Genomic DNA, 55494 nt, shown 5'->3' on the forward strand with positions numbered 1-55494 from the left:
CGGCGACGACCCGCTCCTAGGCTGGCGGCACCATGTCCCCCGTCATCGCCCTCACCGTCGTGCTCGGCCTCGTGGCGCTCGCCACAGCGCTCGGCTGGTACCTCCGATCGGCCTCCGGACGGCCAAGACGACCGTCCGGGGCGAAGGTCGTCACCGCCCGTGACCTCTCGACCCAGGAACCGCTGGGCGAGACCGCGACCCTCGTGCAGTTCAGCACCAGGTGGTGCGCCCGGTGCCCTGCGACCAACCGGCTCCTGCACGAACTCGCGACGCCCGAGCACGGGGTGCGCGTCATCGACGTCGACCTCACCCACCGACCGGACGTCGCCGACCGCTTCTCCGTCACCCAGACACCGACCGTGCTCCTCCTGGCCGCGGACGGCTCGATCCACACGCGCATCGGCGGGCCACCCCGACGCGAGGCGCTCATCACCGAACTCGACTCCGTCCTCGGGAGGACCGCATGACACAGCCACCTCGTTCGACCCCCTCGACCCGATCGTCGGCCACCGGCGTCGACCCTCGCAGCCCGCGGTTCGGTGCCTCGATCACGGCGCTCCTCCTGCTCGTCACCGTGTTCCTCGCGCTCGTCGGTCCGACCCCCACGACCCTGGCCGACCGGCTCGGCCAGCCCGCCACCATCCTGCTGGCGGTGATCGTCGGCCTGTTCGCCTGGGGTGCGTTCGCCGGCATCCGCCGTCACCCCTACGGTGTGGCGTTCCGTCGCTTCATCCGTCCGCGACTCGCACCGCCGCAGGAGCTCGAGGCCCCCGAGCCGCCGACGTTCGCCCAGGGGGTCGGACTCCTCGTCACCGTGGTCGGGCTCGTCCTGCACCTGCTCGGCGTCCCAGGTGCGCTGCTCGTCGGCGCGTCCGCCGCCTTCGTCGCGGCCTTCCTCAACGCGGTCTTCGGATACTGCCTCGGCTGCCAGCTGTACATCCTCCTCGTCCGGGCGCGAGTGCTCGGTCGCCACGCCTGAGCACCCTGGGTGTGTGCCGAGCGGGGTGCCGCGCGCAGGCGCCGACGATTAGGCTGACCCCACGAGTACACGCGCCGCTGCACCAACGCGCGGCCCGACGACGACGGAGGCTCCAGCATGGCGGTTACGAGCGAAGCGACGACGGTCTGGACCGGGACGCTGTTCGAAGGATCAGGACACACGAGCCTCGACTCCTCGGAGGCCGCGGAGTTCTCCGTCGACTGGAAGGCGCGCTCCGAGGGCTCGAACACCACGACGACCCCCGAGGAGCTCCTCGGGGCGGCCCACGCGTCCTGCTACGCGATGGCGTTCTCGAACGAGCTGACCACCGCGGGCTTCCCGCCCGAGCGCATCCAGGCGACCGCAGCCGTCTCGTTCACGCCCGGGACGGGTATCACCGGCAGTCACCTGCTCGTGAGCGCGGTCGTCCCGAACATCTCGGAGGCGGACTTCGAGCGCATCGCGAACGCCGCGAAGGAGGGCTGCCCGGTATCCCAGGCCCTCGCCGGGATCCCGATCACACTCGAGGCGAGCCTCGCCTGACCCCCTGACGCGACGACGAGGAGGAAGGCGAAGCGCATGCGCATCGTGATAGGCGGGGCCTCCGGGCTCATCGGGACGGCTCTCGGGCACGCGCTCGAGACGGACGGCCACGACGTCGTCCGTCTCGTCCGGCGGAATGCCAGGACGGCGGGCGAAGCCCGCTGGGATCCGCTGACGGGAGAACTCGACCCCGCCGTGCTGAGCGGCGCCGACGCCGTCGTGAACCTCTCAGGTGCCTCGCTCGGCAAACTGCCGTGGACCGCCGCCTACCGTTCGACCATCCTGTGGTCCCGCCTGAGCGCGACGAGGACGCTCGTCGACGCCATGCACCGCGCCGATGCGGCACCGGCGGCATTCCTCAGCGGCTCAGCCGTCGGCTACTACGGTGACCGTCCGAACGAGACGCTCACCGAGGAGTCCTCGCGCGGCACGGGCTATCTCGCCGACGTCGTCGTCGCGTGGGAGGACGCGGCGGCCGCAGCACCGGACACCGTCCGCACGGTCCTGCTCAGGAACGGCATCGTCGTCGACACCGAGGGCGTCCTGAAGCCACTCGTGCCCCTCACCCGCTTCGGCGTCTCGGGCCCGCTCGGCAGCGGACGCCAGCACTGGCCGTGGATCGGTCTGCGTGACGAGGTCCGGGCCATCACCCACCTGATCGGTTCGTCGATCGTCGGTCCGGTCAACCTCTGCGGGCCGACACCGGCGACGGCGGACGACCTGATGTTCGAGCTCGCCCGGAGCATGAACCGCCCCTACCTGGTGCGCGTGCCGAAGTTCGCGCTGCGGGCGGCTCTCGGCGATGCTGCAGACGGGCTCCTGCTGAGCGATCAGCTCGTGGTGCCGCGACGTCTGCTCGACGACGGCTTCGAGTTCGAGGCCGACTCCGTCGAGGCGGCGCTCAGCGAGGCCCTCGCCCGCTGACTCGGAGCTCAGCCACGGGAGAGCTTGATCGCCTGGCGGATCGCCTGACGCGCACGTTTGCGGTCGCCGGCGCCGTCGTAGACGAGCCCGAGTCGGTACCAGGAGCGCCAGTCCTCGGGAGCTGCCTCCGCCGCATCGCGGTAGGCGGGGAACAGCGCATCGGCGGCGTCTCTGAGCGGTCGGCCGCTCTCGCGCGTCTCGACCTGCTCCGGTGGCAGCCCGCCCTCGGCCTCGAGGGTGCGCCCGAGACGCTCGGCGTGCACACCGAACGCGATCTCGCGCCACAGCGCCCAGACCCCGACGACCGGCAGCACGATCAGTGCGGCGCCCATCGCGACGCCGACCGGCTCGCCGGTCCCGAGCAGCACGACCGCACGGTACCCGACGAGCACGATGTAGAGCAGGAGCAGGATCGCGAGGAGCGCGACCATGATGCGCGTCGTCACAGTGCGCTGGCCGCAGCCGCCTGTCCGGACACGTGCTCGGGTGCACCCGGCGCCGGCTTCCGCGCGCTGGTCGCAGGGGTGTCGAGTCCGAGGTCGAGCAGACTGTCGAGGCCCACCGTCACCCCCCGTGCGGTCCTGGCTGCGGCGAGGGCGAGGCGGATGCCCCGCTCGTAGGAGGACGGCGAGATCGTGTCGTGCGTGATCGTGACGAGTTCGTCGGTGCCGCCGAACACCACCTGCTGCCGGGCCACGACGCCCTGGAGTCGCAGACTGTGGATCGGGATGCTGGCGACCTGCTGCCCGCGAGCCCGCTGGTCGGAGTGCGGGGCGCCCACCGGACCCCGGTCTCCGCGCGCCGCCATCATGAGCTCCGCCGTGCGGACCGCCGTCCCGGAGGGCGAATCGACCTTCGTGTCGCGGTGCGACTCGACGATCTCGATCGAGTCGAAGAACCGGGCGGCGACCGTGGCGAGACTCGTGGACAGGACCGAGCCGAGTGAGAAGTTGGGGATGATGATGACGCCCTGATCTGGCAAGGCATCGAGTCTCCTCGCGAGGACCTGGATGCGATCGCCCGACCACCCGCTCGTCCCGACCAGCACGTTGATGCCCTGGGAGACCGCATGGTCGACGATGCGCTGGCTGACACCCGGGACGGTGACGTCGACGACGAGGTCGACGCCGTCCATCTCGCTCAACTCGCTCGAGGACCCGAGGGACGCTACCAGTTCGAAGTCGTCCAGCGAGTCGATGATGCCGCTGAACAGCCGCCCCATCTTGCCGCTCGCTCCGGCCAGTGCCACACGTGTCGTCATGGCTTCAGCCTACTTGCTGCCCGCGCACCGCGTTCTAGGCTGGAGGCATGCTGACCTTCACGCCCTCCGCCGTCGACACCGAGCCCGCCGCAACCCTCCTCGGGGAGTACTTCAGCTCGCGGGAACTGGGGTTCACCGGTGGCACCTATCGGGTGTTCACGCCCGACCCGGCGATGTTCACCCCTCCGGCCGGCGTGTTCGTCGTCGCCGAGGAGGACGGCTCCCCCGTCGGCTGCGGCGGCGTCCGACGCATCACCGACGACGCCGACGGGGCCGTCCGCTTCGAGGTGAAGCACCTGTGGTTGCGCCCGTCCACCCGGGGCAATGGCTACGGCCGGGCGATGCTCACCGCTCTCGAGGAGCAGGCGGTCGTGCTCGGCGCGACCAGGCTCGTGCTCGACACGAACGCGTCGCTCGAGGCCGCCGGTGGGCTCTACCGCAGCAGCGGCTACGTGGACGTTCCGGCGTACAACGACAACCCGAACGCGACCAACTGGTACGCGAAGGAGGTCACCGCAGACCCTGCTCCCTGAACGGGCCGCAGGGCGGTTCAGACGATGTGTGGCTCCGGCAGACCCGTCCGCAGCTCCATCGGCAGGTGAGCGAGGTCATTGTGGGTGATGAGGCTCCAGGGCCGGCCGGCCCGCTGGTGCAGCACCGTGAGCCCGCAGTTCGCCTGATTGATGCTCACCCAACGCCAGGCGGGCGCCTGCAGCGCCTCGCGGACGAGCCAGCCGATGACGAAGTTGTGGGTGATGAGCAGTTCGTGGTGGTCGCCGCGCTTCGGCGACAGGAACTCAGCGGCAGCGTCCGCCATCTGGGCCTCCCCCGCCTCGACCTCGGCCTCGGTGATCGAGCCGAAGAACGGGTCGAACGCAGACGGGGTCTCGGGCGTGCGGCCGCTCGGGACGCAGTCGAAGAGCAGCGACGACGGCTCCGGCGTGACGGCCGGCATGCGTTCCGCGATGAACTGGGCAGTCTCCGCCGCGCGCTGCAGCGGCGAGTGCCAGGCGGCGGTCATCGGTACGCCACCGAGCCGCTCTGCGAGCAACTGCGCCTGACGGCGCCCCCGTGCCGAGAGCGGTCCGTCCGGCAGACCGTGCTCCGCATGCTGCTGCTCACCATGTCTGACGAGATAGAGGTAATGGGACATTCAACGCACCCCCGCGATGATCGGAGCGAAGGCGTCCTCGTCGACGGCTCCGACCGCCGACACCGTGATGGGCTGTGCCGTGAGGAACTGCGCGAGGTGTTGCACGTCGTCTCGGCTGACGAGCTGCAGCCGACGGATGCTCTCGTCGAGGTCGATGAACTCGCCGAGGGTGAGCTCGGCACGCCCCAGCCTGCTCATGCGCGAGTCCGAGTCCTCGAGGGCGAGCGCAGACGCGCCGCTCAGCTGGCCGAGCGCCCGAGCGAGTTCGTCGTCGCTCACGCCTCGCTCGGCGACCCCGTGGAGTTCGGCGAGCATGAGCTCCGCGACTGTGCCGGCCTTCGCGGTGGAGCACGCGGCCGCGAGACCGAAGACACCGGCATCGGAATAGGTGCCTGCGAAGGAGTAGACGGAGTATGCGAGACCGCGCTTCTCCCGGATCTCCTGGAAGAGCCGGCTGGACATACCGCCTCCGAGGATGGAGTTCAGCATGCTCATCGCGAATCGACGGCTGTCACCGGCGATGAGTCCCTCGCCTCCGATCTGCAGGTGGACCTGCTCGATCGGACGGTGGACGACCGACAACGACGGACCGCCGATGATCGTGGCAGGCGCGAGGACACGGCGCTCGACCGGGGCGGCGACCGCATCGGCCGGCCAGCCGGCGAGGGCGAGCGCAGCCGAGACCTGCGCGACGAGCGTGTCGTGGTCGACGGCACCGGCGGCGGTCACGACGACGTCGCTGGCCCGGTAGTTCGCGCGGTAGTGCTCGAGCACCGCCTCACGGCTCACGTCGAGGATCGACTGCGGACGACCGCCGATGGGGCGACCGAGCGGGTGCTCACCGAGGACCCCTTCGAAGAAGCGCTCGTTGGCGACGTCTCCGGGATCGTCGTCCATCATCGCGAGTTCCTCAAGGATGACACCGCGTTCGTTCTCGAACTCCACCGGGTCGAGCAGGGAGGACGTGAGCATGTCGGTGATGACCTCGACCGCCATCGGCAGGTCACGGTCGCGTACCTTCGCGTAGTAGCAGGTGTGCTCCTTGGCGGTGAGCGCGTTGTGCTCGCCGCCGACAGCGTCGAAGGCGACCGCGATGTCGAGCGCCGAGCGCTTCGTCGTCCCCTTGAAGAGCAGGTGTTCCAGGAAGTGCGTCGAGCCGTACGTCGCGGCACGGGTGTCCGTCGCCGCCAGTTCGTCGCGTGAGCCGACGGCCACCCAGTACCCGATGGTCGCGCTGCGGGCGCCAGGCATGTGCTCACTCAGAATGCGCAGGCCGTTCGGGAGGACAGTGCGTCGGACGAGCGAGTCCCCGGATGCGGTGAACGCGAGCTCGGGACGAGTGAGCGGAAAGTCGACGGCGGCGTTCATCATCCCCACCTTACGTCAGGATGCCCTCATGCGGGGGTGGGTTACAATCTGGCTCCCAGCGGGTACACACCTCAGCGGAGGCGCCCCGAGACGCGGTCGAGTTCGAGGATCTGGCCGCGGCTCAGGCGGACGTCCGCTGCGGCGATGAGCGAGTCGACGTGAGCCGGCTGCGAGGCGCTCGCGATGGGAGCGACGACCCCGGGACGGGACATCGACCAGGCGAGGGCTGCCGACGCGACCGTGCACCGGTTCTCCGCCGCGATCTCATCGAGCGCGTGCAGCACCCGCAGACCACGACGGTGCAGGTGCGCCGCCGCCCTGCTTCCCCTGGTCGTGGCGTCGAGGTCGGAACGGCTGCGGTACCGGCCGGTGAGGAAGCCGTTGGCGAGCGCGAAGTAGGGCAGCACCCCGATGTTCTGGGCGGTGGCGACGAGCGACATCGAACTCTCGTACGGTTCCCGATGCATGAGGCTGTAGTGGGTCTCGAGCGCGACGAACTTCGTGAAGCCGCTCGCCGACAGGATCCTCGCCTCCATCAGTCGCTCGGGTGTGGTGTTCGAGGTGCCGAGGTACCGGACCTTCCCCGTCTCGATGAGCCAGTCGACCGTGCCGAGGCTGTCCGCCAGCGGCACCCGCGGGTCGTCGTCGTGGAAGGAGAGCAGGTCGATGTGGTCGGTCTGCAGGCGCTCGAGCGCTGCCTCGACGGCGCGGATGATGCTGACCGAGCCGAGACCCTGGTAGTCGGGATGCCTGCCGATCTTCGTCGCGACGACCATCTCATCGCGATTGCCGCGCTCGCGCATCCACCTGCCGATGAGGATCTCGCTGCGTCCTCCGGCGTAGCTGTCCGCCGTGTCGACCATGTTGCCGCCCGCGTCGTGGAACCGGTCGAGGATGTCGGTCGTCGTGTCGGGGTCGACCGTCCAACCGAACACACTGCCGCCGAGCACGACGGGGAAGACCGAGAGCTCGGAGTCGCCGATCGTCCGGCGGGGGCCGAGTCCGGAACGCTGCACGGGGATCGGGAACGAGGGATGCGGCACGGCTTGTTCGGGGTGGGGCACCTGGTCGTCGGCCGGACCGTCGCCCACACCGGTCAGGACCGAACTCCCGCGGGTGCTCGACGAGCGCCAGAGGTGTGGCATCCGCTGCCCCTCTCTCGGTCCGCCTGACCGATGACGCGTCCACCGCCGGGTCCTGCGGTTCGAGATGCCACAGGCCGGTGCTTCCTCACCAGGCTAGAGGAGACGGGCGACTTCGTCAGGACGACATCACGACGTCCCCGCAACTGGTTCGTAACGATTCGGCGCAGGGATTGGAGGCCACCACCGTCGTCGACCTGCACGAGGCGCGTCGGCCGTTGGGTGAGGCCCCGTCACGAGGACGGGTCGGGGCTCGATGCGGCCCTCGCCACGAGCGCACGCGCATGCCGGAGCAGCGGCTCGTCGATCATCCTGCCCTCGTACCGGAAGACTCCGGCGCGGCCCGCTGCTGCCGTGAGCAGGGCGTCCGCGGCGGCAACCGCCTCGGTCGTCGGCCGGTACGCGTCGCGGATGGTCGCCACCTGGCCCGGATGGATACAGGCGGTTGCCATGAAGCCAGTGGCACTCGCATCCTCCGCTTCCTCGGCGAGCGGGGCGAGGGCGTCGATGTCGAGGTGGACGGCGTCGATCGCGGCGACCCCGGCAGCGCCTGCGGCGAGGAGGACCGATGATCGGGCCTGCCGGGCCACGTCGCGATACCGCCCGTCGGCGCGCCGACTGCTCGTTCCGCCGAGCGAGGCGACGAGGTCCTCGGCTCCCCACATGAGTGCCACGACGGAGGGATGGGTGGCCAGAGCGGACGACCGCACAACCCCTGCCGCCGTCTCGCAGAGCGCGATGATCCGCACGCCGGGCACCGCCCGCGCGAGAGCGTCGAGCTGATCGGTCGTCTCCGCCTTCGCGAGCATCACGGTACGGTATGCGGTGCTCGCGACAGCCGCGGTGTCGGCCGCGAACTCCTCCGTGCCAGCAGGGTTCACCCGCACGATGGTCGTCGCCGGGTCGAGGCGACTCTGACGGACGGCGGTGCGCGCAGCAGCCTTGTCGCCGAGCGCGACGGCGTCCTCGAGATCGAGGATCACCGCGTCCGCTCGTTCCGCCGCCTTCCCGAAGCGGTCTGGTCGGTCGGCCGGCACGAAGAGGATCGCGGGCCCGAGGAGGAAGTCGCCCCCGGCCGTCATGACTCCCCCAGACACCGCACGAGGGTGCTGCGGAGCGCCGTCGCCACGATGTCGCCGTCCTGGTTCCGTCCCGTGTGCGCCAGGCTGACGACGCCCTCGCCCGGTCGGGACGCCGAGAGCCGCTTCGCCGAGACGAGCGTTTCGGCGTACAGGGTGTCACCGAGGTGCATGGGATGGGGGAAGGCCACCTCGGTGAAGCCGAGGTTCGCGACGATCGTCCCCTCGGTCAGTTGCGCGACGGACAGCCCGACGAGCGTCGAGAGCGTGAGCATCGAGTTCACGAGCCGTTCGCCGAACGGCTGGCCAGCGGACCATGCGGCGTCGAGATGCAGTGACTGACCGTTCATCGTGAGCGTCGAGAACAGCACGTTGTCGGCCTCCGTCAACGTGCGCCCCGGGCGGTGGCGGTAGATCGTCCCGACGGCGAACTCCTCGAAGAACAGCCCCCGCTGCTCGATCACCGGCACGTCATCGACGCCGTCACCCTGCGCGATCATGACCGGCCCCTCACGAGACGAATCCGAGTTCGCGGGCGATGATCATGAGCTGCACCTCGGTGGTCCCTTCACCGATCTCCAGGATCTTCGAATCGCGGAAGTGACGGGCGACGGGGTTCTCGTTGAGGAAGCCGTAGCCACCGAAGATCTGCGTCGCGTCCCGCGCGTTGTCCATCGCGGCCTCACCAGCGACCATCTTCGCGATCGAGGCCTCCATCTTGTACGGGGCACCTCGGAGCATCCGCGAAGCCGCGTCGTAGTAGGCGAGCCTCGCGGCGTGGACCCGCGCCTGCATCTTCGCGATGCGGAAGGAGATCCACTGGTTGTCGCCGATCGGACGGCCGAAGACGACGCGCTCCTTCGCGTAGCGGATCGCCTCCTCGAGACAGCCCTGGGCGGCGCCGACGGCGAGCGCCGCCACCGCGATGCGTCCGCCGTCGAGGACCGTCAGGAAGTTGGCGTATCCGCGCCCGCGCTCGCCCAACAGGTTCGCCTCGGGCACCCGCACATCCTCGAAGCGCAGTGGGTGGGTGTCCGAGGTGTGCCAGCCGACCTTGTCGTACGAGGGCAACGCGGTGAAGCCGGTGGTCGGCACCGGGACCAGGATGGTGGACAGTTCCTTCTTCGTGGAGCCGTCGGGCCTCGTCCGCTCCCCCGTGACGGCGGTCACCGTGACGAGCTTCGTGATCGCACTGCCCGAGTTCGTGATGAACTGCTTCGTGCCGTTGATGACCCATTCCCCGTCGACGAGTTCCGCGGTCGTCTCGGTGGCTCCGGCATCACTTCCGGCTCTCGCCTCGGTGAGGCCGAACGCGGCGAGCGCCGATCCGCTCGCGAGCTGCGGGAGCCATTCCTCTCGCTGGGCCTCGGTGCCGTTCAGGAAGATGGGCATCGCACCGAGTCCGACACCGGCCTCGAGGGTCACACCGATGCTCTGGTCGACTCGTCCGAGCTGCTCGACGGCGAGGCAGAGGGCGAAGTAGTCCATCCCCTGGCCGCCGTACCGCTTGGGGAACGGGAGTCCGAAGAGTCCGAGCTCCCCCATCTGGGCGATGATGTCGTACGGGAGCCGTCGTTCGGTGTCGTACTGGTAGGCGGCCGGAGCGACGACCTCGTCGGCGAACGCTTTCACGGTGTCGACGACGCGCTGGTACTCCGGGCTGAGCTCGGTGTTCATGCTGGTGCTCCGATCTGGGGTGCTGGGTGGGGGTCGGCGACGATGGTCGCGACGGACTGACGTGTGGAGACGGTGCCGCCGGCGCTGACGTGCAGGGTGACGACGCCGGGCGCGCCGGCGTGGAGCAGGTGCTCCATCTTCATGGCCTCGATCGTGACGAGGGCCTGGCCGGAGACGACGTGGTCGCCGTCCGAGACGTGCACCGCGGTGACGGTGCCGGGCATGGGCGTCCGCACGTCCGGGTCTGCGAGGCTGCTGGCGGCGGAGGCGCGGACGGCGGTCTCGCACCTCGGCACGACGGTTATGGCGGTCACCGCCCCGTCGAGCGCGAGCCAGCGGGTGTCCCCGCTGCGAACGGTGGTGAGTGCGACGGTCTGTCCGTCGTGCTCGAAGCCGAAGCAGCCGTCCGGTCGAGGCCGGAGAGCGACGTCGTGGGCGGCCGAGCCGTCGATGGTCGCCGTCGCGTGGGTCACGTCTCCGCGCACCTCGACGTCGACCAGGCGACCGTCATCGGCGCGCAGGCGATGTCTGTTCGGCGCAGCCGTGCCGAGCCGCCACCCGCTCGGTGCCGACCAGAGGGCACTGAGGCCCGCTCCCGCGTCCGTCGGGACGGCTTCGCTCGCGACGAGTTCGGCGAGCGCCGCTGCGAGGAACACCCGGTCGGTGGTCGGGACCGGTGGTTCGGCGTCGAGGATCCCCGCGATGATGCCGGTGTGGAGCGCGCCCGCCACCACGTCCTCGTCGGCGAGGAGGCGGCGAAGGAAGCCGAGGTTCGTCCGGACGCCGAGCACGACGGTGTCAGCCAGCGCCCGGTCGAGTCGGCGGATCGCCGTCTCCCGGTCGGGAGCCCAGGCCACGATCTTGGCGAGCATGGGGTCGTACCAGGGTCCGATGAGCTGACCTTCGGCGATCCCGGCGTCCACGCGGACGCCGGAGCCGTCCGGGAGCCGGAGCAGGTCGAGGACCCCCGTCTGCGGCAGGAAGTCCGCCGACGGGTCTTCGGCGTAGAGACGGGCCTCGAGCGCATGGCCCGTGAACCGGACGTCGTCCTGGGTGAAGGTGAGAGCTTCGCCCGCGGCGACCCGCAGCTGCCACTCGACGAGGTCGACGCCGGTCACGAGTTCGGTGACCGGGTGCTCCACCTGCAGCCTCGTGTTCATCTCGAGGAAGGCGAACTCCCCCGGTCGATCACCCGAGACGAGGAACTCGACCGTGCCGACGCCGAGGTAGCCGACACTGCGCGCGACCGCACAGGCCGCTGCACCCAACCGCGCCCGCGCGGCGTCGTCGATGAGTGGCGATGGCGACTCCTCGATGACCTTCTGGTGGCGACGCTGCAGGGAGCACTCGCGTTCCCCGAGGTGGAGCACGGTGCCGTGCGCGTCGGCGAGCACCTGCACTTCGATGTGACGCGGGGTCCGGACGAGCCGTTCGAGGAGGAGGGTGGCGTCGCCGAAAGCCGCCGCCGCGACCCGGTGCGCCGAGGCGATCGCCTCGGGGAGCGCGTCGGCGTCCCGCACCACCTGCATGCCTTTGCCTCCACCGCCGCCGGCCGGTTTCACGATGAGCGGGAAGCCGATCGCGATCCCGGCTGCGACAAGTGCGTCGTCGTCGAGCGACGGGTCGGCGACTCCCTCGATGATCGGCACCCCGAGGCGTGCCACATGCTCCTTCGCGCGGATCTTGTCGCCCATCAGTTCGAGGGCGGCGACCTCCGGTCCGATGAAGACGATGCCCGCTTCGGCCAGCGCGCTCGCGAGGGCGGGCTGCTCGGACAGGAAGCCGTACCCGGGGTGGACGGCTGCCGCTCCGGCCTCGAGAGCGGCGCGGACGACCGCCTGCACATCGAGGTAGCTCTCGCTGGCCGGTGCAGGTCCGAGTCGCACGGCCCGGTCGGCGAGTTGCACGTGCGGGGCGTCCTGGTCGGCGTCGCTGTACACAGCGATGCTCTCGATCCCGAGCACCCGCAGCGTGCGGATGATGCGACACGCGATCTCGCCGCGATTGGCGATGAGGACGGAGGGGAACGGGCGGACGACTGGTGTCTCTGATCCATCGGTCATGGCGCGCTCACATCCTGAACAGGCCGAAGCCGGGCTCGGGCAGAGGTGCTCTGGAACAGACCTCGAGGGCGAGGCCCAGCACCGTCCGGGTGTCTGCAGGATCGATGACGCCGTCGTCCCAGAGCCTGGCGGTGGAGTAGTACGGGCTGCCCTGCTCTTCGAAGTCGGCGAGGATGGGCGCTCGGAACGCAGCCTCGTCCTCAGCACTCCACACGTCACCCCGCGCTTCCAGCTGGTCCCGCTTCACCGTCGCGAGGACGCTCGCCGCCTGCGGACCTCCCATCACCGAGATCCGTGCACCCGGCCACATCCAGAGGAATCGCGGGTCGTACGCCCTGCCGCACATGGAGTAGTTCCCGGCACCGAAGGACCCGCCGATGACGACGGTCAGCTTCGGCACCCGGGTCGTCGCGACCGCGGTGACCATCTTCGCTCCGTGCTTGGCGATCCCGCCGGCCTCAGCGTCGCTGCCGACCATGAAGCCCGAGATGTTCTGCAGGAACAGCAGCGGGATCCCCCGTTGGTCTGCGAGTTCGATGAAGTGCGCGCCTTTGAGCGCCGACTCGCTGAAGAGCACACCGTTGTTCGCGATGATGCCGACCGGGTGACCGTGCAGTCGGGCGAACCCCGTGACGAGGGTGTCGCCGTACTCGCGCTTGAACTCCGAGAACTCGCTGCCGTCGACGAGTCGCGCGATCACCTCACGGACGTCGTACGCCGTCTGGAGCTCAGTGGGGACGACGCCGTAGAGCTCGTCCTCCGGCACGGCCGGCGGAACGCTCTCGTGCACGTCCCACACCCGGGGAGCGGGTGGCGGCAGGGTCGCGACCGCCTCACGGAGGAGTTCGAGCGCGTGAGCATCATCGTCCGCCAGATGGTCGGTGACTCCGGACACCCTGGCGTGGAGTTCGCCGCCGCCCAACTGCTCCGGCGTCACCACCTCACCGATTGCGGCTTTCACGAGGGGCGGCCCTCCGAGGAAGATGGTGCCCTGGCCCCGGACGATGACGTTCTCGTCGCTCATCGCCGGGACATAAGCGCCACCGGCGGTGCACGAGCCGAGCACCGCAGCCAGTTGCGGGATCCCCGCGGCCGACATCCTCGCCTGGTTGAAGAAGATCCGGCCGAAGTGCTCCCGGTCGGGGAACACCTCGTCCTGCGTCGGGAGGTTCGCTCCCCCGGAGTCGACGAGGTAGAGGCACGGGAGGCGGTTCGCGCTCGCGATCTCCTGTGCCCGCAGGTGCTTCTTGACGGTCAGCGGGAAGTAGGAGCCGCCCTTCGCGGTCGCATCGTTCGAGACGACGAGCACCAGCCTGCCGTGCACGCGGCCGATCCCCGCGATCACTCCGGCCGCCGGGCTCGCATCGTCGTAGAGCCCGAGTGCTGCGAGCGGAGCGATCTCGAGGAACGGGCTCCCCTCGTCGAGCACCCGGTCGACGCGGTCCCGCGGCAGGAGCTTCCCGCGATCGAGGTGGCGCTGCCTGGACGCCTCGGGGCCGCCGAGCGCAGCCTCGGCCAATCGCCGTTCCAAGGCGTCGACGAGGGAACGCTGTGCGGCTGCCTGCTCCCGGAAGCGCGCTGACGCCGGATCGGCTGTGCTCGTGAGAATGGCCACACCGGCTCCTGTCGTCGTCGACTGCGAGCGGTTCAGTTATTCACCACTCACTGAAATCCAGGTTAGTCTTCGTTAACCGAAAATGTCCAGCCCGAGGAGGCCCGATGTCCGACTCAACGCCGTCGGCCGCCTCACCGCGGATCGGCCGAAGCGAGGCGAAAGCCCTCCGTCGAGCCGCACTCCTCCACTCCGCGGCCGCTCTGTTCGCCGAACGCGGCTTCGCCGGCGTCTCGATGGAGGACCTCGGAACCGCCGTCGGCATGAGCGGCCCAGCGGTCTACCGCCACTTCCCGAGCAAACAGGCCGTCCTCGCCGCCCTGCTCATCGACGTCAGCCAGACGCTGCTCGACGGCGGGACCGCCGAGGTCGAGCGCGCCGCGGACAGCGAGCACGCACTCCGCAGCCTCGTCGAATTCCACGTCGCCTTCGCCCTCGACCACCGCGACGTCATCCGCGTCCAGGACCACGACCTCGACAGCCTCACACCAGACGACCGTCGCACCGTCCGGACCCTGCAGCGCCGCTACGTGGAACGCTGGGTCGACGTGCTCGCACAGCTCCACCCGGGCGTCCCCGCGGCCGAGCTGCGGGTTCGCGCCCACGCCGGCTTCGGGCTCATCAACTCCACCCCGCACAGCGCGACACGCACCCGCGACGACAGCGTCGCACGCGAGACGGTCCGTGCGGCACTCGAGCGCATGGCGCTCGCCGCACTCCGCGCCGACTGACCCCGGGCGTCAGTCCGACAGGACGGACAGGACGTTGCCGGCCGGGTCCGTGAACCAGGCGATGTCGGGACCGTTGCCACGCATGATGCCCTTCGCGTCGGTCGGCAGCTGGTCATCGGGATAGATCTTCGTCGCGACGCCGCGCGCGTTCAATTCGTCGACGGCGGCTTCGACGTCGTCGACCGCGAGGTTCAGGATCGTGAACGACGCCGGCGTGTGGTCCGGCTTGTTGTACACGAGGACCGCCCCTCCAGCCGGCAGGGAGATGTTCAGGAACCCCATCGCGTTGTCGGCGACCTCGAGCCCGAGGACGTCGCGATAGAAGGTACGAGCCGCATCGATGTCGTCCACCGAGAACCCGCTGAAGACGTCCGCGTACTTGACCATGGTCACTCCTTCGCCTCACTCCGATGTGTACACTGTTCACAATGTCAGACCGGGCCCGATCCGTCCAGGGTCGATCGTGTGCGGAGCGGAATCCATGAGCAGTCCCACGAGCGTGCGGAGCACGTACCGGCACGGCGACCTCCGACAGGCGCTCCTCGATGCCGGGGTGGAGATGGCGCGGAGCGGCGGGCCCGACGCGGTCGTCCTCCGCGAGGCCACTCGGCGCGCCGGAGTCTCCCCCAACGCCGCCTACCGCCACTTCGCCGACCGCGAAGCCCTCGTGCAGGCCGTCTCGGACACGGCACAGGGGTTCGCCGCCGACCGCATGGCCGAGGCGATCGCCAGGATCACCCCCACCGGCTCTGCAGCTGGCGACGCCCGACTCCGGCTCCGGGCCGTCGGGAGCGGATACCTGCGGTTCGCCCGCGACGAACCAGGACTCTTCCGTGCTGCCTTCTCCGTCCCGACCGATCTGGGTGAGGCCCTGCGTTCCAGCAAACGTGGCGCCGGCGGTCGCACGCCGTTCGAGACGCTCAGCAGTGTCCTCGACGAGCTCCTCGCGGCCGGCGTCCTCCCTCCGGAACGCCGGCCGGGCGCGGAACTCCTCGCCTGGTCCTCCGTGCACGGACTCGGCATGCTCATCATCGACGGCCCGCTGCGCGGTCTCGACGACCAGACGGTGGAGTACGCGACCGAGCACCTCCTCGACCTCGTCGACCGCGGCATCTGACGAGTGTCTCGGCGCTCACACCATCGTCAGTACCATCGCCGGGTCAGCGAGCATCGTCCCGAGGTCCACGAGGAACCGGGAACCCTGCTCGCCGTCGACGAGTCGATGGTCGAACGACAACGACAGGGTGACGACATGCCGCAGTGCGATCTCGCCCTCGAACTCCCACGGTTGTCGGCGCACGGCACCGAGCGCGACGATCGCCGCCTCACCCGGATTGAGGATCGGTGTCCCGGCGTCGATGCCGAACACGCCGACGTTCGTGATCGTGATCGTGCCACCGCGCAACTCCGCCGGCGCCGTACGACCCTCGCGCGCCGTCCGGACGAGCACTGAGAGGGCGTCGGCGAGTTCGAACAGACTGAGCTCCTCCGCTCGTGCGATGTTCGGCACGAGCAATCCCCGGGGCGTCGCCGCGGCGATGCCGAGACCGACGTGCGCGTACTCGACGATCTCGCCAGCGGACTCGTCCCAACTCGCGTTGATCGACGGCGTGCGCCGAGCGGCGATGCACACCGCCTTCGCGAGCACGGTCAAGATGTTGACCCGGTGGTCGCCGGTATGCGGTGATCTCGCGAGCGCGTCGAGCAGTGACATCGTCGGCGTCACGTCGACCGTCAGGAACTCGGTCACATGTGGAGCGGTGAAGGCGCTGCGGACCATCGCCTCCGCAGTGCGCCGCCGCACGCCGGTGATGGGTCGTCGGACCTCGCCGTCGACCTCGACCGGCTCGGGGCGATTCGCTCCCTGAACGATCCGAGCGACGGCCTGCGGCCCGGACGCGGACCGCTCCTCGCCGACGGCCGTTCCACCAGCTGCCGCCTGTTCGACGTCCTCGCGGGAGATCCGGCCACCGGCTCCCGTACCGGTGAGGCGCACGAGCTCGACGCCCAGATCCCTGGCGAGTCGGCGGACCGGTGGCGTCGCTCGCGGACGCTCGCGACCTGGAGCCGTCGACTCGCCGGCCACGATGTCGGAAGCCACCGATGCGGCGGCCATGCCGGAGCGCTCCCGGCGCCTCGGACGCTCCCCCGTCGCGGTCCGCGGTCCGTAACCGACGAGGACGGGTTCCCGCTCGCCCGCGGCGGACGGCTGCGCAGGCCGCGCCGCTTCGGCCGGAGCGCCGCCGACCGGTTCAGGGTGTTCACCGTCAGGCGTGAAGTCCACGAGGGGCTCACCGACCAGCACGATCGCCCCGGGTTCGGCGTGCAACCGCAGCACCACGCCGGCCGTCGGCGCCGGGAGCTCGACGAGCGCCTTGGCCGTCTCGACCTCGGCGACCACCTGGTTCAGCTCGACGTGATCCCCCACGGCGACCCGCCAGGACACGAGTTCGCTCTCCGTGAGCCCTTCCCCGAGGTCGGGCAACGCGAACCGCTTCATCGTGCAGCCTCCCGTCCGACGGTGGCCGACGACGGCCGTCCGAGCGCGCGGTCGACACCATCGAGGATGCGGTCGAGATCCGGCAGGAAGTGGTCCTCGAGCGACGATGCCGGATACGGCGTGTCGAAACCTGTCACCCGCACCGGAGCCTCCTCGAGGAGATCGAAGCAGCGCTCGGTGATCGTCGCGGCGAGCTCGGCGCCGATCCCGCCGGATCGCTGCGCCTCGTGGGTGATGACCAGCCGCCCGGTCTTCGAGACGGACGCGACGACCGCCTCGACGTCGATCGGAGCGAGCGAGCGCAGGTCGACGACCTCCAGGTCGATTCCCTCGTCCGCTGCGGCGGCCGCCGCCTCGAGTGCGGTCTGCACGAGCGGGCCGTATGCCACGAGCGTCGCATCCGTTCCCGCCCGGACGATGCGCGCCCGGGTGAACGCCAGCGAGTCTTCCGGAAGGTCCTCGATGACCTCGCCCTTCGTCCAGTACCGCCGTTTCGGCTCGAAGAACAGGACCGGGTCGTCGCACGCGATCGCCTGCCGGATCATCGTGTGCGCGTCCTGCGGGTCCGAACAGGTGACCACCCGAAGGCCAGCGGTGTGCGCGAAGTACGCCTCCGGCGACTCCGAGTGGTGTTCCACCGCGCCGATGCCACCGCCGTAGGGCACCCGGATCGTCACGGGCATACGCACCGCCCCCTTCGTGCGGTAGTGGAGCTTCGCGAGCTGTGCGACGATCTGGTCGAATCCCGGGTAGATGAACCCGTCGAACTGGATCTCGCACACCGGTCGGAACCCACGGAACGCGAGTCCGATGGCCGCGCCGATGATGGCGGACTCCGCGAGCGGCATGTCGATCACCCGGTCGTCACCGAACTCGGCCTGCAGCCCGTCGGTGACCCGGAAGACACCACCGAGCCGTCCGATGTCCTCTCCGAGCAGCAGCACCCGGTCATCGTCGGCGAGCGCGTGACGCAGTCCGGTGTTGATCGCCTTGCTGAGCGTGAGCGTCGTCATCGTGCACCACCTTCGAACATCGCGAGGTACGCCCGGTACTCGTCGCGCTGGCGCTCGAGGACCGGGTTCGCCGTCGCGTAGACGTCGTCGAAGACCGACATGGGTTCGGGTGCTGCGAGCGCGAGGCACCCGGCCCGCACGCGCGACGCGGCATCGTCGGCAGCCCGGCTCACCCGCGCGCGAGCCGCGTCGTCGAGGACGTCTTCACGCTCCAGCAGTCGCTCGAGCCGGGTGATCGGGTCCTTCGCCCGCCAGGAGGCGACTTCATCCTCGTCGCGGTAGCGCGTCGGGTCATCGGACGTCGTGTGCGGTCCCAGACGATAGGTCACGGCCTCGATGAAGGTCGGACCTCCACCGGAGCGGGCACGGTCCACCGCGATGCGCATGGCGGCGGTGACCGCGAGGATGTCGTTGCCGTCGACGCGGATGCTGGGTACGCCGAAGCCCGGGGAACGCTCCGCGATCGGTCGCTGCGCCTGGAGTCCGACGGGTTCGGAGATCGCGTACTGGTTGTTCTGGCAGAAGAAGATCACGGGAGCACGGAAACTCGCCGCGAGCACGACTGCCTCGTTCACGTCTCCCTGGCTCGTCGCGCCGTCGCCGAAGTAGGCGACCGCGACCGCGTCGGACCCGTCGCGCTGGCAGCCCATGGCGTATCCCGTCGCGTGCAGGGTTTGTGCGCCGATGATCACCGCGGGTGTCGCCATGCCCACGGCGAAGGGATCCCAGCCCGACAGTGCCGTCCCGCGCCACATCGCCATCAACTGGTCGAGCTCGACACCCCGGCAGTACGCGACGGCCTGCTCGCGGTAGCTGGTGAACACGAAGTCGCCGCGGCGGAGCACACGGGCGGAGCCGACCTGCGCAGCCTCCTGTCCGAGGAGCGGGGGCCAGAGGCCGATCTCGCCCTGGCGCTGCAGGGCCGTCGCCTCGGTGTCGATCCGACGGGTGACGACGAGGTCCTCGTAGAGTCCGAGCAGTTCCGCCGGCCCGAGATCGGCGACGAAGAGGTCGTAGAGCGGGTCCTCGCGACGGACTCCGTCGGCATCGAGCAATTGGACGAACTCGGGTTGAGCCGACGGCTCTCGTGCGTCACCTCCCCGACCGGGAGAGTCCTGCGGGGAATGGGTGTGAGTCTCCATCGACACGATGCACGCCGCCTTGAGTTCGGTGACCTCACGGCGGTGCCTCGTGAGCGGTGCCGTGACCTCGCGCCATCGCGAGGTGTTCCGAGGCTACGCCGGAAGCGTCATCCACTCAACCGTCGACACGCCGCGGGCGGGCGGCACGAACGACGGACGCCCGCCCCGCATGCGCGGGACGGGCGTCCGGATGATACTGCTCGCTTAGCCTTCGGCGGGTGCTTCGGGGCCGGCGCTGGCAGCGTCGCTGCCGTGCGTGTCGGCCTCGTCGGCGACGACCGGTGCGAGGGACAGCTTGCCGCGGTCGTCGATCTTCGTGATCTCGACGAGGATCTTCTGGCCGACGCCGAGCACGTCTTCGACGTTCTCCACACGCTTGCCACCGGCGAGCTTGCGGACCTCGGAGATGTGCAGCAGGCCGTCCTTGCCCGGGAGGAGCGAGACGAACGCACCGAACGCGGCGATCTTGACGACGGTTCCGAGGAACTGCTCGCCGATCTCCGGGTTGGTGGGGTTCGCGATCGCGTTCACCTGGGCGCGGGCTGCCTCGGCCGACGGGCCGTCGACGGCGCCGATGTAGACGGTGCCGTCCTCCTCGATGGAGATGTCGGCGCCGGTCTCGTCCTGGATCGAGTTGATCGTCTTGCCCTTCGGGCCGATCAGCTCGCCGATCTTGTCGACGGGGATCTGCACGCTGATGACGCGAGGCGCGGTCGGCGCCATCTCGTCGGGAGCGTCGATCGCGGCGTTCAGCACCGAGAGGATCGTCGTGCGAGCGTCCTTCGCCTGCTGGAGCGCACCGGTCAGCACCGAGGTCGGGATGCCGTCGAGCTTCGTGTCGAGCTGGATGGCCGTGACGAACTCGGAGGTACCGGCGACCTTGAAGTCCATGTCGCCCAGCGCGTCTTCCGCACCGAGGATGTCGGTGAGCGCCGCGTAACGGGTCTCACCGTCGACGACGTCGGAGATGAGGCCCATGGCGATACCGGCGACGGGTGCGCGCAGCGGCACACCGGCGTTCAGCAGCGACAGGGTCGACGCGCAGACGGAACCCATCGAGGTGGAACCGTTGGACCCGAGGGCCTCAGACACCTGACGGATCGCGTAGGGGAACTCCTCGCGGCTCGGCAGCACCGGCACGAGTGCGCGCTCGGCGAGGAAGCCGTGCCCGATCTCGCGACGCTTCGGCGAACCGACACGGCCGGTCTCACCGGTCGAGTAGGGCGGGAAGTTGTAGTGGTGCAGGTAACGCTTCTTCGTGACGGGCGACAGCGAGTCGATCTGCTGCTCCATCTTGAGCATGTTCAGCGTGGTGACACCCAGGATCTGGGTCTCGCCGCGCTGGAAGATCGCGGAACCGTGGACGCGCGGGATGACCTGCACCTCGGCGTCGAGCGGACGGATGTCGGTCAGGCCGCGGCCGTCGATGCGGATGCCCTCGCGGAGGACACGGCCGCGCATGACGACCTTCGAGACGGACTTGTACGCTGCCGAGAACTGCGTGAGCACCTCGGGGTCGAGCGAACCGGCCTCGACCTGCTCGGCGATGGTCGCCTTCACGCGGTCCTTGAGGGCGTCGTCGGCGTTCTGGCGCTCGATCTTGTCGGCGATCTGGTAGACGTTCACCAGCTCGTCGTGTGCGAGGCCGGCGACGGCGTCGTAGCTCTCCTGCGTGTACGGGAGGAACACGGGGTACGCCGCGATCTCCTTGGCCGCCTGGGCGGCCAGTTCGCTCTGCGCCTTGACGAGCTGCTTGAGGAACGGCTTCGATGCTTCGAGGCCCGCGGCGACGACAGCCTCGTCGGGCTTCGTGGCGCCGGCCTTGATGAGGTTCCAGCTGTTCTCGGTGGCCTCAGCCTCGACCATCATGATCGCGACGTCTTCGTTGCCGTTGGCATCGGTCACGATGCGGCCGGCGACGATGATGTCGAAGACGGCTTCCTCGAGCTGGTCGACCTTCGGGAAGGCGACCCACTGGTCGGCTTCGCCGGACTGCCCGGGGATGAGCGCGAGGCGGACGGCGCCGATCGGGCCGGAGAACGGAAGTCCCGAGATCTGGGTGGACATCGACGCCGCGTTGATCGCGAGCGCGTCGTAGAACTCGCCCGGAGCGATCGAGAGGACGGTGATGACGATCTGGACCTCGTTGCGGAGGCCGGTGACGAACGACGGGCGCAGCGGCCGGTCGATGAGGCGGCAGACGAGGATCGCTTCGGTCGAGGGGCGGCCCTCACGACGGAAGAACGAACCCGGGATCTTGCCGGCTGCGTAGGAGCGCTCCTCGACGTCCACCGTGAGGGGGAAGAAGTCGAAGTTGTCCTTGGGGTGCTTTCCGGCCGAGGTGGCCGAGAGGAGCATGGTCTCCTCGTCGAGGTACGCGGCGATCGCGCCCTGTGCCTGCTGCGCGAGGCGGCCGGCTTCGAACCGGACCGTGCGCTTGCCGAACTTGCCGTTGTCGAGGACAGCCTCGGCGAACTTGATTTCTGGACCTTCCACAGGTCTCTCCTTCGTACGTGTGCGCTCCCGCCGAGTGGCGGGCCGCGCGTCCCGAATGGACGCGCCGTCGAGCGCGGTCGTGCATGTTGCAGCGCGCAGCGCAGCCGCAGTACTTGCTCAAGCCGCCCGGTCTTCCGGGACTTGGCTGGCCACCAGTAGAACATCACCCGCCGTCTGCGAGGGATACACCACCGAGGACCAGCTTCCTGTCGGCTGGCTGTTGCGCGGCGGACCGAGACGGACCGCCGTGTTCGAGCCTAGCAGAGGGGCCCTCTGCGGCTGCCGGTACGACACGGACGCTCAGGTGATGGGCGGGGCCTTCGGTGTCTGCGGCGACGCGGGACGACACCGGTCCCGCCACCAGGAGACGATCAGGAGGAGCACGGCGATGACCGCGCCGATGACGGTGTCGAGCACGCGCTCACCCACGATGGCGAGCACGGGTGTCGTCGACGAGGAGGTGCTGATGATGAGCACGAGCGGCGTGATGAACACGAGCGCGAGGGCGTAGTGCCGGATGACGACGAGCTCGATCGTGAACTGCAGTGCGGCGAGCACGAGAGCCAGGACGTAGCCATGGGGTTCGAGGGACGCGACGAGCAGGAAGATCCCGGCGCCGACGAGGGTGCCGAGCACGCGGTGCACGCCGCGCGTCGCACTGAGGGTGCGCGAGTGGCCGACGCTCAGGATCGCAACGGCGGACCCCGCGATCCAATAGCCGTGTCCAAGGCCGAGCAGTGCACCGATGACGGCGCTCAGCACGAGCGCCACGGTGAGGCGCGTCGCGATCCGCCGGTCGGTCGCGCTCAGACGGTACTCCGGGAAGAGCGCACGCATGGGCGTGGGTTTCCCAGCGGCACGGCGAACGGTCGGAACGACGAGCGGTACGACGACCACGAGGTAGGCGAAGAGCGATCCCGCGGCGACGAGCAGGATGACGAGTGCACCGTCCAGTCCCGCCCCGCCGATCGCCGTCGGCGCGCTCAGGTGCCCGGCGATCCCGAAGACGAGGATGAAGAAGAGCGCGCCGGGCGGCCCTAGCACGATGCCTTGGACGAGCCAGATCACGGCCGACCCGACGAGGATGAGGCCGATCGCCGTGAGCGGTCGCGATCCTGACATCGCCACGCCCAGTGCTGCTGCCGCGATGAGGCCCACCCCGATGAACGGGAGGACGCGCAGACGGTCACGACGGCTGAGCGGCACGCAGTAGAGCGCGGTGAACGCGCCGAGTCCGGCGAGGAGGCCGAGTGGCGTGAGCCCGAAGAAGGTGGCGACCGCGACGGGGACCGCCATGGCGATGGCCGCGGTCAGGGCCACCGGCCAGCGTTTGGGTGAGGGCGCGAAACTGATGAGCGAGGTCTTCAGACCGCGTTCCGCCATCATCCGCCTCCGCTCTCCTGCAACCCTCCAACGCTACGCCATCGATCGACGGCCACGCCCCGGTCGAACTGCTCCGGCCACGCTGGGCTACGCTGGTGCATCGACCTCGGAGGTGACGGTGACCGTTCCCACCCCGGCTGCCGCTCGCCCGAAGAAGCGGGTCCCGTTCTGGGACAACGCACGTTTCGCCTGCATCACGCTCGTGGTGATGGGCCACGCGATCCAGCGGCTGACCTCGGACTCGGACGCCGCGCTCGTCGTCTACCTCTTCATCTACGCGTTCCACATGCCGGCGTTCGCGATCGTGAGCGGCTACTTCTCGAAGTCGGCCCCACCCGGGAGACGGCAGATGCGTCGGGTGATCACCGACATCCTGCTCCCCTACCTGATCATGGAGGGTGTCTGGTCGCTCGTGCAGTTCCTCGTCGAGGGCAAGCGCGAACTGAACCCGACGCAGCCGTCGTGGACGCTGTGGTTCCTGCTGGCCCTCGGGATCTTCCGCCTCGTGCTCCCGTACCTCGCGCTGCTGCGCTGGCCGCTCCTGTGGAGCGTCGTGATCTCGGTCGGCGTCGGCTACCTCGACAACGTCGACAGCACGTTCTCCCTCTCCCGCGCGCTCGGCATCCTGCCGTTCTTCGTGCTCGGTTGGCAGATCAACCGCTGGCGACTCGTGGACCGCTGGCACCTCGTCCGTTCCCAGACCTGGTGGGTCCGGGTCGCCGCGGCGGCCGTCCTCGCGGTCTGGGCGCTCGTGCTCATCGTGGGGATCGACCTCTGGCGGGCCATCGACCTCCGCTACTGGTTCTTCTACGACCGCGGCTACGACGCGCTGGGAAATGGCGATTGGACCGGCGGACTCGTGCGGCTCGCCGCCATCCTGCTCGCCGTCGTCCTCACCGCGGCGTTCTTCGTGCTCGTGCCGCGTGGAGGGTCGTGGATCACGAAGTACGGACAGTCGACGATGTACGTCTACCTCCTGCACTCCTTCGTGCTCTACCCGTTGCGCGAATCCGGGATCCTGAAGGACACCTTCAACCCGGAGATCGTGCTGGTCGGGATGCTCCTGCTGTCGGTCCTCATCGTGATCGTGCTGTCGAGCGGACCCGTTCGGCGGGTGTTCAGACCACTCGTCGAGCCGCGCGCCAGCTGGATCTTCAGCCGCAAGCGCGCCTTCGACCCCGTCGCACCGCACAACGACCCGACGGGTTCGCGCCGCGACGTCACTCGGTGACGAGCACGACCTTGCCGCGGATCCGGCCGTCGATGAGGTGGCGATAGGCGTCGACGACGCGTTCCATCGGCCAGACGCTGTCGATGGGGAGCACGATCTCGCCTCGGCCGATCCATTCGCCCAGCTCGGCGAGTTGGTCGAGGGTGGCAGCCTGCCCACCGACGCCGCTGAAGCCGTGCTCTGCAGCGAAGGGGCGATCGGCGATGGTGTTCACCCGCTCGGGCGCGACGCCGAGGTCGACGGCGAGCTGCAGGGTCTCGCGGCCATGCGTGTCGACCACCGCGGTGATCCCAGCGGGGGCCGCGGCCTCCACGCGACCGCGGAGTCCGTCGCCGTACAGGACGGGGATCACGCCGAGGCCTCGGAGGAACTCCTGGTTGCGATCACCCGCGGTCCCGAGCACGACGGCACCCGCGCGCTTGGCGAGCTGGGCGGCGAGCACGCCGACGCCCCCGGCAGCCGCGCTCACGAGGACCGTGTCCCGAGGCCCGACGCCCACTGCGGCGACCGAGGCGAGGGCCGCGCGGCCCGCGATGTCGAGTGCGCCCGCCTGCTCGAGCGTGAGCCCCGGTGGCAGGTGGTGCAGGATGTCCGCCGGTGCGGTGAGGAAATCGGCCTGGGCGAAGAACCGATGGCCGCCGTAGACGCGGTCGCCGGTCGCGAATCCGGTGACACCGGTGCCGACACCATCGACGACACCCGCGAAGTCGTTGCCGTTCCCGCTCGGCAGCTCGCGTCCGTACGAGGCGAGAGCCTCGGGCGATGCCGCGAGCTTGTAATCGACCGGATTCAGTCCCGCCACGATCACCCGGACGCGGACCTCCCCGTGCCCAGGTCGCGGGATGTCGCCCTCCACGAGGCGGAACACCTCTGGGCCACCGAACGCGTCGAATCGCACATACCTCGCCATGATGCTCCCCTCGTCGGCACACGCCGACCTCCATGCTCACACGGTCGGGCGGCGCCTGCCAGGTCGGGCTGAGATCCGCGTCACACACCGTTCACCCGGGTGCGCTAGAACGGTCGTATGGCGTGGATCGGCTCCCTGCAGGCGGAGATCACGGTGTGGCTGCTCGCGATCGCCGCCTCACCGTGGCTCTTCCCCACGCTCTACGCGCTGACGGTCGCCGACGCATTCCTCGTGATCCTGCCGAGCGAGACCGCGGTGACGGCTCTCGGCGCCATCGCGAGTTCGACCGGCTCACCGAACCTCGCGCTCCTCGTCGTGGTCGCCTGGGCCGGCGCCGTCACCGGCGACGTCATCTGCTACCTCATCGGCCGCCGCATCGGGACGACGAGGTACCGCTGGATGCGCCGGCCGCGCGTCGCGGCGGCGATCGTCCGCGCGGGGAATGCGCTGCATCGACGAGCCGCGGTCGCGATCCTCACCGCGCGGTACATCCCGTTCGCCCGCATCGCCGTCAACCTCGTCGCGGGAGCCAGTGGGCTGCGGCCGCGACGGTACCTGCCGATCACCGTGCTCGCGGGCCTCGCCTGGGCACTGTGGAACGTCGGCGTCGGCGCGGCCGTCGGACGCCTCGTGCCGGACCAGCCGGTCCTGGCGACGGCGCTGTCCGTTGCGATCGCGCTGACGGTCGGGATCACGGTCGATCGGATCGGCGCGATGCTCAGCGCACGCCGACGCGCACGTGGTGTGTCACTCGACGAGCTCGCCCCTGGCCTTCTTGCCGACGATCGAATGCCGGCGGCTGTAGGCGAAGTAGATGATGAAGCCGAGCGCGAGCCACACGAGGAACCGGACCCACGTGAGCGTGGTCAGGTTGAGCATCAGCCAGACGCAGAGCACCGCTGACAGGATCGGCACGACGGGCGACCACGGCACCCGGAACGCCCTGGGCAGGTCCGGGTACTTCTTCCGCAGCACGATCACCGCGATGCTCACGAGGACGAACGCCGAGAGCGTGCCGATGTTGATCATCTCCTCCAGGATCCCCACGTCGGTGAGGCCGGCGATGAGCGCGACGAGCGCGCCGACGATGATCTGGATACGGACGGGCGTCTTGCGCTTCTCGGAGGTGACGCTGAGCGAGCGCGGGAGCAGGCCGTCGCGGCTCATCGCGAAGAGCACACGAGCGAGGCCCAGCAGCAGCACCATGATGACCGTGGTGAGCCCGGCGAGGATGCCGATCGAGATGACCTGCGCCGCCCAGTCAGCCCCCACGGCGATGAACGCGGTCGCGAGCGAGGGGTCCTCCGCCTCGGCGAGGGTCGTGTACGGCACCATGCCGGTGAGCACGAGGCTGACGCCGACGTAGAGCACGGTGACGATGGCGAGTCCGCCGAAGATGCCGCGTGGCAGGTTCTTCTGCGGGTTCTTGACCTCTTCCGCGCTCGTGGCGACGACGTCGAAGCCGATGAACGCGAAGAACACGAGCGAGGCACCGGCGAGCAGTCCGAAGATGCCGTACTGCGCGGGAGCAGCGCCCGTCATGAAGGAGAACAGGGACTGCGACCAGGCGTCGGACGCGCCGCCCTTGGTCGGCACCTCGTCGGGGATGAACGGCGTGTAGTTCGCCGCCTTGACGAAGAACGCGCCGACGACGATGACGAAGATGACGATCGCGACCTTGATGATCGTGAAGACGCTCGCGACACGCGAGGACAGCTTCGTGCCGAGCACGAGCAGCGTGGTGAAGATTGCGACGATGACGAACGCGCCCCAGCTGACCTTGAGCCCCAGGACGTCGATCTCGCTCGGGACGTCCCAACCCCAGAGGAGGAAGACGTTGCTCAGGTAGATGCCCCAGTACTTGGCGATGACGGCGGCGGCGGTGAGCATCTCGAGGATGAGATCCCAGCCGATGATCCAGGCGAGCAGCTCGCCGAGGGTGGCGTAGGTGAAGGTGTAGGCGGAGCCCGCGACCGGCACGGTGGAGGCGAACTCGGCGTAGCACATGATCGCGAGCGCGCAGGTGACCGCGGCGAGGATGAACGCGAGCGAGACGGAGGGCCCGGCGTAGTTGCCGGCGGCCTTGGCCCCGACGGAGAAGATGCCGGCACCGACGGCGACCGCGACTCCCATGATCATGAGGTCCCAGGTGCCGAGCGTGCGCTTGAGGCTCCGCCCCTCGACGCCTGCGTCGGCGAGGGAATCCTCGATGCTCTTCGTCCGCCAGATGCTCATGCCGCTCCTTGCTGTGGTGCTGTCGTGCCGTGGCCTCGCTCGAAGCCGACTCTCGACCTTGCCAGACGAGCGGTCCTCCGTCGAGCCGTTGCACACATGTTCTACATCTGTCGACTACTCGCGCCGCGGCATCCGACGACCTCCCGAACCCGTCGGGCGACAGACGAAACGGGCCGCCATCCGAAGAGGATGACGGCCCGTCGAGAAGTTCGCGTTGTCAGCGAGGAGCTGCTGCCTAGCGGCGGAGTCCGAGGCGCTCGATCAGCGAACGGTAACGCTCGATGTCGACAGCCTGGAGGTAGCCGAGGAGGCGGCGACGCTGGCCGACCAGGAGGAGCAGGCCACGACGCGAGTGGTGGTCGTGCTTGTGCTCCTTGAGGTGCTCCGTGAGGTCCTTGATGCGGCGGGTCATGACCGCCACCTGAACCTCGGGGGACCCGGTGTCACCTGGGTGGGTTGCGTACTCTTCGATGATCGCCTTCTTGATGCCTCCTTCAAGAGCCATAGTGGTGATCCCCTTTCTGTCCGTTGCGCGGTGCCCGTCGCCTGATGCGTGGGCTCTCTTGATCCGCGGCCGTTCGACGGCAACCTTGTGAGTCTAACAGGTTCAGGACGCCGGGGGTTCACGGTGCGTCGAGCGGCGCCGCACGTTCAACCGCTCCTCGGCTTCGGCGGCCTCCTGGACGCGCCGACGCCGCAGCACCAGGATGAGCACGAGCGCGATGAGGTCGAGCACGAGGAACGCGACGAGCAACCAGACCCAGAGCGGCGGCCCGGCACCGATGGTCGGTGCGGGCTCGGCGTCGGCGGCTGCAGCATCGGCGGTGGTCGTGGAGTCGAAGACGAGCCTGACCGGATCGCCCAGTGTCGCACCGCCGTCGGCGTTCGTGGACACGAGCGCGAGCGTGATGTCGTACTCCCCCGCTTCCGCACCGCGAAGCCACTGGGTCATGTTGACCCGAGTCGACCAGCCGCCGTCGCTGCCGACCTCGATCGGCTGGCCGTCGAAGCGGAACTCCGTCGCGCCGGACCCGCCCGTCGATTGCAGGGTGCACGCGGCATCGTCGTCCGTTGCAGCGGTGAAGCACGGTTTGGCTGCGTCGTAGAGGTCGATCGACCGCCAGTAGGAGAGCACCAGCTCCGCGCCGTCATCGGCGGTTCCGGTGACGTCGAACCCGCTCACCTGCTCACCGTCGAGCGTGTAGTCGATGCGGTAGACGGTGTCACCGTCCCGTGGACTCTCGATCGTGCCGCTGCCCGCGGCGCTCGCCGGCGCGACCGGGAGCAACGGCGTCGCGATGAGCGTGGTGCCGACGATCCCCGCCGCGAGCGCGAGGCCCGCGAGTCGGCGCATTCCAGGGATCACCCGTCCACCACTCCCTCCGCCACCGTTCACACGACGATGCGCGACATCAGTATCGCAAACGCCTCCGGCTGGAGGCTGGGAACGTCGCGGGCGGCGGTCGGGACTCCCGACAGCCGCCCGCCAGACCCTCTGGTCTCGCCGCTCAGGCCTCGAACCCGCCGAGCAGCTCCGAGAAGGGTCGGTCGAGCGCGAACGGGTCGTCGAGGCGGCCTGTGCGATCGGACGCTGCGACCAAGGCGCTCAGTTCACCGGCCGCGCGGTCGATCCGCTCGGGCAGCGCGCTCACCTGCTCGTCACCCGACCCCCAGTCCTCCGACGCCGCGAACACGGCGGTCGGGACGGTCACGGTCCGCAGGTAGGCGAACAGTGGCCGAACCGCGTACTCGAGCGCGAGGGAGTGTCGAGCCGAGCCACCCGTCGCCCCCAGCGCGATCGGCACCCCGGTCAGCGCCGTCGGCTCCACCACGTCGAAGAAGGACTTGAACAGCCCGGAGTAGCTCGAGGAGAAGATCGGCGTGACGGCGATCACGCCATCGGCCCCCGTCATCGCTTCGATGGCCGCGCTGAGCTTCGGGCTCGGGAACCCCGTGAGCAGGTTGTTGGTGATGTCCTGCGCGAAATCCCTGAGCTCGATCGTGGTCGTCTCAACCTCGAAACCGTCGCGCTCGAGGCGGGCGACGGTCGCGTCTCGAAGACGGTCGGCCAGGAGCCGTGTGGACGACGGCTGGCTGAGCCCGGCGGAGACGACCGCGATGGTGCGCTTCCCGCTCATCGTGCAACCCCCGCAGCCGCGGGTCCGAACGACGAACCGGCACCGACCGAGGAGGTCTCGACCGCGCCGGAGCGCGCGGCGAGCTCGGCTTCCGCGGCGGCCACCATCGACGCGTGCGTCGGGGCCTCCGGCACGGTGGCGGGACGATCCTTCGCGAACTCCTTGCGGAGCACCGGGACGACCTCGCCTCCGAGGATCTCGAGCTGGTCGAGCACCGTGCCGAGCGGGAGCCCCGCGTGGTCCATGAGGAACAGCTGTCGCTGGTAGTCGCCGAAGGACTCCCGCATCGACGCGTACCGGTCGATGACCTGCTGGGGGCTGCCGACGGTCAGCGGCGTCTGCTCGGTGAAGTCCTCGAGCGACGGACCGTGCCCGTAGACCGGGGCGTTGTCGAAGTACGGACGGAACTGCGCGACGGCGTCCTGCGAGTTCTTCGCCATGAACGCCTGCCCACCGAGTCCGACGATCGCCTGCTCGGCGGTGCCGTGACCGTAGTGCTCGAAGCGCTGACGGTAGAGCTGGATGAGGCGCATGTAGTGCTCCTTCGGCCAGAAGATGTTGTTCGCGAAGAAGCCGTCTCCGTAATAGGCGGCCTGCTCGGCGATCTCAGGGCTGCGGATCGAGCCGTGCCACACGAACGGCGGCACACCGTCGAGCGGGCGCGGCGTCGACTGGAAGCCCTGGAGCGGCGTGCGGAACTGTCCCTGCCAGTCGACGTACTCCTCGCGCCACAGGCGGTGCAGCAGCGCGTAGTTCTCGATGGCGAGGTTGATGCCCTCGCGGATGTCCTTGCCGAACCAGGGGTAGACCGGTCCCGTGTTGCCACGCCCCATGATGAGGTCGACGCGGCCGCCGGCGAGGTGCTGCAGCATCGCATAGTCCTCGGCGATCTTCACCGGGTCGTTGGTGGTGATGAGCGTCGTGCTGGTCGAGAGGATCAGGTTGGTCGTCTTCGCGGCGATGTAGCCGAGCATCGTCGTCGGACTCGACGGGACGAAGGGCGGGTTGTGGTGCTCACCGGTCGCGAAGACGTCGAGTCCGACCTCTTCGGCCTTCAACGCGATCGCGACCATGGCCTCGATGCGCTCGTGCTCGGTGGGGGTGATTCCAGTGGTCGGGTCGGTGGTGACATCCCCCACCGTGAAGATTCCGAACTGCATGATGCGCTCCTGATCATTCTTTCATGCGTTTGCATGGATATCTGGGTCAACGAGGATCATGTGTCGACTATTCCCGTCGACGGTACTGGGTTCTCCACAGCCTCGGCTCCTCCGTCGTGTGATGTCGGTGGGGTGTGACAGGATCACCCGCATGAACGGCTCGCGGAACCCCTCGCCCAGCGCTCTGACGCCCGCCTCTCAGCACGTCTGCGGCATCGTGCCGCCCTGGCTGCTCGAGCGCATCGCCGAACTGGATTCACCACAGATGGCCCGCGCGGCGAACGCCGCCAGGTACTCACTCCTCGCCACCCGTCCGTATCGTTTCCCCGAGCCTGGTGCGGAGCCCCGTACCGTCACCGGATCGGTTCCGGCGGTCCGCGCGGGCGATGCGGTTCCCGGGCCGCCCGAACGCAGCATCTTCGATGCGGAACGCACTGAGACACTCCCCGGTGTGCTCGTCCGGTCGGAGGGCGAGCCCACCACCTCCGACGACGCCGTCACCGCCGCGTACGACGGCCTCGGCGACACCCACGCCCTGTTCGCCGAGGCCTTCGGCCGCGACTCGATCGACGGCCGGGGACTCCCGCTCCTGGCGACCGTGCACTACGGCGACGACTACGACAACGCGTTCTGGAACGGCGAGCGGATGGTCTTCGGCGACGGCGACGGCGAGGTCTTCAGGAACTTCACGAGCTCGCTGAGCGTGATCGGCCACGAACTCGCGCACGGGGTCACGCAGTACACGGCGAACCTCGCGTACGAGGGGCAGTCCGGCGCACTCAACGAGCACGTCTCGGACGTGTTCGGGGCTCTCGTGGAACAGCACGCTCGTGGTCAGGACGCGGCGAACGCGAGCTGGCTCATCGGCGAAGGTCTGTTCACCGATGAGGTCGAAGGGAACGCACTGCGGTCGATGCTCGCACCCGGAACGGCCTACGACGACGACGTGCTGGGCCGCGACCCGCAGCCGGCGCACCTCGACGACTACATCGAGACGACCGACGACAACGGCGGAGTGCATCTGAACTCCGGGATCCCGAACCGGGCGTTCGCGACCCTCGCGGTGGCCCTCGGCGGCAACGCCTGGGAGCGCGCCGGCCAGATCTGGTACGACACCCTCACGAGCGGCCTGTCGGACCGCACCGACTTCGCGACCTTCGCGGCCGCGACGATCACCGCGGCCGCGAAGCGGTTCGGAGACGCCTCCCCCGAAGTCCGAGCGGTGAGCGAGGCCTGGACGCTGGTCGGGATCGCCCCTGCCCGCTGAGTCCTCGCAGGGCTGACGATTCCGTGGCACCGGTCAGCCGCCCGGAGTACCATCGCCGCATGAAGGTCACGGTGACGCGGAGCGGCGGGATCGCGGGGCTCACCCGCCAGTGGGAGGTCGTCGTCGACGACCAACCGGACGTCGACACGTGGATCGTCCTGCTCGACGAACTGCCCTGGGACGACGCCCCACAGGGGCCGCCCCTCCCCGACCGCTACGTGTACCGCATCCGTTGCGCGCCGCGCGAGGCGACCATCGGTGAGCAGCAGCTCACGGGCGCCTGGCAGGAGCTCGTGGAGCGCGTGCGAGGCGCCGGATCAGCCCACGGCTGAGGCGCCCGGGCACGGACTCAGCGCTGCGGCAGACGCTCGGCGAGGAGCTCGAGCGTCCGGACGCGCGCCGGTGCGGCATCGGACGCTGTCCCCTCACGCGCGGAGCCGACCGGTGAGACCATGACCTCGTCGACCCCGAAACGTTCGGCCAGACTCGTGAGCTCCGCCGCGGCGTGATCCGCATCGCCGATGATCCACGCGGCTCGCATCTGCTCCACGAAACCGAGTTCCAGCTCGCTCTGCTCGGTCGCCGCAGCCTCTTCGACCGTGGCGATCGGGCCGAGTCGTTTCCCGGATCGGAGTCGAGCCATCTGCTGGAGGTTCGGGAGCGCGAGCGCCTCCGCCTCGGCGGCGGTGTCCGCCACGACGGCGTTCGCGGTGAGGAACGTCCTCGGGGCGTCCAGCACCGCCGAGGGTTGGAAGCTCGACCGGTACAGCTCGAGCGCACGGGCGGTTCCCTGGCCGGAGAAGTGGTGGGCGAACACGTAGGGCAGGCCGAGGGCCGCGGCGAGCGCCGCAGAGTAGTCGCTTGAACCGAGCAGCCAGACGTCGGGCACGCTCCCGGCCTTCGGCGTCCCGCGCAGCTCGTACTCCTCACCCGAGGTCATGCGGACGCTCGCTCCGTCCACGCCGAGAAGGGCGATGATGTCCTGGACGTTGTTCGGGAAGCGGTCGACGTCACTCGTGTTGCCGGACTGGCGGAGCACGGCCGAGATCACCGGATCACTCCCGGGGGCGCGGCCGAGTCCGAGGTCGATGCGCCCGGGGGTTGCGGCCTCGAGGAGCGCGAACTGCTCCGCGACGACGAGCGGTGCATGGTTCGGCAACATGACGCCGCCGGACCCGACGCGGATGCGCTCGGTCGCGCTCGCCAGGATGCCGATGACGACGGCGGGGTTGGTCGATGCGACAGACGGCATGTTGTGGTGCTCCGCGACCCAGTAGCGGTGGTAGCCGAGTTCGTCGGCCCGCTGTGCCAAGGCCACGGTTGCGGCGAGCGCGGCACGCGTGTCCTGGTCGGTGCGGACAGGGATGAGGTCGAGTACCGAGAGTCTCATGGTCGCCTTTCGTCGTCCTGCCGTTCGGCGGCAGGCACTCCAAGCTGTAGCGCTCAGCAGGGCTCCGGCATTCCCGTCCGGCATCCTCCGGCGGATTCCCAGGACCGTCCAAGTCTCGGGCGAGGCTGAGGCCATACGCTGGACGCCCGCGACAGCACAAGGAGCACACCATGGGATTCCTCGATCGACTGCTCGGCCGCCCGGAGCCTGAGACGCCCGGCAACGCCTCCTACGGCCAGGACTTCTCCCGGCAGACACCGCCGCAGACGCCACGGAGCGAGGACGAGGTCGCCGTCGAGCGCTATCGCTACCTGCTGCGGACGGCTCCGCCCGAGGCCATCGAGCAGGTGCACGAGGAGGCCTTCACGAAGCTGACGCCCGAGCAGCGCGCGATTCTGTACCGACAGCTCTCTGAGAATGCACCGGCCGGCGAGGCCCCGGCGAACGATTCGCCGAACGCGCTCGCGGTGTCGGCGACGCGCTCCGAACTCCGCCAGCCGGGGACGCTCGAGCGGTCGTTCGGCCAGCAGGGCGGCGGCATGGGGTTCGGCGGGATGCTCGCGAGTTCGATGCTCGGCACGATCGCCGGCGTCGTGGTCGGCTCTGCCATCGCGCAGGCGTTCATCCCGGACACGGTCGGCACGGACGCCTCCGGGGACGCCTCGACCGACGCGGGCGCTGACGCAGGCACGACCGAGGCCGGCGCAGCAGATGCCGGCGCAGCAGACGGCGGCGGCTGGGGTGACGGCGGGTTCGGTGACTTCGGCGGCGGCGACTTCGGCGGGGGCGGCGACTTCGGTTTCTGAGGTCACCCGGGCTCCGGGTGGGCCTCAGCGCTCAGCCCGGTGCCGGCGCTTCCGGGTTCCGAGCCGCAGGCGGGCGCAGTTCCGTGGCGCGCTGCGCGAGGAGTTCGATGAGTTCCTCGATGCGCGCCTCACGGTCCGCACCGTCGGAACGGTCGAGCCATCGGACGAGTTCGCCCTGCGCACTGTTCGGCAGGCCGCGGAAGAAAGCCAGACGACCGGCCTCGTCGATGGCCTGCTCGAGGTCCGGGCGCAATCGGACGACGCTCCCGGTGGCCGAGAGCGGCGCGGCGCCCACATCAGCGTGTCTGCCCATGGGGGCAACGCTAGCGGCTCGATCGGCGGGCGTCGAGAGCACACCGACACTCGGGAGGGTGCCCTGCGCAAGACCCGTCAGGCGAGCTCCCAGCTCGCGACGCCGCCGCCGACGAGCACGAACATCGGGTGCGGTTCGGGACGCCACACCTTCGCCCACCGCTCCGCCACGGACGGGCTGCGCTCCAGCAGGTGGCGGTTGAGGTTCCCCCACTCGTAGTCGAGCTGTCCGTCCGTCACCGTGAGCGGCTGCGCGAGGACACCCGGCTCGAGGATGCGGTCTCGGTCGAGGCTCCCGCCGCGCGCTTCCGCTTCGTCGGCGATCCCGCCGAGGAACGCGGCGATCGCACGCAGCGGATCGGCCGCGTTCACGAATCGGTGCAGCTGCGGATGCGTCCGCAGGCTCGACCCCGGTTCAGCGAGCACGCGCTGCGCGATCAGGCCCTCACGCCACGACGAGGTCAACGCCTGCGCGTCGAAGTATCGGGGATGGATGGACCAGAGACGCATGACTCCATCCTGCCCGATGGCGCCGACATCCGGCTCGGGGCAGCCCCTGAGAGGTCGACCCGGCGACGCGACGAGACGGCAGGAGCACGGCGCGTAAGCTGGCTCGCATGCCTCGCCCAGCGCCAGCTCCACGTCCGATGCCCCGGTGAACGCCGAGGAGACGCCAGCGCGCCGCGGGGTGTTCGTCGACCTGAGTCCGCTCCGGGAGAGCCGCGCGTTCGCACGCCTCTGGCTCGGTGGCGCGATCACCGGCATCGGCGGGCAGATGACGATCGTCGCCGTCGGACTCCAGGTGTACGACCTCACCGCCTCAACGTTCGCCGTCTCGCTCGTCGGGGTCGTGGCGCTCGTCCCGATGATCCTGTTCGGACTCTACGGCGGCATGCTCGCGGACGCGTTCGACCGGCGGACCGTCGCCTTGACGGCGGCGATCGTGACCTGGGTGTCGACTGCCGTCATCGCCGTTCTGGCCTGGACCGGCTCGGAAGCGGTCTGGCCGTTGTACCTGCTCACGACGATCAATGCCGTCTCGACGACCGTCGTCGGCACGACGAGGCAGGCGATCCTCCCCCGGCTGCTCCCCGCGCGCCTCCTCCCCTCAGCCGCAGCACTGTCCGGTATCTCCATCGGGATCATGGTGACCGTGGGTCCGGCGCTCGCCGGTGTCCTCGTGGCGAGCGTCGGGTTCCGCTGGACGTACACGATCGACGTCATCCTGTTCGTCGCGGCGTTCCTCGGCATCGCGTCGCTCCCGAAGATCCTGCCGGAGGACGGTGTCAGCAGACTGCCCGGGCTCCGCAGTCTCGCGGACGGCTGGACGTTCCTCCGCACCGCCCCGAACATCCGCATGACGTTCATCGTCGACATCATCGCGATGACGTTCGGCAATCCGCGTGTGCTCTACCCGGCTGTCGGCACCCTCCTGCTCGGTGGCGGCGCGATCACCGTGGGCGTGCTGACCGCGGCCGGCGCCGTCGGTGCCCTGCTGTCGAGCCTCGTCTCCGGCCCGCTCGGCAGGATCGACCGTCAGGGCCTGGCGATCGAGCGGGCGATCGTGGTCTACGGGCTCGCCATCGCGGCCTTCGGCGGCATCCTCGCCTGGGTGACCCTGTCCGACGGGGCTCCCCGCCCGGCGGCTGGCGCGAACATCCCGGCGATCGTCCTGGCGTCGATCGCGCTCGCGGTCGCGGGTGCCGCGGACAACGTCAGTGCGATCTTCCGGATGACGATGCTGCAGGCGGCCGTGCCGGACGCGGTCCGCGGCAGACTGCAGGGACTGTTCACCGTCGTGGTCACGGGCGGCCCGCGAGTGGGCGATCTGTACATCGGGCTCGCCGCCTCAGCGCTCGCACTGTGGATCCCCCCGCTGGCGGGCGGGCTCCTCGTCGCGGTGCTCGTCTGGGCACTCGTGCGCGGCCAGGGCGCGTTCCGCCGCTACGACGCGAGGACCCCGACGCCCTGAGGACGGGCGCCGATCCGTCGGGATCAGGCCGGAGCGTTCGCGATCGCGAACACGTCGCGGCCAGCGAGTGACGCGCGCCCGGGAAGGCCGTCGAGCTCGAGGACGAGCCCCAGCCCGGCGACCACGTACCCGGCCCGTTCGATGAGCCGCACAGCGGCTCCGCAGCTGCCGCCCGTCGCGAGGACGTCGTCGAGGATCAACACGCGTGTGCCCGCTGGCAGCTGTTCCGTCCGCAGTTCGAGTGCAGCAGCCCCGTACTCCAGACCGTAGTCCTCGCGCAGCACCTCCCCGGGAAGCTTCCCGGCCTTCCGGATGGGGACGAGCCGGGTGTGGGTCGCGTATGCAAGCGCAGCGGCGAGCAGGAACCCGCGCGCCTCGACCCCGGCGACCGCGTCGAACCGGCCCTCGAACCGCGCCGCCAACTCGTCGATGATGGCCCGGAAGGCATCGGCGTCGGCGAACACCGGTGTGAGGTCGCGGAACGTGATGCCCGCTGTCGGGAAGTCGGGAATCGTCGCCGTCAGCCGGTCGACGTACTGGGTTGCCTGGGTCACGGGGTCCTCATTCGGTGGTGCAGGTGACATGGGACGCCCCTCGACTCCAGCGACGGACAGGCCGTCGGAGCCGAGGGGCGCACACGGGACTCGTTACTTGACGCCCAGGAGGTCGATCACGAAGACGAGCGTCTGGCCGGACAGCTGGTGTCCGCCGCCGGCGGGGCCGTAAGCGAGCTCAGGCGGCACCGTCAGCTTGCGACGGCCGCCGACCTTCATGCCGGGGATGCCGTGCTGCCAGCCCTGGATGAGGTTGCGGAGCGGGAAGTTGATGGACTGTCCGCGGCTCCAAGAGGAGTCGAACTCCTCACCGGAGTCATAGCCGACACCGAGGTAGTGGACGTCGACGGTGGACGAGGCCTGTGCCTCGTCGCCCTCGCCGATGAAGATGTCCTCGATGACGAGCTCTGCGGGGGCCGGCCCAACGGGGGCGTCGACCTCGGGCTTGGTGCGTGATGAATCGGTCATGACTCCATCCAAGCAGCTCCAGGCGTCCTCGTCAGCCGGATTTCGCTCTCCGCGTGCGCCCGGCCCGGCGTTCTGGGGCTTGCGGGCGCCGCAGGACGGGTGCATGCTGATTCCAGACCAACTCATCGCCCGGGAGACTCGCAGGCACTGCCGCAGCACCGGGCGATGAGTCTGTCCGGAACGGTTCACCGACGTTCCGCGGGCCACGGGGCACGGTATGGACACAACGTCCCGACGCTCGCCGGGCTGCGATACCGTAGAGCCGTGAAGTTCGCCCATTTCATCGCCACCGACCACCAGCCGAGCTCGACCGACGCACCGCAGCGGGTCAGGCTCGCCGTCATCAGCGACACCGGGGCCATGTTCCTCGATGAGATCCTCGAAGACGCCCCACGCGACCTCCAGGAACTCATCGAACGCGGCCCGTCTGAACTCGACCGCGTCCGCAGCTTCGTCAGCGCCCAGGCCGCGCACGGGATCAGCGGTGAACCACTCGACGGCCTCGTGCACGCCTCCGCCGTCCTGCGTCCGCCGACGGTGCTGGCCGTCGGCCTCAACTACTCCGCACACTCGCAGGAGCTGAACCTCAAGACCGACAACGCCCCGACGATCTTCTGTCTCTGGGCGAACTCGCTCACGGGCCACGAGGCGACGACGACCTGGCCGGCCGCCATCAGTGAGCAGGTCGACTACGAAGCCGAGCTCGGTGTCGTGATCGGCCGCGCAGCGCGCGACGTCGAAGCGGCCGACGCGCTCGACTACGTCTTCGGGTACACCGTCGTCAACGACATCACGGCCCGCAACATCCAGTACTCGGAAGCCCAGTGGTCCCGCTGCAAGTCGTTCGACGGTTTCACACCCACGGGACCGGTCGTCGTCACCGCGGACGAGATCCCAGACCCGCAGCAGCTCCACATCTCCACCGTCCTCGACGGCGTCACCCTGCAGGATTCGTCGACGAGCCACATGGTGCGGAGCGTCGCAACGCTCATCGAACACCTGTCCGGCTCGGCCACCCTCCTCCCCGGCACGCTCATCTCGACGGGAAGCCCGGGCGGGGCCGGCTACTCGCGCGACCCGCAGGTGTTCCTCACCGACGGCGCGACCGTCACCGTCTCGGTCGAAGGTGTCGGTGCACTCACGACGCACTGCCGCGTCACGGCGTAGCCACCCGCACCCCACGACGAAGCCGTCCTGACCATTCGGTCAGGACGGCTTCTCGTTGCTCGGGCGACGCCGCGCTCAGCGGCTCGGGTCGGAATCCGCTCCCGGGATCGGCAGGTCGATGATCGGGATCGCCGACGTGATCGCCTCGATGCCCGACAGGCGAGCCGGGGACAGCTGCTTCGTGACCTCGGCCCGGGTCATGAGGTTCGCCTCGACCACGAGGTCGGCCACGTTGCGGCCCGTCAGCAGCGCCGTCTTCGCGAGAGCCGCCGCCGACTGGTAGCCGATGAACGGCGTGAGCGCCGTGATCACGCCCACCGAGGCGCCGACCATGACCCCGAGGCGCTCCTCGTTCGCGGTGATGCCGTCGATGCAGTTGACCCGCAGCGTCTTGCAGGCCTGCGCCATCCACACGATGCTCTGCAGAAGGGAGTGCGCGATGACCGGCTCGAAGGCGTTCAGCTGCAGCTGCCCGGCCTCCGCCGCCATCGTCACCGTCATGTCGGCACCGACGACACTGAACGCGACCTGGTTGACGACCTCGGGGATGACCGGGTTCACCTTGCCGGGCATGATGCTCGACCCGGCCTGGCGCGGAGGCAGGTTGATCTCTCCGAGACCGGCCTGCGGACCACTCGAGAGCAGGCGCAGGTCGTTGCAGATCTTCGAGAGCTTGATCGCGCTGCGCTTCAGCGTTCCGCTGAACGACATGAAACCACCGACGTCGCTCGTCGACTCGATGAGGTCGGGCGCCGTGGTGAGGTTCAGATCGGTGATGATGTTCAGGTGACGCACGACCGCCTCGGCGTAGCGCGGGTCGGCGGTGATACCGGTCCCGATCGCCGTCGCACCGAGATTGACCTCGGCGAGCATCCACAGCGTCTCGTGCAGCCGGTCGTGGTCCTCGTTCAACGTCGTGGCGAAGCCGTGGAACTCCTGGCCGAGCGTCATCGGGACGGCGTCCTGCAGCTGCGTCCGGCCCACCTTCAGCACGTGCGAGAACTCGACCGCCTTCGCGCTGCAGGAGTCCCGCAGGGCACCCAGCTCGGTGAGCAGGAACTGGAGGGAGAACGCCAACGCGATCTTGATCGAGGTGGGGTACACGTCGTTCGTCGACTGCGAACGGTTCGTGTCGTCGAGCGGGTGGAGGTACTGGTACTCCCCGCGGGCGTGTCCGGCGAGTTCGAGCGCGATGTTCGTGATCACCTCGTTCGCGTTCATGTTCGTCGAGGTGCCGGCACCGCCCTGGATGACACCGACGATGAACTGATCGTGGAAGTCGCCGTCGATGACGATCTGGCAGGCGCGGTCGATGAGGTTCGCCTTCGCGGGGTCGAGCACACCGATCTCGGCGTTCGCCCGGGCCGCAGCCTGCTTGACACTCGCGATCGCGACCACGAGGTCGGGGTAGACGGAGATCGGACGCTTCGTGATCGGGAAGTTCTCGAGTGCCCGAGCGGTGTGGATCCCCCAATATGCCTCCGCGGGAATCTCCATCGAGCCGAGCGAATCGGACTCCGTCCGCGTCGCGTCCTGGTTGATGTCGTCCGCCATGGTGTCGTGTGCTCCCGGGGTGGTGGGGTCGATGGTGGTGGTACTGATCGTCACTCGTGGCTCCATTGCCTGATCGGTGGATGTGCTGTCGTCAAGCGTAGCCGGGAGCCCACACGGCTACCGAAGAGTTGTCTTGAGACCGAGACATCTCTGGCTGGAGGCGTGCTCGTCAGCGTTTCCGGGAGAACGCTTCGAGCCGCTCCTCCGGGCTGAGAGCCGCCATGCGCTCGATGAACGCCTCACTGAACGTGTCGGCCGTCGTGAAGTCGCCGAGCGGCACCGTCGAATGCGTGAGCCGGTCGTCGTACACGTGCACGAGATTGAAGGACTGCCCACCGAACATCCCGTTGACGTCGGTCGCCGGCCGGGAGAGGTTCATCGAGTAGCAGCTCGCGCTCGCCACCTGCACGGGGATCCCGGCGAAGGTGCTCGACGTCGAGTAGTGCAGGTGCCCACCGAGGATCGCTCGGACGTCGCTCCCCTGGACGACGTCCGCGAGCCGGTGCTGGTCACGGAGTTCGAGGATGTCGAAGAACGGCACGCTCGACGGCACCGGCGGATGATGCATGGCGAGGATGCTGCCGAGCGGCGCCCGCACCGAGAGCACCTCACGCAACCAGTCCAACTGAGCGTCCTCGAGCTCCCCGTGATGCCACCCGGGAACCGTGCTGTCGAGTCCGATGACGCGCAGACCGTCGAAGTCCCAGACCGAGTCGATCGGCGACTCCCCCGGAGGCAGGTCCAGGAGTTCGGTGCGCATCGTCGCGCGCTCGTCGTGATTGCCCATCAACCAGACGATCGTCGTGCCGAGGCGCTCGGCGACCGGCTCGACACGCGCACGCAGCCGACGGTACGCGTCGGGTTCGCCGAGGTCGGTGAGATCGCCGGTGAACACCATCGCGTCGGGACGGAGGCCCATCTGTTCGACCTGCCGCAGCGCCTGCTCGAGGTTCGCCTGCACGTCGACGGAATCATAGAGATAGCGGCCGTCAGCCAACAGGTGCGGGTCACTCAGGTGGACGATGACCCGCTGGGGTGCCGGATACTGACCGAATCGGACGTCGGAAGTCATGTCCCGATTGTAGGTCGCGCTCCCGACACCCTCTCGTCGCGGGCGGTGAGCGGACCGGTCAGGAGGCGACGCCGAGCGCCATCTCGATCGGACCACGGGCGAAGAACACGAGGAAGCCGGCCGCGACGATCCACAGCAGCGGGCTGATCTCCCGTGCCTTGCCCGACAACGAACGGATGACGACCCAGGCGATGAACCCTGCGCCGATGCCGTTGGCGATGGAGTACGTGAGCGGCATGACGACGACGGTCAGGAACACCGGCAACGCGACGGAGAACTCGGTCCAGACGATGTCCTTGATCTGCGACATCATGAGCGCACCGACGATGACGAGTGCCGCCGCCGCAACCTCGGAGGGCACGATCTGCGTGAGCGGAGTGAAGAACATCGCGAGCAGGAAGAGCCCTCCGGTCACGATGTTGGCGAGTCCCGTGCGAGCTCCCTCGCCGATGCCAGCTCCCGATTCGATGAACACCGTCGACGACGAGGACGACGAGGCGCCACCGGCGACCGCGCCGACACCCTCGACGATGAGCGCGGAGCGCAGGCGCGGGAAGTCACCCTTCGCGTCGGCGACGCCGGCCTCCTTCGACAGGCCGGTCATCGTACCCATCGCGTCGAAGAAGTTCGTGAAGACGAGGGTGAACACGAGCATGAGGGCGGCGAGGGCGCCGATGCGCTCGAAGCCGCCGAAGCTCACCTGGCCGAGCAGGCTGAGATCGGGGAGCCCGACGATCTGCGTCGGAAGGGTGGGGACGCTGAGGTTCCAGCCGCCCGGGTTCTCACCACCGGCGGAAGCACCGACCTTGAACACGGCTTCGGCGATGATCGCGATGATCGTGGACGCGACGATGCCGATGAGCAGCGCACCCTTGATCTTCCGGGCGACGAGCACGCCGGTGAGGAGGAGCGAGATCACGAACACCGCGGTGGGGACGGTCGCGACAGAGCCCTCGATGCCCAGGCCGACGGGCGGAGAGCCCGCGCCGGTCGAGCGGACGAAACCGGCGTCCACGAACCCGATGAACGCGATGAACAGGCCGATGCCCACCGTGATCGCGATCTTCAACTGGATCGGCACGGCGTTGAAGATCATGGCCCGGAGACCGGTCGCCGCCAGGAGGACGATGATGAGGCCGTTGATGACGACGAGGCCCATCGCCTCGGCCCAGGTGACCTGACCGACGACGCTCACCGCGAGGAAGGAGTTGATGCCGAGCCCCGCCGCGAACGCGAACGGGAGGCGGGCGATGAGCCCGAAGAGGATCGTCATGACGCCGGCCGTCAGCGCCGTGACGGCGGCGACCTGGCCGAAGCCGAGTTCGCCGCCTTCGACGTCGGCCGAGCCGCTCAGGATGATCGGGTTGAGGATGACGATGTACGCCATCGCGACGAAGGTCACGAGACCGCCACGGACCTCGGTGCCGACGGTCGAGCCGCGCCCCGTGATCTCGAAGAAGCCGTCGAGACGTTCGCGGAACGATCGTGGGGCGGTGGGCGTCGTGGTCACTGGACCTCCTGGATCGACCGGTCGAAGCATCAAGCGTAGCGGCAGCGCTCACCCTGGTGCGAACGGGCCGCTACGATCGGCTGGACCCCTTCCCCACCCTTCCCACCCACGGAAACGAGCACACATGGCGCTGCCCTGGACTCTGCACGGCGACGGCAAGCACGTCGAGACCCACGCGATCGTCGGACCCGGCGAACGACTCACCTGGCCCCGGACCATCGGACTCGGCATGCAGCATGTCGTCGCCATGTTCGGCGCGACGTTCCTCGTCCCCGTCCTCACCGGATTCCCGCCCACGACCACCCTGTTCTTCTCCGGTGTCGGGACGCTCCTGTTCCTGCTCATCACGAAGAACCGCGTGCCGAGCTACCTCGGTTCCTCCTTCGCGTTCATCGCGCCGATCACCGCCGCCGTCGCCAGCCAGGGCATGGGCAGCGCCCTCTTCGGCATCCTCGCCGTCGGTGTGCTGCTCGCCATCGTCGGCGTCGTCGTCCAAGTGACGGGGACCGGCTGGATCGACGCGCTCATGCCGCCCGTCGTCGCCGGTGCGATCGTCGCGCTCATCGGTTTCAACCTCGCGCCGGCCGCGAAGAACAACTTCGTGCTCGCACCGGTCACCGCCCTCGTCACGCTCGCCGCGGTCATCCTGTCGACCGTGCTGTTCCGTGGGATCCTCGGCCGCCTGTCGATCGTCATCGGTGTCGTCGTCGGCTACATCGTCGCCGCCATCCGTCAGGAGATCGACTTCTCGAAGATCGCCGACGCCGCCTGGATCGGCCTCCCTGAGTTCCACCTCGCCGACAACCCGATCTCGAACCCGGCCGTCTGGGCCGTGCTCCCGGCGTTCCTGCCCGTCGTGCTCGTCCTCATCGCGGAGAACGTCGGACACATCCGCGGCGTCGCACAGATGACCGACGCGTCGGTCAACAAGCAGACCGGACGCGCGCTGCTCGCCGACGGCCTGGCAACCATGCTCGCCGGCTTCGGCGGCGGCTCCGGCACCACGACCTACGGTGAGAACATCGGCGTCATGGCGGCGACCCGCGTGTACTCGACCGCGGCGTACTGGGTGGCCGGTCTCTTCGCCGTGCTACTCGGCCTCTCCCCCAAGGTCGGTGCCGTCATCAACACGATCCCCGCCGGCGTGCTCGGTGGTGTGACGACGGCGCTGTACGGGCTCATCGGCATCATCGGTGTGAAGATCTGGCTCGACAACAGGGTCGACTTCTCGAAGCCTGTGAACCAGTTCACGGCGGCGACCGCACTCATCATCGGTATCGCGGACTTCACATGGGTCGCCGGTGGTGACGTCAGCTTCAACGGCATCGCGCTCGGGACGATCGCCGCCATCGTGATCTACCACGTGATGACGCTGATCGGCCGCTGGCGCAACACCGCCTGAGTCCGGACCGTCCAGCGCGATGCGCTGGACCGACCGCTGTATACACGCGCGAGCGCGGGTCTCTGGAGACCCGCGCTCGCGTCGTTGCGTCGCGGCCTGGCCGATTGTGCGTCGCTCGCGTCAGCGCGGGGCCCTCGTCCGAGCGCACCTGAACGCGCGCGAGCGCAGGGCTCCGGAGGGGCGCGCTCGCGTCAGAGACCCGCACTCGCTCCAGCGCATCGCGCTGGCACGTCCGGGTCAGGACTGGTGGAAGAAGGGGACGATCAGGTAGATGCCGAAGAGGACCGCGGCTGCGCAGAGCGCGAAACAGGCGTAGGCGCCCGCACGCGCGAGGTTCTGCTGACCAGGCGTCAGCGGGTTCTTCCGCGCCGCCTTCGCAGCACGCTTCGCAGCCCGCTGAGCCTCCTCAGGCGTGATGACCGTGATCGCGTCGGTGAACTCCGCGGGAGCGACCACCGGCACACGGCCCGCGGTCGTCAGCAGTCGGAGGCCGAAGGCGTACAGGCTCACGACCGCGGTCGCCGCGATGAGGGACGTCGCGAACACGATCAGGAATGCTGCCCAGTCGATCATTTCTTCACCTTCTTGGGCTTCGGGTTGCGCTTGATCTTGACCGCTCGTCCGGAGTCGGCGACCTCGCTCACCACGTTGTTGTGGTTGACCTCGTTGCGACGCGAGATCAGGAAGATGGTGAGGATCACCCCGACACCGACGACGGCGTCGATGATGATGCCCACGAGGCCCAGGTGGGCGACAGCGGCGGCGAGGGCACCCACGATGCCGGCTGCCGGCAGCGTCATCAGCCAACCGAGCCCGATGCGTCCTGCAGTGCCCCAGCGGACCTTCGAGCCGCGTCGGCCGAGACCCGAGCCGATCACGGAACCGGAGGCGACCTGCGTGGTCGACAACGCGAAACCGAGGTGGCTGGAGGCGAGGATGGTGGCCGCCGTGCTCGTCTCCGCCGCGAAGCCCTGCGCCGGCTTCACGTCCGTCAGGCCGGTACCGATGGTCTTGATGATGCGCCAACCGCCCATGTACGTGCCGAGGGCGATGGCGAGCGCGCAGACCACGATGACCCAGAGTTCAGGGCCCGTACCGACCGCCTGCACACCGACGGCGATGAAGGTGAGCGTGATGACGCCCATCGTCTTCTGAGCGTCGTTGGTCCCGTGCGCGAGTGCGACGAGGGAGGAGGAGAAGATCTGGGCGTATCGGAAGCCGTCCCGACCATCCGGCTTGCCGTCGTAGCGACGGGTGATGCGGTAGGCGAGCTTCGTGGCCGAGTACGCGACGACGCCGGCGGTGACCGGGGCGATGAGCGCCGGGAGGATGACCTTGGAGAGCACGACACCGAAGTCGATCGAGCCGAAGCCGGCTCCGACGATCGCGGCACCGATGAGCCCGCCGAAGAGAGCGTGGCTGGACGACGACGGCAGCCCGAGCAGCCAGGTGAGCATGTTCCAGACGATCGCACCGATCAGGCCGGCGAAGATGAGTTCCGGGCCGATCTGGATACCGCCCTCGCCCTCCCGGATGAGGCCGCCCGAGATGGTCTTCGCGACCTCCGTCGAGAGGAACGCGCCGACGAGGTTGAGGATCGCCGCGAGCAACACCGCGGTCTTCGGTTTGAGTGCGCCGGTGGCGATCGGGGTCGCCATGGCGTTCGCCGTGTCGTGGAACCCGTTCGTGAAGTCGAAGAACAGTGCCAGTGCGATGACCAGCACGACAGTCAGGGTAACGAGTTCCACTGGTGTCTTTCTCTCTGCGGAGCGATGCGGACACAGTCCTCCCCCGACAGAGTGTTTGGGGGGAATTCATGTGCGAGATGCGGACGGTTTACCCGCCGTACATGATCCTTACACCCTGCCCGGTCGAGGTCAACTCGACCCGGTCAGCGTCCACCGCCTCCGCCACCACCACCGCCACCACCGGCGAAGCCCCCGCCGGTGGACCCGCCGGACGTGCTCGCCCCACCGCTGGTGGACCAGGACGCGGATGTGCTGGTCGCCGAGCCGGTGAAGCCCGTGAACGCGTTCGAGAACAGTGCGGCCTGGAACGGCACGTCGGAGGCGTACCAGTTCGGGGACGTCCCAGCCTGCTCATAGCGGACGCCGAGTTCACGGGACCACTCGCGCTCGACGCCCCACAGCACTGCGAACGGCAGCAGCCGCTCCGTGAGGCGCACCAGCTGGCCCGGATCCCCCAGGTCGACGCGCTCAGCGCCAGCCGGGCTCTGGAGCATCCGGAAGCGATCGGCTTCGGCCAACTGCAGGTACATCCGGAGCCCCAGGAGAGAGTCGAGCTCGTCGGCTCCGGCAGCGGTGAGTGGTTTCGGTGCGATCGCGAGGACGATCCCGGCGAGCACCGCGATCCCGCAGAGCAGCAGCGCCGAAAGCGACCAGCCGTTGTCGGCACGCAGGCCGTAGGCGAAGCCGAAGAACACGAACGCCGAGACGCCGACCACGGCGAGCGCGCCGACGACGATCCACGCTGCGGCCGAGGAGACCGTGCGGCGGAAGCCACGGTCGAGTGCGATCCGCTTCGTCGCCTGGAGCTCAGCGGTGACCGCCTTGCCGAGTTCGGCGTCGACCTGCTTCATCTCGCGCGGGACCGAGCGGTCGGGGAACAGCATCGCGAGCACGCGGCGCTCCTGCTCGTCCGTCGCACTGTCGTCGAGGTACTGCAGGGAGAAGTCCTTGCCAGGTCCGTCGATGATGCGCAGTTTGCCGCGCACCGCGAGGCTCACGATCTGGGCGGCCATGGACGTACCCGGTCGGGAGATGAGGTCGCCCGCCAGCAGCAGGGTGAGGTCCTTCGGCACCGTGTACTGCGGCACGATGATGCCGCGCCCCGCGTGGTTGCGCCAGAGGCGGGCTCTGATCCAGACGAGCACCCCGACGCCGACCGCGGAGAGCGCACCGAGGACGATCGGCACGATGGAGAACACGGGGGCCTCTCCTGGCCGGGCCGGTGTGGCGAACGTGCCCGGTTCGAACCCGATCGCGACGGTGAGGGTCTGCCGGGCACCGAGGGGCACGGACGCCGTCGTGAAGACGTCTCCCGCAGGTGCCTCGGACTGCGCGAGATCGCACGGCGAGCTGTCGTCCGGGTCGCCGCGGTAGCAGGCGCCGTTCCCGGTGAGCGCGTCGGCGACGGCGGCGTCGACCCGCACGGTCATCCGGGCGTCGGCGAACGGCTGATCCCAGCCGGTGCCCGGTGCGTCCCAGTAGAACTCGTCGGAGCGGGTGTCCCGGTACGCACCGACGACGCCGCTCTGCGTGTACGTGATGACGTAGCTCTGGGTGCCCTGGACGTAGTCGTCGGTGCCGAGTGCGAGTTCGAGGAAGTCCCCCTCCCGGTCGGCCTCCCAGGCGACGTCCTCGCCCTGGGCATCCGTCACCGACACGATCCCGGTGTGCAGCGGTGCCCCGTCGAAGACGTCCGGGATCGCCCGGATGATGCCCTTGTTCTGATCGAACGCCGGGAACTCGGCGACGAAGGTCTCGACCGCGCGCAGCTGCGCGATGCCGTCCGAGCCCCGGGTCAGCGTGTAGTTCCCGTCGAACGACGAGAAGGTGAAGTCGGAGACGTCGGCCCGGTTCATCGGGTCGGCTGACGCCGGGGCCGCGAGGACGGTGAGCCCGACGAGCGGCGCCACAACCGCGAGGAGCAGGGCGATCAGGAACGATCTGCGGGCGGCGGGCGATGCACGGCGTCTGGGCTTCACCTGATCCAGTCTAGGAGCGGAGCGAGCGGGCGCCCAGTGGACGCCCGCTCGCCGTCACATCTCCTCGTGGGTGTTCGGGTCGCCGTCGAACAGTCGTCCGTCGGGCTTGCCGAGGGCCGTGATCGCCTGGACCTCGGCCTCGGTGAGTGCGAAGTCGAAGATGTCGAGGTTCGTGCGCTGACGCTCGGGAGAGGCCGACTTCGGGATCGGGAGCACCCCGCGCTCATGGTGCCAGCGGAGGACGACCTGGGCCGGAGAGACTCCGTGGGCGGCCGCAGCGGCGGCGACGGGCTCCTCGGCGAAGGGCGCCTGCGCCTTTCCGAGCGGGCTCCACGCCTCGGTCTGGACGCCGTGCTGCCGGTGGAACGCGAGCAGTTCCTCCTGCGGGAAGTACGGGTGCAGTTCGACCTGGTTGACCGCCGGCAGGACGCCCGTCTCGTCGGCGAGCCGGGTCAGGAAGTCCGTCGTGAAGTTCGAGACGCCGATCGTGCGCACGAGGCCCTCCTTCTGCAGCTGGACCATCGCCTTCCACGAGTCGACGTACTTGCCCACCGAGGGGTTCGGCCAGTGGATGAGGTACAGGTCGATCGTGTCGAGTCCGAGGGAGTCGAGGGAGCCGCGGAACGAGGTGATCGTCTCCTCGAACCCGTGGTCGCGGCCCGGCAGCTTCGTCGCGATGACGAGCTCCTCGCGCGGGACGTCGGTCTCGCGCACGGCGGCGCCGACGGCGTCCTCGTTGCGGTAGTTCACGGCGGTGTCGAGGAGGCGGTAGCCGGCGTCGATGGCCGACAGCGTCGCGTCGGTGCCCTCGCGGCCGCGCAGCGGATAGGTGCCGAAGCCGATCGCGGGGATGCTGGTGCCGTCGCCGAGCGCGAAGGTGGGAATGGTGGTCATCCTGACACGCTAGCCCTGTGACGCGCTCGATGCCTCGGAGTGGGCTGGGAAGGCTCCGGCTCGGCTAGCGTTGGACCATGGCGAAGCTCTCTGCTCCACGTGCCCAGAACCGACCGATCGAACGGACCCACCACGGCGACACCGTGCTGGATCCGTACGAGTGGCTCCGAGAGAAGGAGTCGCCGGAGGTGATCGCACACCTCGAGGCCGAGAACGCGTACACCGAACAGGAGACCGCTCATCTCGCAGCGTTGCGCGAGCGGATCTTCCAGGAGATCAAGGGCCGCACGCTCGAGACCGACCTCTCGGTACCGACGCGCGCCGGCGACTGGTGGTACTACGGCCGCAGCGTGGAGGGTCAGCAGTACGGCATCCAGTGCCGCGTCCCGGTCGCAGACGCCGACGACTGGAACCCGCCCGTCCTGCCGGAGAGCGGCGCCGCTCCCGGCGAGCAGATCATCCTCGACGCGAACGTCGAGGCGGACGGCCACGACTTCTTCTCGCTCGGCAGCTTCGATGTGGCGGACGACGGCTCACGGCTCCTGTACGGCGTCGACGTCGAGGGCGACGAGCGGTACACGGTACGCGTCCGCGACCTCGCGACGGGACTCGACCTCGCCGATGAACTGACCGGTACCGCGGGAGGTGCGGAGTTCTCCCCCGACGGCACCGCCATCGTCTACACGACGGTGGACGACGCCTGGCGGCCCGACACCGTGCACCTGCACCGGGTGGGCACCCAGCAGCGCGACGACGTCGTCCTCTTCCACGAACCCGATGAGCGATTCTGGGTCGGTGCGGGGTTCACGCGCAGCCGTGCCCTCCTCATGATCGACGCCGGTTCCTCGGTCACGAGCGAGACCCGATTCGTTCCGGCCGACGCGCTGGACGCCGAGGCGACCCTCGTCTGGCCGCGCACCGAGGGCGTCGAGTACTCGGTCGAGCACGCGGTCGTCGATGGATCCGACCGCCTGCTCGTCCTGCACAACCAGGAGGCTCCAGACTTCGAGCTCGTCGACGTCCCCCTCGCGGACCCGCAAGGCGCGCGTCGCATCGTCGTCGCCCACAGCAGCGAGCGTCGACTCGAAGACGTCGAGGCCTTCGCCGAGGTGACGACGGTCTCCTACCGTCGCGACGGCCTCACCCGGATCGGATTCCTCGACCTCACGACGGGTGCGATCGACGAGCTCGCCTTCGACGAACCGCTCTCGAGTGTGGGCTGGCACGGCAACGGCGAATGGGCGCAGCCGCTCCTCCGCTTCGGCTACGGTTCGATGGTGACGCCGTCGACCGTGCTCGACGTCGACGTCCGGACCGGCGAGCGCTTCGTCCGCAAGCAGCAGCCCGTGCTCGGCGACTACGATCCGACGCGGTACGAGCAGTTCCGCGAATGGGCGGTCGCGAGCGACGGGACACGGGTGCCGATCTCGATCGTGCGCCGAGTGGGCGTCGGCGAGCATGGCCCCGGACCGCTGCACCTGTACGGCTACGGCTCGTACGAGGCGAGTATGGACCCGTCCTTCTCGATCGCCCGCCTGTCGATGCTCGACCGGGGCGTGACCTTCGCCATCGCGCACGTCCGCGGCGGCGGCGAACTCGGACGGCACTGGTACGAGGACGGCAAGCTCCTCAACAAGAAGCACAGCTTCAGCGATTTCGTGGACGTCGCAGGCCACCTCATCGCCGAGGGCTGGACGACGCCCGCCCGCCTCGTCGCCGAGGGCGGCAGCGCAGGCGGCCTCCTCATGGGCGCCGTCGCGAACCTCGCGCCGGAGCGGTTCGCCGGCATCCTCGCGGGTGTGCCGTTCGTGGACGCCCTCACGAGCATCCTCGATCCGTCGCTGCCCCTCACCGTCATCGAATGGGATGAGTGGGGCGATCCGCTCCACAACGCGGACGTGTACGCGTACATGAAGAGCTACACGCCGTACGAGAACGTCGACCCGGCACTCAGCTACCCGCGCATCCTCGCCACGACGAGCCTCAACGACACGCGCGTCCTGTACGTCGAGCCCGCGAAGTGGGTCGCACGACTCCGCGACGTCGATGCACCGGCCCTCCTGAAGATCGAGATGAGCGCTGGACACGGCGGTGTCAGCGGTCGTTACAACGCTTGGCGGGAACGAGCCGAGGAACTCGCCTGGCTCCTCGACGTGCTCGGGCTCGCCGAGGCGGAGCCGGCGGCCTGACACACCACAGGCTCGGCGACAGGTGGTCGCCGAGCCTGCCCGGGCGCGTGGGCCGACTAGCCGAAGAGGATCGCGGCCTCGTCGTAACGCTCCTGCGGAACGGTCTTGAGCTTGCCGAGCGCTTCCTCGAACCGGCAGTTGACGAGCTCGGTTCCACGGAGCGCGAGCATCGTGCCCCAGTCGCCGGCCATGACCGAGTCGATCGCCGCCATGCCCAGGCGCGTCGCGAGGACGCGGTCGTAGGCGCTCGGGACGCCGCCGCGCTGCAGGTGGCCGAGCACGGTCGCGCGTGACTCGATGCCGGTGCGACGCTCGATCTCGGGCGCCAGCACGTCGGCGATGCCTCCGAGCCTCGGACGGTTGAACGCGTCGAGGCCCTTCTCGGAGTGCGCGGTCTCCATGGTGTCGAGCGTGAAGCCCTCCGAGACGACGATGATCGGCGCACGGCCGCGCTGGTAGACGCTGTCGGCCCACTCGCAGATCTGCTCGATCGACTGCGGCTGCTCTGGGATGAGGATCGCGTGCGCCCCGGCGGCCATGCCGGCGTGGAGGGCGATCCACCCGACGTGCCGGCCCATGACCTCGATGACCATGCAGCGCTTGTGCGACTCACCGGTCGTGCGGAGGCGGTCGATCGCCTCGGTGGCGATCTCGACCGCGGTGTCGAAGCCGAACGAGTAGTCGGTCGCGTCGAGGTCGTTGTCGATCGTCTTCGGGACACCGACGATCTTCAGGCCGGCGTCGGTGAGGCGCTTGGCCGCCGCGAGCGTCCCTTCACCGCCGATGGCGATGAGTGCGTCGATACCGAGACGGTCCATCGTGTGCTGCACGTTCTCGGGGCCGCCGTGGGGGCCCTCGAAGGGGTTCGTGCGGCTCGTGCCGAGGATCGTGCCGCCCTGCTTCGCGAGGCCGCGCACACTGTGCCGGTCGAGCGGCATCGTGAGTCCGTCCACCACGCCACGCCAGCCGTCGCGGATGCCGATGAACTCCTGGTTGTGGATCTTCGTCCCCTTGAGGACAGCGCCTCGGATGACCGCGTTCAGGCCGGGGCAGTCGCCGCCGCTCGTGAGCACACCAATTCTCATATCAACAGTCCTCATGTGGATCGGGGCACCACCGGCGCCGGGAGTCACCCCCGACATTACCGGTTCGGGGACCGGCCTTCATCCGGGGCGGTTAGGCTTTCGGCATGAGTGCTGACGACTACCTTCCGGCCGACGGCGGCATCACGATGTTCTCGACCACGTGGTGCGGCTACTGCTCACGGCTGAAGCATCAGCTCACCCAGGCCGGGATCCCCTACACCGAGATCGACATCGAACAGGTCCCTGGGACCGCTGACCTCGTCGCGTCGCTGAACGGTGGCAACCAGACGGTGCCGACGGTCATCTTCCCCGACCGCTCGACCGCGACCAACCCCTCGCTGGCCCAGGTGAAGGCGACGCTCGGCGTCTGAGCACCGGCAATCCGCAGCACTGCACCCCCACTCGGGTGACCGACTCGTTATGCTGAATCGTCCAGCAGACCCGGGGAGGGCGAATGACGGCGCTCGTGATCGCCATCTCCGTTGCGACCATGGTCGCCGTCGCGGTCATCGGCTTCGTCGTGCAGCACAAGATCGACCGCCACGACGCCGAGAATGCTGCGCCGCGAGACGCCGACGACTCGGACACAGGAGGCATCGAACTCCCGCGCCCGAGCGCATGACCGTCGCGCGCTAGGCTCCGAGCGCCTCTCGGAGCAGGTGGACCAGGGCGTTCAGTTGCACGGAGTCGACCGAGGCGACGTCCTGATCGCTGCCGTCGAGCGCGCGGGCCGCGAGACCCTGCTTGCTGTCGATGAGCTCAGCGACCTTCGCGTCGATCGTGTGCGCGGCGATGATGCGCCACGCGGTGACCGGCTCCTCCTGGCCGATGCGGTGCACGCGGTCGATCGCCTGCGTCTGCTCGGCGGCCGTCCACGACAGTTCCGCGAGCACGACGTTCGAGGCGGCCTGCAGGTTGACGCCGACGCCGGCGGCGGTGAGGGAACACACCGCGACCGAGACCTCGGGGTCCGTGTTGAACGCGTCGATCGCCGCCTGGCGGACCTGCGCGGTCTGATCGCCTCGGAGAGACACCGTCTTCAGGCCGCGACCGGCGAAGAGCTGCTCGGCCGCGTTCATGACGTCGATGTGCTTCGCGAAGAACACGACCTTGCCCACCGAGTGGGCGAGCTGCGCCGTGTAATCGGAGGCGAGGACGGCCTTCGCCTGACCGATCTTCCGGATCATCGTGAACACGTTCTCCGTGCCCCCGGCGGCCTTCGACTCGTCGAGTTCCGCCTGCGCGACCATCCGCATGAGTTCGGTGTTCGGGTCGTGGAGTGCGTCGACCTGCTCGCCACGCGCTTCGAGCACGCGGACGTAGCGGGACTTGAGCCGCTGGCCGAGTTCGGCCTCCGCCTCGCGGATCGAGCGGATCGCCTCGTCGTCGAGCTCGACGGGGAGGTCGGCGACGAGCTTGTCGGGCAGATCCTTCGCGACATCGATCTTCTTGCGTCGGACGATGCCCATGTCGATGACGGCGGAACGCGCAGCGGAGTAGAAGCCGTGTTCGGCAGGGGTGAGGCCGGTCTCCTCCAGCCGCTCCATCAGCTCGGCTGTCGGTTTGCCGTCCTTGATCCATCCGAGGAACTGCCAGATGGCGTTGAAGTCCTCGACGTCGTTGATGAGCGGCGTCCCCGTGAGGGCGAGGAGCAGCGGGTCCTGGCCCGGTGCGGCCTTGCGGATGCGGTTCGCGAGCGACAGCACGTGCTGTGAGCGCTGCGAGTGGAGGTTCTTGATGAAGTGCGCCTCGTCGACCACCATGCCCTTGAACCCGAGGTTCCCGAGCCAGGCCAGGTGGCGGTCGAGCACCTCGTAGTTGACGATGATGACGTCGGCGAAGGCGTCGAGACCCTCACCGTCGCCATGGATGACGGTGGCACGGCGGTGCGGGGTCCAGCGCTCCACCTCGCGCGCCCAGTTCATCTTCACCACGTTGGGGACGATGACGAGGAGGGGGTAGGCGTCGGCGACGGAGGCGGCGAGGACCGACTGGGCGGTCTTGCCGAGGCCGGGCTCGTCGGCGAGGAGGAAGGAACGGTGGCCCTCCTTCACCGCCTCGACGAATCGCGCCTGGTGCTTCATGACCTCGAGGCCACGCGGCGAGAGGCGGTCGAGCTTGGGGGCCTCCGGCAGTTCCATCGAGGCAGCGCCACCGCCGGAACCCAGTTCGAAGGCCTTGTACAGCGGGCCCATGAGTTCCCAACTGTCGAGGCGACGACGCGCCGTGGTCTGCGGTGCGGCTTGGGTGAAGTCGGGGGCGAGGAACGGGTTCGCGAGCTGACGGGCCTTCACCGACTGCGGGATGACCTGCTTCTCGGCGAGTTCCGCCGGCACGACCGACTCGACCGCGGGCTTCTCGACCGTGATGATGAGTTCGTCTGCGCTGAGTTCCGCACCGGACTCGAGCAGCCAGTCGCGACGCATGCGCTGCGCGACGGGACTCGTCGCCGCATCGGCCTCGAGCAGTTGGATGAGCGACGTGTCGCGAGCAGCGGTCTTCGCGAGGATCGTCGCCACGCCGTCGAGGCGCTTCAGGAGCTCGACGCGCGTGGCGTCGCTGTAGCTCGTGTCGGCCTTGACCCTGGCACGCTCCTCACGGACGAGGAACGCGATGACCTGGTACTTCGTCCGGTTGGTCGGCCCGACCTTGCCCTTCTGCGCCTTCGCCTCGACCTCGCGCACCTTGCGGGCGAGGATGGGGATGATGGGCGCTTCGTCGTCATGTCGCGACGAGGATCCGCGGGTGTTCGAGCGGCCGGATGGACGGGTGCTGGAACGCCCCTGGGAACGGCGTTGCTGGCCGGTGTACGGCATGCTCCTCCTGAGCAGTCGAAAAGCCTCAGCGGCCGAGGGGCCGGAAGACACGGGCGTCGGACCCTACTCGTCCTCCTGGAGCAACAGAGCGTTGCACACACGACGACACGGGCGCCCGACGGGCGTCCCCCCAGTCTACGGCATCGGCCGCACCGGCCGCGAGCGCTCAGTCGCCGGTGGCCTCCACGAGACCGAACCGCTCGAGTTCGGCGTCGTCGAGCATGCGCGACCGGATGAGGAAGCGCTGGCCGGTCGGCGCCTCGACACTGAAGCCGCTCCCCCTGCCCTGCACCACGTCGATCGTCAGGTGCGTGTACTTCCAGTACTCGAACTGCGATCGCGACATGTAGACCTCGATCGGCGCGTCGATGCCGTCGACGTCGAGGGCGTCCAGGAGCACGTCCGAACCGCCCGTGCGGAACATGCCCACCGGGTAGCACATCGGTGAGCTGCCGTCGCAGCACCCGCCCGACTGATGGAACATGAGCGGGCCGTGGACCCCGGTCATCTCGCGCAACAGCACCGCTGCGCTCTCGGTGACGTCGACTCGTCCGGTCATGGTGTCCTCC

Annotated in this window: 54 protein-coding genes and 1 pseudogene; 18 read left to right on the forward strand and 37 right to left on the reverse strand. The window is 69.0% G+C overall.

What is annotated here, in order from left to right:
• The first annotated feature begins 32 nt into the window (after nt 1-32).
• The 4 genes from KXS11_RS13270 to KXS11_RS13285 all read left to right on the forward strand — a co-directional run bounded on the left by KXS11_RS13270 (nt 33) and on the right by KXS11_RS13285 (nt 2446).
• On the forward strand, nt 33-467 hold the full coding sequence (locus KXS11_RS13270; protein WP_437386078.1) for a TlpA family protein disulfide reductase: 435 nt from the start codon (nt 33-35) through the stop codon (nt 465-467).
• Nucleotides 464-979 carry a DUF4395 domain-containing protein gene (locus tag KXS11_RS13275; RefSeq protein WP_437386079.1) on the forward strand — a complete coding sequence of 172 codons (516 nt, stop codon included), beginning with the start codon at nt 464-466 and terminating at the stop codon, nt 977-979. The genes KXS11_RS13270 and KXS11_RS13275 overlap by 4 nt, the downstream gene beginning before the upstream one ends.
• Nucleotides 980-1096: 117 nt before the next feature.
• A complete protein-coding gene (locus KXS11_RS13280) occupies nt 1097-1522 on the forward strand; it encodes an OsmC family peroxiredoxin (protein WP_437386080.1) in 426 nt (141 codons plus the stop codon).
• Nucleotides 1523-1558: 36 nt separating this feature from the next.
• On the forward strand, nt 1559-2446 hold the full coding sequence (locus tag KXS11_RS13285; protein WP_437386081.1) for a TIGR01777 family oxidoreductase: 888 nt from the start codon (nt 1559-1561) through the stop codon (nt 2444-2446).
• An 8-nt stretch (nt 2447-2454) separates the two neighbouring features.
• Here KXS11_RS13285 and KXS11_RS13290 read toward each other — a convergent pair whose 3' ends face one another.
• A complete protein-coding gene (locus KXS11_RS13290; protein ID WP_437386082.1) occupies nt 2455-2892 on the reverse strand; it encodes a tetratricopeptide repeat protein in 438 nt (145 codons plus the stop codon).
• Nucleotides 2889-3707, reverse strand: coding sequence for a 4-hydroxy-tetrahydrodipicolinate reductase (locus tag KXS11_RS13295; RefSeq protein ID WP_437386083.1), 819 nt, complete (start codon nt 3705-3707; stop codon nt 2889-2891). Before KXS11_RS13295 ends, KXS11_RS13290 begins: the two co-directional genes overlap by 4 nt.
• 47 nt (nt 3708-3754) lie before the next feature.
• Here KXS11_RS13295 and KXS11_RS13300 point away from each other — a divergent pair, with 47 nt between their 5' ends.
• Nucleotides 3755-4240, forward strand: a complete 486-nt coding sequence (locus tag KXS11_RS13300) for a GNAT family N-acetyltransferase (RefSeq protein WP_437386084.1) — start codon at nt 3755-3757, stop codon at nt 4238-4240.
• 17 nt (nt 4241-4257) lie between these two features.
• On the opposite strand, the gene KXS11_RS13305 is transcribed toward KXS11_RS13300, so the two are convergent.
• The 8 genes from KXS11_RS13305 to KXS11_RS13340 all read right to left on the reverse strand — a co-directional run bounded on the left by KXS11_RS13305 (nt 4258) and on the right by KXS11_RS13340 (nt 13804).
• Nucleotides 4258-4860, reverse strand: a complete 603-nt coding sequence (locus KXS11_RS13305; RefSeq protein ID WP_437386085.1) for a histidine phosphatase family protein — start codon at nt 4858-4860, stop codon at nt 4258-4260.
• Entirely contained in the window at nt 4861-6228 is a 1368-nt protein-coding gene (locus KXS11_RS13310) for a M16 family metallopeptidase (protein ID WP_437386086.1), read from the reverse strand. It abuts the gene before it with no gap.
• A gap of 71 nt (nt 6229-6299) precedes the next feature.
• Nucleotides 6300-7373 (reverse strand): aldo/keto reductase, encoded by a 1074-nt coding sequence (locus KXS11_RS13315; protein ID WP_437386087.1) that lies wholly within the window; start codon nt 7371-7373, stop codon nt 6300-6302.
• Nucleotides 7374-7603: 230 nt separating this feature from the next.
• Nucleotides 7604-8452 (reverse strand): HpcH/HpaI aldolase/citrate lyase family protein, encoded by an 849-nt coding sequence (locus tag KXS11_RS13320; protein WP_437386506.1) that lies wholly within the window; start codon nt 8450-8452, stop codon nt 7604-7606.
• Nucleotides 8449-8949 (reverse strand): MaoC family dehydratase, encoded by a 501-nt coding sequence (locus KXS11_RS13325; RefSeq protein ID WP_437386088.1) that lies wholly within the window; start codon nt 8947-8949, stop codon nt 8449-8451. Before KXS11_RS13325 ends, KXS11_RS13320 begins: the two co-directional genes overlap by 4 nt.
• 10 nt (nt 8950-8959) lie before the next feature.
• A complete protein-coding gene (locus KXS11_RS13330) occupies nt 8960-10126 on the reverse strand; it encodes an acyl-CoA dehydrogenase family protein (protein WP_437386089.1) in 1167 nt (388 codons plus the stop codon).
• Nucleotides 10123-12189 (reverse strand): acetyl/propionyl/methylcrotonyl-CoA carboxylase subunit alpha, encoded by a 2067-nt coding sequence (locus KXS11_RS13335; protein WP_437386090.1) that lies wholly within the window; start codon nt 12187-12189, stop codon nt 10123-10125. Before KXS11_RS13335 ends, KXS11_RS13330 begins: the two co-directional genes overlap by 4 nt.
• A gap of 7 nt (nt 12190-12196) precedes the next feature.
• Complete coding sequence (locus tag KXS11_RS13340; RefSeq protein ID WP_437386091.1) at nt 12197-13804, reverse strand: carboxyl transferase domain-containing protein; 1608 nt, start codon at nt 13802-13804, stop codon at nt 12197-12199.
• 104 nt (nt 13805-13908) lie between these two features.
• Between KXS11_RS13340 and KXS11_RS13345 the strand changes: the two genes are divergently transcribed.
• Nucleotides 13909-14532: an SACE_7040 family transcriptional regulator gene (locus tag KXS11_RS13345; protein ID WP_437386092.1), complete on the forward strand. Its 624-nt coding sequence runs from the start codon at nt 13909-13911 to the stop codon at nt 14530-14532.
• Nucleotides 14533-14541: 9 nt separating this feature from the next.
• On the opposite strand, the gene KXS11_RS13350 is transcribed toward KXS11_RS13345, so the two are convergent.
• Entirely contained in the window at nt 14542-14919 is a 378-nt protein-coding gene (locus KXS11_RS13350; RefSeq protein ID WP_437386093.1) for a VOC family protein, read from the reverse strand.
• 94 nt (nt 14920-15013) lie between these two features.
• Here KXS11_RS13350 and KXS11_RS13355 point away from each other — a divergent pair, with 94 nt between their 5' ends.
• Nucleotides 15014-15649 carry a TetR/AcrR family transcriptional regulator gene (locus KXS11_RS13355; protein WP_437386094.1) on the forward strand — a complete coding sequence of 212 codons (636 nt, stop codon included), beginning with the start codon at nt 15014-15016 and terminating at the stop codon, nt 15647-15649.
• Between the two features lie 15 nt (nt 15650-15664).
• On the opposite strand, the gene KXS11_RS13360 is transcribed toward KXS11_RS13355, so the two are convergent.
• The 5 genes from KXS11_RS13360 to KXS11_RS13380 form a co-directional block, all read right to left on the reverse strand.
• Complete coding sequence (locus tag KXS11_RS13360; RefSeq protein ID WP_437386095.1) at nt 15665-17032, reverse strand: dihydrolipoamide acetyltransferase family protein; 1368 nt, start codon at nt 17030-17032, stop codon at nt 15665-15667.
• Nucleotides 17029-18045 carry an alpha-ketoacid dehydrogenase subunit beta gene (locus tag KXS11_RS13365; protein WP_437386096.1) on the reverse strand — a complete coding sequence of 339 codons (1017 nt, stop codon included), beginning with the start codon at nt 18043-18045 and terminating at the stop codon, nt 17029-17031. Before KXS11_RS13365 ends, KXS11_RS13360 begins: the two co-directional genes overlap by 4 nt.
• Nucleotides 18042-19187, reverse strand: coding sequence for a pyruvate dehydrogenase (acetyl-transferring) E1 component subunit alpha (gene pdhA, locus KXS11_RS13370; protein WP_437386097.1), 1146 nt, complete (start codon nt 19185-19187; stop codon nt 18042-18044). The genes KXS11_RS13365 and pdhA overlap by 4 nt, the downstream gene beginning before the upstream one ends.
• A gap of 204 nt (nt 19188-19391) precedes the next feature.
• A complete protein-coding gene (locus KXS11_RS13375; RefSeq protein ID WP_437386098.1) occupies nt 19392-21683 on the reverse strand; it encodes a polyribonucleotide nucleotidyltransferase in 2292 nt (763 codons plus the stop codon).
• Between the two features lie 300 nt (nt 21684-21983).
• Nucleotides 21984-23069 carry an FUSC family protein gene (locus KXS11_RS13380; RefSeq protein ID WP_437386099.1) on the reverse strand — a complete coding sequence of 362 codons (1086 nt, stop codon included), beginning with the start codon at nt 23067-23069 and terminating at the stop codon, nt 21984-21986.
• A 115-nt stretch (nt 23070-23184) separates the two neighbouring features.
• On the opposite strand from KXS11_RS13380, the gene KXS11_RS13385 reads away from it, so the two are divergent.
• A complete protein-coding gene (locus tag KXS11_RS13385) occupies nt 23185-24297 on the forward strand; it encodes an acyltransferase family protein (RefSeq protein ID WP_437386100.1) in 1113 nt (370 codons plus the stop codon).
• On the opposite strand, the gene KXS11_RS13390 is transcribed toward KXS11_RS13385, so the two are convergent.
• A complete protein-coding gene (locus KXS11_RS13390; protein WP_437386101.1) occupies nt 24287-25207 on the reverse strand; it encodes an NADP-dependent oxidoreductase in 921 nt (306 codons plus the stop codon). The genes KXS11_RS13385 and KXS11_RS13390 overlap by 11 nt on opposite strands.
• Nucleotides 25208-25324: 117 nt before the next feature.
• Between KXS11_RS13390 and KXS11_RS13395 the strand changes: the two are divergent.
• A pseudogene (locus KXS11_RS13395) lies at nt 25325-25810 on the forward strand (DedA family protein); the annotation flags it as partial.
• A 144-nt stretch (nt 25811-25954) separates the two neighbouring features.
• Here the strand turns inward: KXS11_RS13395 and KXS11_RS13400 are convergent.
• From KXS11_RS13400 to KXS11_RS13420, 5 genes are all read right to left on the reverse strand, one after another.
• Nucleotides 25955-27442: an amino acid permease gene (locus KXS11_RS13400; RefSeq protein ID WP_437386102.1), complete on the reverse strand. Its 1488-nt coding sequence runs from the start codon at nt 27440-27442 to the stop codon at nt 25955-25957.
• Nucleotides 27443-27677: 235 nt separating this feature from the next.
• Nucleotides 27678-27947 (reverse strand): 30S ribosomal protein S15, encoded by a 270-nt coding sequence (gene rpsO, locus KXS11_RS13405; protein ID WP_437386103.1) that lies wholly within the window; start codon nt 27945-27947, stop codon nt 27678-27680.
• Nucleotides 27948-28049: 102 nt separating this feature from the next.
• Entirely contained in the window at nt 28050-28796 is a 747-nt protein-coding gene (locus KXS11_RS13410; RefSeq protein ID WP_437386104.1) for a hypothetical protein, read from the reverse strand.
• A 154-nt stretch (nt 28797-28950) separates the two neighbouring features.
• The gene (locus KXS11_RS13415; RefSeq protein WP_437386105.1) at nt 28951-29580 is read right to left on the reverse strand and encodes an FMN reductase; all 630 of its coding nucleotides are present in this window, start codon (nt 29578-29580) and stop codon (nt 28951-28953) included.
• Entirely contained in the window at nt 29577-30740 is a 1164-nt protein-coding gene (locus KXS11_RS13420; protein WP_437386106.1) for an LLM class flavin-dependent oxidoreductase, read from the reverse strand. The genes KXS11_RS13415 and KXS11_RS13420 overlap by 4 nt, the downstream gene beginning before the upstream one ends.
• Before the next feature lie 151 nt (nt 30741-30891).
• On the opposite strand from KXS11_RS13420, the gene KXS11_RS13425 reads away from it, so the two are divergent.
• Together KXS11_RS13425 and KXS11_RS13430 are read left to right on the forward strand one after the other, a co-directional pair.
• Nucleotides 30892-32007 carry a M4 family metallopeptidase gene (locus tag KXS11_RS13425; protein ID WP_437386107.1) on the forward strand — a complete coding sequence of 372 codons (1116 nt, stop codon included), beginning with the start codon at nt 30892-30894 and terminating at the stop codon, nt 32005-32007.
• Nucleotides 32008-32066: 59 nt separating this feature from the next.
• Nucleotides 32067-32339 (forward strand): protealysin inhibitor emfourin, encoded by a 273-nt coding sequence (locus tag KXS11_RS13430; protein WP_437386108.1) that lies wholly within the window; start codon nt 32067-32069, stop codon nt 32337-32339.
• Between the two features lie 17 nt (nt 32340-32356).
• Here KXS11_RS13430 and KXS11_RS13435 read toward each other — a convergent pair whose 3' ends face one another.
• Complete coding sequence (locus tag KXS11_RS13435) at nt 32357-33397, reverse strand: LLM class flavin-dependent oxidoreductase (protein ID WP_437386109.1); 1041 nt, start codon at nt 33395-33397, stop codon at nt 32357-32359.
• A gap of 170 nt (nt 33398-33567) precedes the next feature.
• Between KXS11_RS13435 and KXS11_RS13440 the strand changes: the two genes are divergently transcribed.
• A complete protein-coding gene (locus KXS11_RS13440; RefSeq protein WP_437386110.1) occupies nt 33568-34203 on the forward strand; it encodes a hypothetical protein in 636 nt (211 codons plus the stop codon).
• A gap of 31 nt (nt 34204-34234) precedes the next feature.
• Here the strand turns inward: KXS11_RS13440 and KXS11_RS13445 are convergent, their stop codons facing one another.
• Together KXS11_RS13445 and KXS11_RS13450 are read right to left on the reverse strand one after the other, a co-directional pair.
• The gene (locus KXS11_RS13445) at nt 34235-34516 is read right to left on the reverse strand and encodes a YdeI/OmpD-associated family protein (protein ID WP_437386111.1); all 282 of its coding nucleotides are present in this window, start codon (nt 34514-34516) and stop codon (nt 34235-34237) included.
• 77 nt (nt 34517-34593) lie between these two features.
• On the reverse strand, nt 34594-35025 hold the full coding sequence (locus tag KXS11_RS13450) for a pyrimidine dimer DNA glycosylase/endonuclease V (RefSeq protein WP_437386112.1): 432 nt from the start codon (nt 35023-35025) through the stop codon (nt 34594-34596).
• A gap of 145 nt (nt 35026-35170) precedes the next feature.
• Between KXS11_RS13450 and KXS11_RS13455 the strand changes: the two genes are divergently transcribed.
• Complete coding sequence (locus KXS11_RS13455) at nt 35171-36487, forward strand: MFS transporter (RefSeq protein WP_437386113.1); 1317 nt, start codon at nt 35171-35173, stop codon at nt 36485-36487.
• Between the two features lie 23 nt (nt 36488-36510).
• On the opposite strand, the gene KXS11_RS13460 is transcribed toward KXS11_RS13455, so the two are convergent.
• The gene (locus KXS11_RS13460; RefSeq protein ID WP_437386114.1) at nt 36511-37071 is read right to left on the reverse strand and encodes an adenine phosphoribosyltransferase; all 561 of its coding nucleotides are present in this window, start codon (nt 37069-37071) and stop codon (nt 36511-36513) included.
• A 63-nt stretch (nt 37072-37134) separates the two neighbouring features.
• On the reverse strand, nt 37135-37509 hold the full coding sequence (locus KXS11_RS13465; RefSeq protein WP_437386115.1) for an FKBP-type peptidyl-prolyl cis-trans isomerase: 375 nt from the start codon (nt 37507-37509) through the stop codon (nt 37135-37137).
• A 264-nt stretch (nt 37510-37773) separates the two neighbouring features.
• Between KXS11_RS13465 and KXS11_RS13470 the strand changes: the two genes are divergently transcribed.
• Entirely contained in the window at nt 37774-38676 is a 903-nt protein-coding gene (locus KXS11_RS13470; protein ID WP_437386116.1) for a fumarylacetoacetate hydrolase family protein, read from the forward strand.
• Nucleotides 38677-38751: 75 nt separating this feature from the next.
• On the opposite strand, the gene KXS11_RS13475 is transcribed toward KXS11_RS13470, so the two are convergent.
• The 3 genes from KXS11_RS13475 to KXS11_RS13485 form a co-directional block, all read right to left on the reverse strand.
• Nucleotides 38752-40230, reverse strand: a complete 1479-nt coding sequence (locus tag KXS11_RS13475) for an aspartate ammonia-lyase (RefSeq protein ID WP_437386507.1) — start codon at nt 40228-40230, stop codon at nt 38752-38754.
• A gap of 169 nt (nt 40231-40399) precedes the next feature.
• Entirely contained in the window at nt 40400-41302 is a 903-nt protein-coding gene (locus KXS11_RS13480) for a phosphodiesterase (protein WP_437386117.1), read from the reverse strand.
• Nucleotides 41303-41360: 58 nt separating this feature from the next.
• Nucleotides 41361-42842 (reverse strand): NCS2 family permease, encoded by a 1482-nt coding sequence (locus KXS11_RS13485; RefSeq protein WP_437386118.1) that lies wholly within the window; start codon nt 42840-42842, stop codon nt 41361-41363.
• A 94-nt stretch (nt 42843-42936) separates the two neighbouring features.
• Here KXS11_RS13485 and KXS11_RS13490 point away from each other — a divergent pair, with 94 nt between their 5' ends.
• Nucleotides 42937-44214, forward strand: a complete 1278-nt coding sequence (locus KXS11_RS13490) for a uracil-xanthine permease family protein (RefSeq protein WP_437386119.1) — start codon at nt 42937-42939, stop codon at nt 44212-44214.
• A 237-nt stretch (nt 44215-44451) separates the two neighbouring features.
• On the opposite strand, the gene KXS11_RS13495 is transcribed toward KXS11_RS13490, so the two are convergent.
• From KXS11_RS13495 to KXS11_RS13510, 4 genes are all read right to left on the reverse strand, one after another.
• A complete protein-coding gene (locus tag KXS11_RS13495) occupies nt 44452-44787 on the reverse strand; it encodes a peptidase (protein ID WP_437386120.1) in 336 nt (111 codons plus the stop codon).
• Entirely contained in the window at nt 44784-45962 is a 1179-nt protein-coding gene (locus KXS11_RS13500) for an anion permease (protein WP_437386121.1), read from the reverse strand. Before KXS11_RS13500 ends, KXS11_RS13495 begins: the two co-directional genes overlap by 4 nt.
• Before the next feature lie 143 nt (nt 45963-46105).
• Nucleotides 46106-47941, reverse strand: a complete 1836-nt coding sequence (locus tag KXS11_RS13505) for a DUF2207 domain-containing protein (protein WP_437386122.1) — start codon at nt 47939-47941, stop codon at nt 46106-46108.
• Nucleotides 47942-47995: 54 nt separating this feature from the next.
• Nucleotides 47996-48835 carry an aldo/keto reductase gene (locus KXS11_RS13510; protein ID WP_437386123.1) on the reverse strand — a complete coding sequence of 280 codons (840 nt, stop codon included), beginning with the start codon at nt 48833-48835 and terminating at the stop codon, nt 47996-47998.
• 77 nt (nt 48836-48912) lie between these two features.
• Here KXS11_RS13510 and KXS11_RS13515 point away from each other — a divergent pair, with 77 nt between their 5' ends.
• Nucleotides 48913-51024 carry a S9 family peptidase gene (locus tag KXS11_RS13515; RefSeq protein WP_437386124.1) on the forward strand — a complete coding sequence of 704 codons (2112 nt, stop codon included), beginning with the start codon at nt 48913-48915 and terminating at the stop codon, nt 51022-51024.
• Between the two features lie 56 nt (nt 51025-51080).
• Here the strand turns inward: KXS11_RS13515 and KXS11_RS13520 are convergent, their stop codons facing one another.
• Nucleotides 51081-52109, reverse strand: a complete 1029-nt coding sequence (locus KXS11_RS13520) for a 6-phosphofructokinase (protein ID WP_437386125.1) — start codon at nt 52107-52109, stop codon at nt 51081-51083.
• A gap of 104 nt (nt 52110-52213) precedes the next feature.
• Between KXS11_RS13520 and KXS11_RS13525 the strand changes: the two genes are divergently transcribed.
• Together KXS11_RS13525 and KXS11_RS13530 are read left to right on the forward strand one after the other, a co-directional pair.
• Nucleotides 52214-52480 (forward strand): mycoredoxin, encoded by a 267-nt coding sequence (locus KXS11_RS13525; RefSeq protein ID WP_437386126.1) that lies wholly within the window; start codon nt 52214-52216, stop codon nt 52478-52480.
• 83 nt (nt 52481-52563) lie between these two features.
• On the forward strand, nt 52564-52731 hold the full coding sequence (locus KXS11_RS13530; RefSeq protein ID WP_437386127.1) for a hypothetical protein: 168 nt from the start codon (nt 52564-52566) through the stop codon (nt 52729-52731).
• Nucleotides 52732-52741: 10 nt separating this feature from the next.
• Here the strand turns inward: KXS11_RS13530 and KXS11_RS13535 are convergent, their stop codons facing one another.
• Together KXS11_RS13535 and KXS11_RS13540 are read right to left on the reverse strand one after the other, a co-directional pair.
• Nucleotides 52742-54925: a DEAD/DEAH box helicase gene (locus KXS11_RS13535; RefSeq protein ID WP_437386128.1), complete on the reverse strand. Its 2184-nt coding sequence runs from the start codon at nt 54923-54925 to the stop codon at nt 52742-52744.
• A 166-nt stretch (nt 54926-55091) separates the two neighbouring features.
• Nucleotides 55092-55484, reverse strand: coding sequence for a DUF779 domain-containing protein (locus KXS11_RS13540; protein ID WP_437386129.1), 393 nt, complete (start codon nt 55482-55484; stop codon nt 55092-55094).
• Nucleotides 55485-55494 lie beyond the last annotated feature (10 nt).

It is taken from the genome of Plantibacter flavus (genome assembly GCF_051487245.1).
Taxonomy (GTDB): domain Bacteria; phylum Actinomycetota; class Actinomycetes; order Actinomycetales; family Microbacteriaceae; genus Plantibacter; species Plantibacter flavus_B.

Bases quoted from the DNA above. Each gene is read 5' to 3' on its own strand.
- KXS11_RS13400 (WP_437386102.1), bottom strand. From the start codon at position 27,442: ATGAGCATCTGGCGGACGAAGAGCATCGAGGATTCCCTCGCCGACGCA.
- KXS11_RS13280 (WP_437386080.1), top strand. From the start codon at position 1,097: ATGGCGGTTACGAGCGAAGCGACGACGGTCTGGACCGGGACGCTGTTC.
- pdhA (WP_437386097.1), bottom strand. From the start codon at position 19,187: ATGGAGACTCACACCCATTCCCCGCAGGACTCTCCCGGTCGGGGAGGT.
- KXS11_RS13465 (WP_437386115.1), bottom strand. From the start codon at position 37,509: ATGACCGATTCATCACGCACCAAGCCCGAGGTCGACGCCCCCGTTGGG.
- KXS11_RS13310 (WP_437386086.1), bottom strand. From the start codon at position 6,228: ATGAACGCCGCCGTCGACTTTCCGCTCACTCGTCCCGAGCTCGCGTTC.
- rpsO (WP_437386103.1), bottom strand. From the start codon at position 27,947: ATGGCTCTTGAAGGAGGCATCAAGAAGGCGATCATCGAAGAGTACGCA.
- KXS11_RS13490 (WP_437386119.1), top strand. From the start codon at position 42,937: ATGGCGCTGCCCTGGACTCTGCACGGCGACGGCAAGCACGTCGAGACC.
- KXS11_RS13515 (WP_437386124.1), top strand. From the start codon at position 48,913: ATGGCGAAGCTCTCTGCTCCACGTGCCCAGAACCGACCGATCGAACGG.
- KXS11_RS13425 (WP_437386107.1), top strand. From the start codon at position 30,892: ATGAACGGCTCGCGGAACCCCTCGCCCAGCGCTCTGACGCCCGCCTCT.
- KXS11_RS13415 (WP_437386105.1), bottom strand. From the start codon at position 29,580: ATGAGCGGGAAGCGCACCATCGCGGTCGTCTCCGCCGGGCTCAGCCAG.
- KXS11_RS13365 (WP_437386096.1), bottom strand. From the start codon at position 18,045: ATGACGACGCTCACGCTCAGCAAGGCGATCAACACCGGACTGCGTCAC.
- KXS11_RS13525 (WP_437386126.1), top strand. From the start codon at position 52,214: ATGAGTGCTGACGACTACCTTCCGGCCGACGGCGGCATCACGATGTTC.
- KXS11_RS13380 (WP_437386099.1), bottom strand. From the start codon at position 23,069: ATGATGGCGGAACGCGGTCTGAAGACCTCGCTCATCAGTTTCGCGCCC.
- KXS11_RS13410 (WP_437386104.1), bottom strand. From the start codon at position 28,796: ATGCGCCGACTCGCGGGCCTCGCGCTCGCGGCGGGGATCGTCGGCACC.
- KXS11_RS13355 (WP_437386094.1), top strand. From the start codon at position 15,014: ATGAGCAGTCCCACGAGCGTGCGGAGCACGTACCGGCACGGCGACCTC.
- KXS11_RS13285 (WP_437386081.1), top strand. From the start codon at position 1,559: ATGCGCATCGTGATAGGCGGGGCCTCCGGGCTCATCGGGACGGCTCTC.
- KXS11_RS13360 (WP_437386095.1), bottom strand. From the start codon at position 17,032: ATGAAGCGGTTCGCGTTGCCCGACCTCGGGGAAGGGCTCACGGAGAGC.
- KXS11_RS13460 (WP_437386114.1), bottom strand. From the start codon at position 37,071: ATGTCACCTGCACCACCGAATGAGGACCCCGTGACCCAGGCAACCCAG.
- KXS11_RS13270 (WP_437386078.1), top strand. From the start codon at position 33: ATGTCCCCCGTCATCGCCCTCACCGTCGTGCTCGGCCTCGTGGCGCTC.
- KXS11_RS13305 (WP_437386085.1), bottom strand. From the start codon at position 4,860: ATGTCCCATTACCTCTATCTCGTCAGACATGGTGAGCAGCAGCATGCG.
- KXS11_RS13510 (WP_437386123.1), bottom strand. From the start codon at position 48,835: ATGACCACCATTCCCACCTTCGCGCTCGGCGACGGCACCAGCATCCCC.
- KXS11_RS13300 (WP_437386084.1), top strand. From the start codon at position 3,755: ATGCTGACCTTCACGCCCTCCGCCGTCGACACCGAGCCCGCCGCAACC.
- KXS11_RS13275 (WP_437386079.1), top strand. From the start codon at position 464: ATGACACAGCCACCTCGTTCGACCCCCTCGACCCGATCGTCGGCCACC.
- KXS11_RS13335 (WP_437386090.1), bottom strand. From the start codon at position 12,189: ATGACCGATGGATCAGAGACACCAGTCGTCCGCCCGTTCCCCTCCGTC.
- KXS11_RS13435 (WP_437386109.1), bottom strand. From the start codon at position 33,397: ATGAGACTCTCGGTACTCGACCTCATCCCTGTCCGCACCGACCAGGAC.
- KXS11_RS13540 (WP_437386129.1), bottom strand. From the start codon at position 55,484: ATGACCGGACGAGTCGACGTCACCGAGAGCGCAGCGGTGCTGTTGCGC.
- KXS11_RS13430 (WP_437386108.1), top strand. From the start codon at position 32,067: ATGAAGGTCACGGTGACGCGGAGCGGCGGGATCGCGGGGCTCACCCGC.
- KXS11_RS13520 (WP_437386125.1), bottom strand. From the start codon at position 52,109: ATGAGAATTGGTGTGCTCACGAGCGGCGGCGACTGCCCCGGCCTGAAC.
- KXS11_RS13345 (WP_437386092.1), top strand. From the start codon at position 13,909: ATGTCCGACTCAACGCCGTCGGCCGCCTCACCGCGGATCGGCCGAAGC.
- KXS11_RS13420 (WP_437386106.1), bottom strand. From the start codon at position 30,740: ATGCAGTTCGGAATCTTCACGGTGGGGGATGTCACCACCGACCCGACC.
- KXS11_RS13480 (WP_437386117.1), bottom strand. From the start codon at position 41,302: ATGACTTCCGACGTCCGATTCGGTCAGTATCCGGCACCCCAGCGGGTC.
- KXS11_RS13315 (WP_437386087.1), bottom strand. From the start codon at position 7,373: ATGCCACACCTCTGGCGCTCGTCGAGCACCCGCGGGAGTTCGGTCCTG.
- KXS11_RS13475 (WP_437386507.1), bottom strand. From the start codon at position 40,230: ATGGCGGACGACATCAACCAGGACGCGACGCGGACGGAGTCCGATTCG.
- KXS11_RS13325 (WP_437386088.1), bottom strand. From the start codon at position 8,949: ATGATCGCGCAGGGTGACGGCGTCGATGACGTGCCGGTGATCGAGCAG.
- KXS11_RS13530 (WP_437386127.1), top strand. From the start codon at position 52,564: ATGACGGCGCTCGTGATCGCCATCTCCGTTGCGACCATGGTCGCCGTC.
- KXS11_RS13485 (WP_437386118.1), bottom strand. From the start codon at position 42,842: ATGCTTCGACCGGTCGATCCAGGAGGTCCAGTGACCACGACGCCCACC.
- KXS11_RS13330 (WP_437386089.1), bottom strand. From the start codon at position 10,126: ATGAACACCGAGCTCAGCCCGGAGTACCAGCGCGTCGTCGACACCGTG.
- KXS11_RS13295 (WP_437386083.1), bottom strand. From the start codon at position 3,707: ATGACGACACGTGTGGCACTGGCCGGAGCGAGCGGCAAGATGGGGCGG.
- KXS11_RS13445 (WP_437386111.1), bottom strand. From the start codon at position 34,516: ATGGGCAGACACGCTGATGTGGGCGCCGCGCCGCTCTCGGCCACCGGG.
- KXS11_RS13495 (WP_437386120.1), bottom strand. From the start codon at position 44,787: ATGATCGACTGGGCAGCATTCCTGATCGTGTTCGCGACGTCCCTCATC.
- KXS11_RS13440 (WP_437386110.1), top strand. From the start codon at position 33,568: ATGGGATTCCTCGATCGACTGCTCGGCCGCCCGGAGCCTGAGACGCCC.
- KXS11_RS13320 (WP_437386506.1), bottom strand. From the start codon at position 8,452: ATGACGGCCGGGGGCGACTTCCTCCTCGGGCCCGCGATCCTCTTCGTG.
- KXS11_RS13350 (WP_437386093.1), bottom strand. From the start codon at position 14,919: ATGGTCAAGTACGCGGACGTCTTCAGCGGGTTCTCGGTGGACGACATC.
- KXS11_RS13535 (WP_437386128.1), bottom strand. From the start codon at position 54,925: ATGCCGTACACCGGCCAGCAACGCCGTTCCCAGGGGCGTTCCAGCACC.
- KXS11_RS13450 (WP_437386112.1), bottom strand. From the start codon at position 35,025: ATGCGTCTCTGGTCCATCCATCCCCGATACTTCGACGCGCAGGCGTTG.
- KXS11_RS13390 (WP_437386101.1), bottom strand. From the start codon at position 25,207: ATGGCGAGGTATGTGCGATTCGACGCGTTCGGTGGCCCAGAGGTGTTC.